The sequence below is a fragment of the Pseudomonas xantholysinigenes genome (assembly GCF_014268885.2).
GTDB lineage: Bacteria > Pseudomonadota > Gammaproteobacteria > Pseudomonadales > Pseudomonadaceae > Aquipseudomonas > Aquipseudomonas xantholysinigenes.
Genome location: NZ_CP077095.1, coordinates 3,679,091 through 3,736,761 on the forward strand (window position 1 = coordinate 3,679,091; position 57,671 = coordinate 3,736,761).

At 64.2% G+C, this 57,671-nt stretch carries 37 protein-coding genes and 1 pseudogene (1 of these 38 cut by a window edge); 9 read left to right on the forward strand and 29 right to left on the reverse strand.

What is annotated here, in order from left to right:
• The 6 genes from odhB to sdhC form a co-directional block, all read right to left on the reverse strand.
• Positions 1-743, reverse strand: partial view of a 2-oxoglutarate dehydrogenase complex dihydrolipoyllysine-residue succinyltransferase gene (odhB, locus tag HU772_RS16365; protein ID WP_186662551.1) — the 5' portion only. It extends 478 nt beyond the left edge of the window; the window shows 743 of its 1,221 coding nt (coding positions 1-743); the start codon lies at positions 741-743; its stop codon lies beyond the left edge, outside the window.
• Positions 744-785: 42 nt separating this feature from the next.
• On the reverse strand, positions 786-3,617 hold the full coding sequence (locus HU772_RS16370) for a 2-oxoglutarate dehydrogenase E1 component (RefSeq protein ID WP_186662550.1): 2,832 nt from the start codon (positions 3,615-3,617) through the stop codon (positions 786-788).
• A gap of 243 nt (positions 3,618-3,860) precedes the next feature.
• Positions 3,861-4,565, reverse strand: coding sequence for a succinate dehydrogenase iron-sulfur subunit (locus HU772_RS16375; RefSeq protein ID WP_028690457.1), 705 nt, complete (start codon positions 4,563-4,565; stop codon positions 3,861-3,863).
• Positions 4,566-4,576: 11 nt separating this feature from the next.
• Complete coding sequence (gene sdhA, locus HU772_RS16380; RefSeq protein ID WP_011534753.1) at positions 4,577-6,349, reverse strand: succinate dehydrogenase flavoprotein subunit; 1,773 nt, start codon at positions 6,347-6,349, stop codon at positions 4,577-4,579.
• Between the two features lie 3 nt (positions 6,350-6,352).
• Positions 6,353-6,721, reverse strand: a complete 369-nt coding sequence (gene sdhD, locus HU772_RS16385) for a succinate dehydrogenase, hydrophobic membrane anchor protein (protein WP_011534754.1) — start codon at positions 6,719-6,721, stop codon at positions 6,353-6,355.
• Entirely contained in the window at positions 6,715-7,101 is a 387-nt protein-coding gene (gene sdhC / locus HU772_RS16390; RefSeq protein ID WP_023628897.1) for a succinate dehydrogenase, cytochrome b556 subunit, read from the reverse strand. Before sdhC ends, sdhD begins: the two co-directional genes overlap by 7 nt.
• A 352-nt stretch (positions 7,102-7,453) precedes the next feature.
• On the opposite strand from sdhC, the gene gltA reads away from it, so the two are divergent.
• Complete coding sequence (gltA, locus tag HU772_RS16395; protein ID WP_186662549.1) at positions 7,454-8,743, forward strand: citrate synthase; 1,290 nt, start codon at positions 7,454-7,456, stop codon at positions 8,741-8,743.
• 93 nt (positions 8,744-8,836) lie between these two features.
• On the opposite strand, the gene HU772_RS16400 is transcribed toward gltA, so the two are convergent.
• The 5 genes from HU772_RS16400 to HU772_RS16420 all read right to left on the reverse strand — a co-directional run bounded on the left by HU772_RS16400 (position 8,837) and on the right by HU772_RS16420 (position 13,143).
• Positions 8,837-9,808: an IS110 family RNA-guided transposase gene (locus HU772_RS16400; protein ID WP_217858722.1), complete on the reverse strand. Its 972-nt coding sequence runs from the start codon at positions 9,806-9,808 to the stop codon at positions 8,837-8,839.
• Between the two features lie 367 nt (positions 9,809-10,175).
• Entirely contained in the window at positions 10,176-10,781 is a 606-nt protein-coding gene (locus HU772_RS16405) for an START domain-containing protein (RefSeq protein WP_186662816.1), read from the reverse strand.
• Positions 10,782-10,814: 33 nt separating this feature from the next.
• Positions 10,815-11,069 carry a YkgJ family cysteine cluster protein gene (locus HU772_RS16410; RefSeq protein WP_023628900.1) on the reverse strand — a complete coding sequence of 85 codons (255 nt, stop codon included), beginning with the start codon at positions 11,067-11,069 and terminating at the stop codon, positions 10,815-10,817.
• Between the two features lie 107 nt (positions 11,070-11,176).
• Positions 11,177-11,641 (reverse strand): hypothetical protein, encoded by a 465-nt coding sequence (locus HU772_RS16415; RefSeq protein ID WP_186662817.1) that lies wholly within the window; start codon positions 11,639-11,641, stop codon positions 11,177-11,179.
• A gap of 59 nt (positions 11,642-11,700) precedes the next feature.
• The gene (locus HU772_RS16420) at positions 11,701-13,143 is read right to left on the reverse strand and encodes an aminotransferase-like domain-containing protein (protein ID WP_186662818.1); all 1,443 of its coding nucleotides are present in this window, start codon (positions 13,141-13,143) and stop codon (positions 11,701-11,703) included.
• 500 nt (positions 13,144-13,643) lie between these two features.
• Between HU772_RS16420 and HU772_RS16425 the strand changes: the two genes are divergently transcribed.
• Positions 13,644-15,007 (forward strand): IS3 family transposase gene (locus tag HU772_RS16425; RefSeq protein WP_437182400.1). Its coding sequence is split into 2 segments (ribosomal slippage): positions 13,644-14,109 and positions 14,109-15,007, totalling 1,365 coding nucleotides; the frame shifts between segments, so codons are not numbered across the junction.
• 647 nt (positions 15,008-15,654) lie between these two features.
• On the opposite strand, the gene HU772_RS16430 is transcribed toward HU772_RS16425, so the two are convergent.
• The 5 genes from HU772_RS16430 to HU772_RS16450 form a co-directional block, all read right to left on the reverse strand.
• Complete coding sequence (locus tag HU772_RS16430; protein WP_186661998.1) at positions 15,655-16,464, reverse strand: OmpA family protein; 810 nt, start codon at positions 16,462-16,464, stop codon at positions 15,655-15,657.
• Positions 16,461-16,814 (reverse strand): DUF4398 domain-containing protein, encoded by a 354-nt coding sequence (locus HU772_RS16435; protein ID WP_186661997.1) that lies wholly within the window; start codon positions 16,812-16,814, stop codon positions 16,461-16,463. Before HU772_RS16435 ends, HU772_RS16430 begins: the two co-directional genes overlap by 4 nt.
• A 9-nt stretch (positions 16,815-16,823) precedes the next feature.
• On the reverse strand, positions 16,824-17,645 hold the full coding sequence (locus tag HU772_RS16440; protein ID WP_186661996.1) for a substrate-binding periplasmic protein: 822 nt from the start codon (positions 17,643-17,645) through the stop codon (positions 16,824-16,826).
• 89 nt (positions 17,646-17,734) lie between these two features.
• Positions 17,735-18,664 (reverse strand): electron transfer flavoprotein subunit alpha/FixB family protein, encoded by a 930-nt coding sequence (locus HU772_RS16445; RefSeq protein WP_186661995.1) that lies wholly within the window; start codon positions 18,662-18,664, stop codon positions 17,735-17,737.
• Positions 18,665-19,414 (reverse strand): electron transfer flavoprotein subunit beta/FixA family protein, encoded by a 750-nt coding sequence (locus HU772_RS16450; RefSeq protein ID WP_186661994.1) that lies wholly within the window; start codon positions 19,412-19,414, stop codon positions 18,665-18,667.
• A 544-nt stretch (positions 19,415-19,958) separates the two neighbouring features.
• Here HU772_RS16450 and HU772_RS16455 point away from each other — a divergent pair.
• Positions 19,959-21,623, forward strand: coding sequence for an electron transfer flavoprotein-ubiquinone oxidoreductase (locus HU772_RS16455; protein WP_186661993.1), 1,665 nt, complete (start codon positions 19,959-19,961; stop codon positions 21,621-21,623).
• A gap of 69 nt (positions 21,624-21,692) precedes the next feature.
• On the opposite strand, the gene HU772_RS16460 is transcribed toward HU772_RS16455, so the two are convergent.
• From HU772_RS16460 to HU772_RS16475, 5 genes and pseudogenes are all read right to left on the reverse strand, one after another.
• Positions 21,693-22,094, reverse strand: coding sequence for a type II toxin-antitoxin system MqsA family antitoxin (locus HU772_RS16460; protein WP_186661992.1), 402 nt, complete (start codon positions 22,092-22,094; stop codon positions 21,693-21,695).
• A gap of 3 nt (positions 22,095-22,097) precedes the next feature.
• Positions 22,098-22,196 (reverse strand): annotated as a pseudogene (locus tag HU772_RS25010) (type II toxin-antitoxin system MqsR family toxin); the annotation flags it as partial.
• Between the two features lie 141 nt (positions 22,197-22,337).
• Complete coding sequence (locus HU772_RS16465) at positions 22,338-23,663, reverse strand: MFS transporter (protein WP_186661991.1); 1,326 nt, start codon at positions 23,661-23,663, stop codon at positions 22,338-22,340.
• A gap of 58 nt (positions 23,664-23,721) precedes the next feature.
• Positions 23,722-24,207 (reverse strand): histidine kinase, encoded by a 486-nt coding sequence (locus HU772_RS16470; protein ID WP_186661990.1) that lies wholly within the window; start codon positions 24,205-24,207, stop codon positions 23,722-23,724.
• 160 nt (positions 24,208-24,367) lie between these two features.
• Positions 24,368-24,844: a sigma-70 family RNA polymerase sigma factor gene (locus tag HU772_RS16475; RefSeq protein WP_437182404.1), complete on the reverse strand. Its 477-nt coding sequence runs from the start codon at positions 24,842-24,844 to the stop codon at positions 24,368-24,370.
• A 216-nt stretch (positions 24,845-25,060) separates the two neighbouring features.
• Between HU772_RS16475 and HU772_RS16480 the strand changes: the two genes are divergently transcribed.
• From HU772_RS16480 to HU772_RS16490, 3 genes are read left to right on the forward strand one after another with little or no spacing between them, the layout of a single operon-like run.
• The gene (locus HU772_RS16480) at positions 25,061-26,239 is read left to right on the forward strand and encodes an efflux RND transporter periplasmic adaptor subunit (RefSeq protein ID WP_186661989.1); all 1,179 of its coding nucleotides are present in this window, start codon (positions 25,061-25,063) and stop codon (positions 26,237-26,239) included.
• Between the two features lies 1 nt (position 26,240).
• Entirely contained in the window at positions 26,241-28,205 is a 1,965-nt protein-coding gene (locus HU772_RS16485) for a MacB family efflux pump subunit (RefSeq protein WP_186661988.1), read from the forward strand.
• A 3-nt stretch (positions 28,206-28,208) separates the two neighbouring features.
• A complete protein-coding gene (locus HU772_RS16490) occupies positions 28,209-29,606 on the forward strand; it encodes an efflux transporter outer membrane subunit (protein ID WP_186661987.1) in 1,398 nt (465 codons plus the stop codon).
• 55 nt (positions 29,607-29,661) lie between these two features.
• Here HU772_RS16490 and pvdP read toward each other — a convergent pair whose 3' ends face one another.
• The 4 genes from pvdP to HU772_RS16510 all read right to left on the reverse strand — a co-directional run bounded on the left by pvdP (position 29,662) and on the right by HU772_RS16510 (position 34,968).
• Positions 29,662-31,284 carry a pyoverdine maturation tyrosinase PvdP gene (gene pvdP, locus HU772_RS16495; RefSeq protein WP_186661986.1) on the reverse strand — a complete coding sequence of 541 codons (1,623 nt, stop codon included), beginning with the start codon at positions 31,282-31,284 and terminating at the stop codon, positions 29,662-29,664.
• Positions 31,285-31,401: 117 nt separating this feature from the next.
• The gene (locus tag HU772_RS16500; protein WP_186661985.1) at positions 31,402-32,799 is read right to left on the reverse strand and encodes an aspartate aminotransferase family protein; all 1,398 of its coding nucleotides are present in this window, start codon (positions 32,797-32,799) and stop codon (positions 31,402-31,404) included.
• 166 nt (positions 32,800-32,965) lie between these two features.
• On the reverse strand, positions 32,966-34,288 hold the full coding sequence (locus tag HU772_RS16505; protein ID WP_186661984.1) for an ATP-binding protein: 1,323 nt from the start codon (positions 34,286-34,288) through the stop codon (positions 32,966-32,968).
• Positions 34,285-34,968, reverse strand: a complete 684-nt coding sequence (locus HU772_RS16510; protein WP_186661983.1) for a response regulator — start codon at positions 34,966-34,968, stop codon at positions 34,285-34,287. Before HU772_RS16510 ends, HU772_RS16505 begins: the two co-directional genes overlap by 4 nt.
• 177 nt (positions 34,969-35,145) lie before the next feature.
• On the opposite strand from HU772_RS16510, the gene dsbD reads away from it, so the two are divergent.
• Genes dsbD through dsbG form a run of 3 tightly spaced genes read left to right on the forward strand, consistent with a single transcriptional unit; the run spans position 35,146 to position 38,454 of the window.
• A complete protein-coding gene (gene dsbD / locus HU772_RS16515) occupies positions 35,146-36,864 on the forward strand; it encodes a protein-disulfide reductase DsbD (RefSeq protein WP_186661982.1) in 1,719 nt (572 codons plus the stop codon).
• Positions 36,864-37,694: a TlpA family protein disulfide reductase gene (locus HU772_RS16520; RefSeq protein WP_186661981.1), complete on the forward strand. Its 831-nt coding sequence runs from the start codon at positions 36,864-36,866 to the stop codon at positions 37,692-37,694. Before dsbD ends, HU772_RS16520 begins: the two co-directional genes overlap by 1 nt.
• Position 37,695: 1 nt before the next feature.
• Positions 37,696-38,454, forward strand: a complete 759-nt coding sequence (dsbG, locus tag HU772_RS16525; protein ID WP_186661980.1) for a thiol:disulfide interchange protein DsbG — start codon at positions 37,696-37,698, stop codon at positions 38,452-38,454.
• Between the two features lie 152 nt (positions 38,455-38,606).
• Here the strand turns inward: dsbG and HU772_RS16530 are convergent, their stop codons facing one another.
• The 4 genes from HU772_RS16530 to HU772_RS16545 all read right to left on the reverse strand — a co-directional run bounded on the left by HU772_RS16530 (position 38,607) and on the right by HU772_RS16545 (position 57,474).
• A complete protein-coding gene (locus HU772_RS16530) occupies positions 38,607-38,981 on the reverse strand; it encodes a hypothetical protein (protein WP_189665100.1) in 375 nt (124 codons plus the stop codon).
• A 332-nt stretch (positions 38,982-39,313) separates the two neighbouring features.
• Positions 39,314-39,610, reverse strand: coding sequence for a hypothetical protein (locus HU772_RS16535; protein ID WP_186661978.1), 297 nt, complete (start codon positions 39,608-39,610; stop codon positions 39,314-39,316).
• Positions 39,611-39,623: 13 nt separating this feature from the next.
• Positions 39,624-44,261, reverse strand: a complete 4,638-nt coding sequence (locus tag HU772_RS16540; RefSeq protein WP_186661977.1) for an RHS repeat-associated core domain-containing protein — start codon at positions 44,259-44,261, stop codon at positions 39,624-39,626.
• Between the two features lie 265 nt (positions 44,262-44,526).
• On the reverse strand, positions 44,527-57,474 hold the full coding sequence (locus HU772_RS16545) for a non-ribosomal peptide synthetase (RefSeq protein WP_186661976.1): 12,948 nt from the start codon (positions 57,472-57,474) through the stop codon (positions 44,527-44,529).
• Positions 57,475-57,671: the final 197 nt, after the last annotated feature.

The window sequence follows — 57,671 nt, forward strand, 5'->3', positions numbered from 1 at the left end:
TTCAGCGCCTCGGTGGCAGCCTTGACGAAGAACGACATGAAGCCCAGGCGCACGCCGTTGTGGGTCTTCTCGAACAGGTCCTTGTACTTCGAACGCAGGGCCATGACTTCGGTCATGTCGACTTCGTTGAAGGTGGTCAGCATGGCCATGTTCGACTGGGCTTCGACCAGACGCTCGGCGATCTTGGCGCGCAGGCGGGTCATCGGCACGCGCTTCTCGGTGCGGTCGCCAGCGGCGACGACAACTGGAGCGGCGGCGGCAGCGGCTGGCTTGGCGGCTGGAGCCGGGGCCGACTTCTTGTTGGCGACGGCGGCAACCACGTCTTCCTTGGTGATGCGACCACCCTTGCCAGTGCCGGCAACGGTAGCCAGGTCGATGCCGTTCTCTTCAGCCAGCTTGCGCGCGGCCGGGGCAGCAACCGGGTCGTCTTCGCCAGCGTCGGCGGCGGCAGCGGCCGGCGCGGCGGCCGGAGCAGCAGCAGCGGCCGGAGCAGCGGCGGCAGCGCCACCTTCAACGATCGAGCCCAGTACTTCGTCGGACAGGACGGTGTCGCCCTCACCCTTGACGATGGCGCCCAGCACGCCATCGGCGGTGGCCAGGACTTCCAGGACGACCTTGTCGGTCTCGATGTCGACGATCAGCTCGTCACGCTTGACGGCGTCGCCCGGCTGCTTGTGCCAGGTGGCAACGGTGCCGTCGGCGACCGATTCCGGGAAGGTTGGGGCTTTGATCTCGATAGCCATTATCAGTGTTTCCTTAAATTCGGTTTCAGGTGCGCGTAGGCGTTAGACAGTGAAGGCGTCTTGCAGCAGTTTTTCCTGCTGTTCGGCGTGCTTCGATGCGTAACCACAGGCTGGCGCGGCGGAAGCGTCGCGACCGGCGTATTCCAGGACCAGCGCCTTGTTGTGGCGGCCCAGGATACGGCGCATGTGGTGCTGGCTGCTGTACCAGGCGCCCTGGTTCATCGGCTCTTCCTGACACCAGACCGCATGCTTGAGGTTGGTGTACGGCGCCAGGATTTCGACCAGGTCGTCCTCAGGGAACGGATACAGCTGCTCGATACGCACGATGGCGATGTCTTCGCGGCCTTCGGCACGGCGTTTTTCCAGCAGGTCGTAGTAGACCTTGCCACCACACAGCACCAGGCGCTCGACCTTGGCCGGATCGATCGCGTCGATTTCCGGGATCACGGTCTGGAACGAGCCTTCGGCCAGGTCTTCCAGGGTCGAGATGGCCAGCTTGTGGCGCAGCAGCGACTTCGGCGTCAGCACGATCAGCGGCTTGCGCAGCGGACGGATGACTTGGCGACGCAGCAGGTGGTAGATCTGTGCCGGGGTGGTCGGTACGCAGACCTGGATGTTGTGCTCGGCGCACAGCTGCAGGTAACGCTCCAGACGCGCGGAGGAGTGCTCCGGCCCCTGCCCTTCGTAACCGTGAGGCAGCAGCATGGTCAGACCGCACAGACGGCCCCACTTGTGCTCGCCGCTGGTGATGAACTGGTCGATCACCACTTGCGCACCGTTGGCGAAGTCGCCGAACTGGGCTTCCCAGATCACCAGCGCGTTCGGCGTGGTGGTCGAGTAGCCGTATTCGAAGGCCAGTACTGCCTCTTCCGAGAGGAAGGAGTCGTACAGGTCGAAGCGCGGCTGGCCCGGGAACAGGTTCTTCAGCGGTACGTAGGTGCTGGCGTCCTTCTGGTTGTGCAGCACCGCGTGACGGTGCGAGAAGGTGCCACGGCCGATGTCCTGGCCGGTCATGCGGATCGGGTGACCTTCGAACTGCAGGGTGGCGTAGGCCATGGTCTCTGCATAACCCCAGTTGATCGGCAAGCCACCGGCCTGCATCTTCTGGCGGTCTTCGTAGATCTTCGCGACCTGGCGCTGGACGACGAAACCTTCAGGCAGCTCGAGCAGCTTGGCCGACAGCTCCTGCAGGGTCTTGAGGTCGAAGCGGGTGTCGTGACGCGCGGTCCAGGCATGGCCCAGGTACGGACGCCAGTCGACGAACAGCTCGCGGTTCGGCTCCTTGACCAGGCTCTTGACCACGTGCAGGCCGTTGTCCAGCGCGTTGCGGTACTCGTCGATCTTGGCCTGGGCGCGCTCGGCGTCGATGCGACCAGCCTGGATCAGCGAGTCGGCATACAGCTCACGGGTGGTGCGCTGCTTGCTGATCTGCTGGTACATCAGCGGCTGGGTGCCGTTCGGTTCGTCGGCCTCGTTGTGGCCGCGACGACGGTAGCAGACCAGGTCGATGACCACGTCACGCTTGAACTGCATGCGATAGTCGATGGCCAACTGGGTGACGAACAGCACCGCTTCCGGGTCATCGCCGTTCACGTGCAGGATTGGCGCCTGGATCATCTTGGCAACGTCGGTGGCGTACTCGGTGGAGCGCGCGTCCAGCGGGTTGCTGATGGTGAAGCCAACCTGGTTGTTGATCACGATGTGCACGGTACCGCCGGTCTTGAAACCGCGGGTCTGCGACATCTGGAAGGTTTCCATGACCACACCCTGGCCGGCGAACGCAGCGTCGCCGTGGATGGAGATCGGCAGAACCTTGTCACCCACGGTGTCGTTGCGACGGTCCTGGCGGGCGCGCACCGAACCTTCCACCACTGGCGAGACGATTTCCAGGTGGGAGGGGTTGAACGCCATGGCCAGGTGAACTTCGCCACCGGGCGTCATCACGTTGGAGGAGAAGCCCTGGTGATACTTCACGTCACCGGAGCCCAGCTCGTTCATCTTCTTGCCTTCGAACTCGTCGAACAGCTCGCGCGGGTTCTTGCCGAAGGTGTTGACGAGCACGTTCAGGCGGCCACGGTGGGCCATGCCGATCACGACTTCCTTGGTGCCGTAGGAACCGGAGCGCTGGATCATTTCGTCCAGCATCGGAATCAGGCTTTCGCCACCCTCGAGGCCGAAGCGCTTGGTGCCTGGGTACTTGGTGCCCAGGTACTTCTCCAGGCCCTCACCGGCCGTGACGCGCTCGAGCAGGTGAGCCTGCACGTCGGCGGAGAAGTCCGGACGGCCACGTACGCTTTCCAGGCGTTGCTGGAACCAGCTGCGCTGCTCGGAATCGACGATGTGGGTGAATTCGGCACCAATGGTGCGACAATATGTCTTCTCGAGCGCCTCGAAGATTTCGCGTAGGCTCGCTTCCTCTTTGCCGATGAACAGGTCGCCGGCACGGAAGGTCGTATCAAGATCGGCATTGGTCAAGCCGTAGTGATTGATCGACAGGTCTACGGGCGCAGGGCGCTGCCACAACCCCAACGGGTCGAGCTTGGCAGCCTGATGGCCGCGCATACGATAGGCCTGGATCAGTCGCAGAACTTCAACCTGCTTCTTCTCGTGTTCTGTGCTCACGCTCCCGGCGGAAACCGGCTGGGCGCGGCGCTGGTTCTTTGCCAGCAATACGAAATGGTCGCGGATCGTCGAGTGCGATACATCGGTAGCGGTGCTGCCGTCGGCGGGCAATTTCTGGAAGTAAGTGCGCCACTCTTCTGGCACAGCGTTAGGGTCGTGCAGGTAGAGCTCATAAAGCTCTTCCACATATGCAGCGTTACCACCTGAAAGGTGGGCGCTTTCCCACATGCGCTGCATCACGCTTTCTTGCATGCTTGGTCACCCTCGGTTAGGGGACTGATCGGCGAGAGCCACAGCAAACCTGGAAAAGTCCGAACACAGCGACTGAACCACGCCACCTGGATCCTGCTGATTTTCCGGGTACCAGCCCGGAAGCCCCTGCTGGTCTCATATCTTCATAGGTAATGAGCGCGGGCTTTGTGGGCCCTTGCTCGGGTTTTACCTCAGTGCGGGCTCACCACCCGCACCTCGGCTTACTGCAGGTACAACGGTGAATCAGGTGCCGCTTTGCAGCAGCATGTTACGTACGTGACCGATCGCCTTGGTCGGGTTCAGACCCTTGGGGCAGACGTTCACGCAGTTCATGATCCCGCGGCAGCGGAATACGCTGAACGGGTCATCCAGGGACGCCAGGCGCTCCTGAGTCTTGGTGTCGCGGCTGTCGGCCAGGAAACGGTAGGCCTGCAGCAGGGCCGCAGGGCCCAGGAACTTGTCCGGGTTCCACCAGAACGACGGGCAGGAGGTCGAGCAGCAGGCGCACAGGATGCACTCGTACAGACCGTCCAGCTTGTCGCGATCTTCCGGCGACTGCAGACGCTCGATGGCCGGGGCCGGCGTGTCGTTCTGCAGGAACGGCTTCACCTTCTCGTACTGCTTGTAGAAGATGCTCATATCGACGACCAGGTCACGGATAACCGGCAAGCCTGGCAGCGGACGCAGGACCAACTTGTTACCTTTTACGACAGCGGACAGCGGCGTAATGCACGCCAGGCCGTTCTTGCCGTTGATGTTCATGCCGTCGGAACCGCACACGCCTTCACGGCAGGAGCGACGGTACGAGAAGCCCTCGTCCTGTTCCTTGATCAGTGCCAGCACGTCCAGGACCATCAGATCCTTGCCGCCGGTGTCGACCTGGAAAGTCTGCATTTTCGGCGCCGAATCGGTGTCCGGGTTGTAACGATAAACTTCGACTTGCAACATAGCGGCCACCCTTAGTAAGTCCGGACTTTTGGTTCGAAGGCAGGAACTGTCTTCGGCGCAAAGTTGACGCCACGCTTGGCAACGCGCTTCTCACCCGGGTAGTACAGGGTGTGGCACAGCCAGTTTTCGTCGTCACGGTCTTCGAAGTCTTCACGGGCGTGCGCGCCGCGGGACTCTTTACGGGCTTCAGCGGCAATCGCGGTCGCTTCGGCGACTTCCAGCAGGTTCTGCAGCTCCAGCGCTTCGATACGCGCGGTGTTGAAGGCCTGGGACTTGTCGTTGATCTTGACGTTGGCGATGCGGTCACGCAGGCCGGCCAGCTGCTCGATACCCTTCTGCATGTATTCGCCGGTACGGAACACACCGAAGTAGTTCTGCATGCAGCTCTGCAGCTCGCGCTTGAGGCTGGCGACGTCTTCGCCAGTGGTGCGCTCGTTGAGCTTGTTCAGGCGGTTCAGCGCTACTTCCACGTCGGTGTCGCTGGCATCGCGGTACTCGACGCCGTCGCTCAGCGCCTTTTCCAGGTGCAGGCCGGCGGCGCGACCGAAGACCACCAGGTCGAGCAGCGAGTTGCCGCCCAGGCGGTTGGCGCCGTGGACCGATACGCACGCCACTTCACCGACGGCGAACAGACCAGGAATGATGTGGTCGTTGCCTTCGGCGTCCATGGTGATGGCCTGGCCGTGAATGTTGGTGGCAACGCCGCCCATCATGTAGTGGCAGGTCGGGATGACCGGCACCGGCGCGACCACTGGGTCGACGTGGGCGAAGGTCTTGGACAGCTCGCAGATACCTGGCAGGCGGCTGTGCAGCACTTCCTCGCCCAGGTGGTCCAGCTTCAGCAGTACGTGGTCCTTGTTCGGGCCCACGCCGTTGCCGGCGATGATTTCCTTGACCATGGAACGGGCGACCACGTCGCGGCCAGCCAGGTCCTTCGCGTTCGGCGCGTAACGCTCCATGAAGCGCTCGCCGTGGGCGTTGATCAGGTAGCCACCCTCACCGCGGCAGCCCTCGGTAACCAGTACACCGGCGCCGGCGATACCGGTTGGGTGGAACTGCCACATCTCGATGTCCTGCACCGGCACGCCGGCACGCAGGGCCATGCCCACGCCGTCGCCGGTGTTGATCAGGGCGTTGGTGGTGGAGGCGTAGATACGGCCGGCACCGCCAGTGGCCAGAACGGTGGCCTTGGACTTGATGTACATGGTCTCGCCGGTTTCGATGCAGATCGCGATCACACCGACGAAGGCGCCGTCCTGGTTCTTCACCAGGTCAACGGCGTAGTACTCGTTGAGGAAGGTGGTGCCTGCCTTCAGGTTGCCCTGGTACAGGGTGTGCAGCAGCGCGTGACCGGTACGGTCGGAAGCGGCGCAAGTACGGGCAGCCTGGCCACCCTTGCCGAAGTCCTTGGACTGGCCACCAAACGGACGCTGGTAGATACGACCGGTTTCGGTACGGGAGAACGGCAGGCCCATGTGGTCCAGCTCGAAGACCGCGGCCGGACCTTCCTGACACATGTATTCGATCGCGTCCTGGTCACCGATGTAGTCGGAACCCTTGACGGTGTCGTACATGTGCCAGCGCCAATCGTCGTTCGGGTCGGCCGAAGCAATGGCGCAGGTGATGCCGCCCTGGGCGGAAACGGTGTGCGAACGGGTCGGGAACACCTTGGTGACTACGGCGGTCTTGTGGCCGCCTTGAGCCAGTTGCAGCGCTGCGCGCATGCCTGCCCCGCCGCCACCGATGATGATGGCGTCGAAGGAAATGGTTGGAATGTTAGCCATGAATCAGATACCCCAGAGAATCTGCACACCCCAGACGAAGTAAGCGAACATCGCAACGCCGCATACCGCCTGGAACAGGAAACGAATCGCAGTCGCCGACTTGCCGAAGGACATCGGCGTCAGGTAGTCGGTGGCAATGGTCCACATGCCGACCCAGGCGTGGGCGCCCAGGGCAACGAGGGCCAGCAGACTGAAGATACGCATCGCGTTGTTGGAGAACAGACCGTGCCACTGGGCGTAGTCGATGCCCGGGTGGGCGGCGAGGTAGCCGATCAGGAAGATGAAGTAAGCCGCGAGAACGACCGCCGAGACGCGCTGCGCCATCCAGTCATAGAGGCCCGAACGCGACAGGTTCGTGACATTAGTTACCATACCCAAACTCCCGCCAGAACGATCAGCACCACGGAGATGACGATCACGATTTTCGAGCCCAGCTTGCCGCCTTCCAGCGTCTCACCGACCCCCATGTCCATGATCAGGTGGCGCACACCTGCCACGAGGTGGTACAGCAGGCCGGACAGCAGGCCCCAGGTCACCAGTTTGGCCAGCGGGCTGGTCAGACACGCCTTCACCTCGGCAAAGCCTTCCTCGGAACCCAGCGACTTGCCCAGTGCGTAAAGCATGATGGCAAGGCCGAGGAACAGGATGACGCCGGAGATACGGTGAAGAATGGACGTGTACGCGGTGATCGGGAGTTTGATGGTCCTTAGGTCTAGGTTTACAGGTCGTTGGCTTTTCACGGCTTTTTTCACACTGAAGAGCCCCTAGCTAACAGGGCAAAGTTGTTGGTAAGTGTACTGGTCAGGTACCCACCACCCAGGAGAGCGACGACACCCAGCAGGACGGGCTGGAAAGCCCCTGGGAGTCGGCTGCCGAGTATAGACAGTTAGGCTGCTCATGACAACGTGAGGGGCTCGCCCAAATAGCGCATTGCCTTTAGTGAACAAAAGGCGTAAACGGGCGAGAATTTCGTGAAAAACCAGGCTTCAGAGGGCGTTTCAACCAGCCTTTAGGCAAATTGACATTCGAATTTATCCCTCTATAGTGGTGCGGGCCCTGCGTGGGGGGTCTGTCTGATGATTTCAAGCATTAATAGGAGGCCACATGGCTGACAAAAAAGCGCAGTTGATCATCGAGGGCGCTGCCCCCGTCGAGCTGCCCATTTTAACCGGCACCGTTGGTCCCGATGTTATCGACGTCCGCGGGTTGGGGGCATCAGGCCACTTCACCTTCGACCCCGGTTTCATGGCGACCGCCTCGTGCGAGTCGAAGATCACCTACATCGACGGCGACAAGGGTGTCCTGCTGCACCGCGGCTACCCGATCGAACAGCTCGCCGAGCAATCGGACTACCTCGAGACCTGCTACCTGCTGCTCAACGGCGAACTGCCGAATGCCGAGCAGAAGGCCCAGTTCGTCAGCACCGTGAAGAACCACACCATGGTTCACGAGCAGTTGAAGTCCTTCTTCAACGGCTTCCGCCGCGACGCTCACCCAATGGCGGTGATGTGCGGCGTGGTCGGCGCCCTGTCGGCGTTCTATCACGACTCGCTAGACATCAATAACCCGCAGCACCGCGAGATCTCCGCCGTGCGCCTGGTCGCGAAGATGCCGACCCTGGCAGCGATGGTCTACAAGTACTCCATGGGCCAGCCCATGATGTACCCGCGCAACGACCTGTCGTACGCGGAGAACTTCCTGCACATGATGTTCAACACCCCGTGCGAGATCAAACCGATCAGCCCGGTGCTGGCCAAGGCGATGGACCGGATCTTCATCCTCCACGCCGACCACGAGCAGAACGCCTCCACCTCCACCGTGCGCCTGGCAGGCTCCTCGGGCGCCAACCCGTTCGCCTGCATCGCCGCCGGCATCGCCGCGCTGTGGGGCCCTGCCCACGGCGGCGCGAACGAAGCCGTACTGACCATGCTCGATGAAATCGGCGATGTCTCGAACATCGACAAGTTCATCGCCAAGGCCAAGGACAAGAACGATCCGTTCAAGCTCATGGGCTTCGGTCACCGCGTGTACAAGAACCGCGACCCGCGCGCCACCGTGATGAAGAAGACCTGCGACGAAGTGCTCAGCGAGCTGGGCATCAAGAACGACCCGCAGCTGGAACTGGCCATGCGCCTGGAAGAGATCGCCCTGACCGATCCGTACTTCGTCGAACGCTCGCTGTACCCGAACGTCGACTTCTACTCGGGCATCATCCTCAAGGCCATCGGTATTCCGACCAGCATGTTCACCGTGATCTTCGCCCTGGCGCGGACCGTCGGCTGGATCTCGCACTGGAAGGAAATGCTCTCCAGCCCGTACAAGATCGGCCGCCCGCGCCAGCTGTACACCGGTTACGAGCAGCGTGACATCGTCGCCCTGAAAGACCGCAAGTAAGCCTGCCGACTGAACGCAAAAAGGCTGCCCTCGGGCAGCCTTTTTTATTGTTCCGGCACACGATCCGCTTCTCTGTAGATACCGTCTTGACCCTCACCCCGCAAGAGGGATTTTGGGGTCAAACGGTATCCCCGACTTCACCACCCCGTAAACCAGGTGCAGCAGCTTGCGCATCGCCGCGCAGACGATCTGTTTGTAAGCTTTGTGCCGGCTGCTCAACCGCTCTGCCAGTTCCTTCACAACAGGGTTATGTCTGATTGAGACAGTGCCTGACATCCACAAGCCTGCACGCAGCCTTGAGGCGCCTGTACGCGAAATAGTGCTCTTACCTATGAACTCTCCCGATTGCTGCACCACTGGGTTTAAGCCTGAAAACGCGACAATCGCAGAAGGGCTTTGGTATTTCAGTGGATCGCCCAGTTCGGCGAGCAGCAACGTAGCAGTGGTGTCACCCAAACCATCAATCGAGGTAATCAGCTCACGTCGCTTGCGCAGGTCTGGATCATCATCGATCGTCTGCTCGATGGCCTTCCTGGTCTTTTCCAGCTCTTCGTTGATGTGCCCGATTACGTCTTGAATCGACTGCTGTACCGCATCTAGTGCGACATCCAAACGATTCTGCTCCATCTGGCGCATTTCCTTGAGGTCGTCCAGTCGCCGCACCAGAGCACGCAAGCGGCGCTGCGCAGGGGGCTCAGGCTCCCACTGGCGAAGCGAGACAGCCTTTTGTTGGCCATAGGCAGCAATGACTTTGGCGTCAGCCTTATCTGTTTTGACGCGCCGAAGCTCCACGTCAGCGAATTTCGCAATCACCGCCGGGTTCAGAATGCACACCCGATAACCTTGGTTGTGACAGTGCTCGGCCAGCGCTTCGTGATAGATGCCTGTAGCCTCCATAACAATCCAGGCGCCTGGTTCAGCATGGCGCTCAAGCCAGTCGCTAAACTGCCTGAACCCTCCAGGATCATTGGACAGCTTGGCTTTGGTGCGCATCTTGCCATTGGGGAGCGGGATGGCAATGTCGAAAGATTTTTTGGCGACATCAACGCCAACAAAGACGGACATGATCTCCTCCTTCAAACTACGAAAGTCGATCACCCTACACTCAGTTCAACCTTGTTAATGCGTGCTCACGCCGGGGGCGGGCACTAGATACCGTTCGAACTCGTCGAGTGGGGTTGGAAGACCAGAGCGTTATCTACAGTGCGGGCTTGATGCCCTTGGAGCGGCTCTGCTTCAAGGCCTTCCCTCGATGATCAGTCGAGAACTTTCGCCTCTAGGGAGGCGAAAGTCGAGATACAAGGAGCGGCCTTATGTCGCGAAAGGGCCGCGCAGCGGCCCCGACGATCTTGAGACTGACTCGCGATCCTGGGCCTGCTGCGCGGCCCTTTCGCGACATAAGGCCGCTCCTACACAGGAAACACGCCCGCCTTCAGTTCTTCTCGGCGCGCTCCCTCAGCCCCTTGAGGGTATTGAACGGCGCATCGACCACGAACTTGTTGGCCAGCCACGACGGCACGCTGCCGCCCGGCTCGGTGTGCACCTGGTAGGTCACTTCGGTGCTGTCACCTTTGGGCACCAGCTTCCAGAAGCCTTCCACCTGGGCGACCCGCACGAAGCCCTTTTCCTCCGGAAGATACTTCGGCTCTTCCTGGAGCTTGCGGGTCAGGCTGCCGTCAGCCTCCTGAACCGTAGTCACATGCAGGATCGAGTCCCGCGGCGTCACCGGCCAGGGCGTATTGAACTGGGTGTAGGTCCAACTTTGCTCACCCTCGCTCTTGAGCAGCTTCTGCGTCTTGCATTCGTGAATCCAGGCACAAGCCCCGGCCACGTCTTCCTGCAGCGCCTTGACCTTGGCCAGCGGCGCCTTGATCAGGGTCACGCCGCGATACGCCTTGTACTTGGAGCCAGCCACCTCGCTGAGGGAAACCTTGATCCCCTCCTCGTCCTTGGCCACCTGCCAATTCTCGGCCCAGGCCGTCGGGGCCAGCACCACGCCCATGCCACACAGCAGGGCAATACGCTTGATCGATCTCATCATCTTGTTCCTTGTTGTCGAAGATCCAACCGGTCACGCCGCCGTCATCTGCTCCAGCCACCCGATGATGCGAATGGCTTCGTCACGATCATTGCCACAGATGTCCGCTTCCGCCTTGAAGCCGCCACACACCTGCGGCCGCTCGGGCTTGCCGAACAGCGCACAGAGGTTTTCGACATTCAGGTGCAGGCAACGTTCGCCAGCCGGCTTGCCCTGCGGCATACCTGGGATTGGCGAGCTGATGGACGGGGCGATGCAGCAGGCACCACAACCCTCGCGGCATTTCATGACAACAGGACTCCCAGGAGCAAAGCGGGACGAACGTCCCTGGATACTAACCGCTCAAACACACGTTTGAAATTGGCGGGCAGATGAAATCGCGCATGACCCAATAGTCAGTTGCGAAATTCGAAGTCGATGGCCGCCCCTTCCACTTCCCGGCGACTGTCGTTGCGCAACTGCAGTTGCATTTCATTGCTGATCAACCGCCCATTGAGCTGGAAGGGGCTGCTGTCGGATTCAGGTTTGGTGGGAAACATCGAAGGCAGCAAGGGCTTGCGCATCACCGGTGTGTCACCCAGGTCCGGCTCGAGATGCTTGACCAGCTCGCTAGGCAGACTCAGGTCAACCTTGGGCTTGGGCAATGGCTTGGCCACCACTTTGCTGGCCGGCTTCGCCCGAGGCTTAGGTTTTGCCTGGGCTTTCGCAGGCGCCTTGGGTTTGGCGGCGGGCTTTGGCTTGACCTTGGCAGGCACCTTGCCCTGGGCCTTGGCCACTGGCTCGGCAGCCTGCGCCACTGCGACTGGCAACCAGGGCAAGGCGAAACACAGGGCGAGGACAAGAGGACGAAGCGATTTCATGGGAACCGGGGCAACCTGTAAAACGCGTATGCTCCCTGTTCCCCGCGCATCTGACAAGCCTACAAAAGTGAGACCGAGGTTTCCTGGCACAATTGCCGGGCCAGCAAGCCCAGGGTGATCACCGCGCGTTCGGCTTCCTTGTTCCAGGGAATTGCACAATTGAGCCGAATGCAGTGATTGAATTGCTCGGTGTTGCTGAAGATCAGCCCCGGCGCAATGCTGATGCCCTGCTCCAGCGCGCGCACGTGCAGTTCCTGGGTATTGACCCGCCCTGGCAAGCTGACCCAGAGGATGAAGCCGCCGGTGGGGCGGGTCATCTGCGTTCCTTCGGGGAAGTGCTGCTGCACGGCCAATTGATAGGCACTGAGGTTCTTGCGGTATTCCTGGCGTATGTAGCGCAGATGACGGTCATAGCCACCGTTCTCCAGGTAGGCCGCCACCCCCATCTGGGTCACGCTGCAGGCTGAGTGGGTGGTAAAGGTCTGCAGGCGCTGGATCTCGTCCTGGTAGCGCCCGGCGATCATCCAGCCGACCCGCACGCCCGGGGACAGGGTCTTGGAGAAGCTCGAGCAGTAGATCACCCGGTCGAGGCGATCGAACGCCTTCAATGCCTTGGTGCGCCCCTGTTCGAACATCAGCTCGCCGTAGATATCGTCCTCGACGATCTGGATGTCGAAATCCGAGGCCAGGCGCAACAGTTGCTTCTGCCGCTCCTCGGGCATGGTACCGCCCAGGGGGTTGCTCAACCTTGGCGTGAGCACCAGGGCCTTGATCGACCACTGGTTGGCGGCCAGCTGCAAGGCTTCGAGGCTGATGCCGGTGGCAGGATCACTGGGGATCTCGATGACTTTGAGGCCCAGCAAGTCGGCGAGCTGCAGCAGCCCATAATAAGTGGGCGATTCAGCAGCGATCAGATCCCCTGGCCGGGTCAGCACGCGCAGTGACATTTGCAAGGCATCGACGCAGCCATGCGTGACCACCACCTCGCGTGGGTCGACCAGCACCCCGGCGTCGCGCATGCGTATGGCGATCTGTCGGCGCAGCGGCTCGAACCCTGGGCTGAACATGTAGCTGAAGGCGCGCGGGCTATGGAAGCGGGTGACCTTGGCCAGCTGCTGGTGCAGCGCACGCACCGGCAGGTAATCCACATGCGGGACCGCCGCGCCAAACGGAAACACGCCGTCACGTCGCGCCTCGACCAGCACCTGCTGGATGATGCTGGCCCGGGTGACCAGGCCCGGTCGCTCGACCCGGGCGATATCCGGGGTCTGCGCGGTCAATGCTGGGGTCTGGTGCACGTAGTAGCCGGACTGTGGCCGGGCGCGGATCAGGCCCTGATCCTCGAGATTGGCATATGCCTGCAGCACGGTGGCATGGCTGACATTGAGCTGGGCGCTCATCTTGCGTACCGAGGGTACTCGCTCGCCGGGCTGATAGACACCACGCCGGATATCGTCGGCCAGTTGCTGGGCGATGCGCTGGTACAGCAGCAGATTGGTCATGGCGTGGTCTCGAAGCGCTGACGGGGCATTGTTCTTGTGCGGCTCACTGCAGAGCCAGATTACCGTAACAGTTGCAAAGTGTACTGGGACAGATCGCAGGATAGTCAACATTACAGTTGCGTAACAGAGGAAATCTGCCCAGTAGCGATCCCGTGCCGTTGCCGTTGCCGATCAAGAGGCTATCGCCAAACCCAACGCGCGACAGCTGCGCCAGCCCAGGCGCCGCCCGTACCTTCGCGACTTCAGGAGGCCGAACGCAGGCCTTGCGGAGGGAGGTGACGGGCATGGATGCCCGTCAAGCGCTGCGCCCCAGGATGGGGCGTTCAGCGCGGTCCTCCCGGGAGCAAGGCCGGAGTGAGGGGACCCGGAGCGAAGCGGAGGGCCGGATGAATGGAGCGCAGCGTTTTTTGGTTACTTTTTGTCGCGTTTGACAAAAAGTGACTCGCCGTATGAACTGACCCCCGAAAGTTGGACGCCTGACCCCAAGCGGAGGGTGTTCCATGACGAAATACGACCTAGCGCTCAAGCAAGCACTCATCGAGGAGTGTCTTTCTGCCCGGAGTGTTCATGAGGTGGCACTGAGGCATAGCCTGAGTGCATCGCTGCTGCGCCGTTGGATAAAGGGCTATGAGCAACACGGTGCTGCAGGTCTGGCTACCAAGTACAGCCACTACGACGCCCAGTTCAAGTTGAAGGTTTTGCAGTGCATCGAGCAAGACGGACTGTCAGCCCAGCAAGCCTGCATACAGTTTGATATTCGTGGCCCGAGTAGCATCAGGCAATGGAAAAGGTTGTACGATGAAGGCGGACTAGAAGCACTTCACCCGCATCGTGCCCGAGAATCCAGTATGCCCCGCAAAGCATCAGAACAACCCAACGTAAGCCCTGCTAAGCCTGCAGATGCTGAGTTGACACCTAAGCAAATGCTCGAAGAGCTGGAGTATTTACGTGCGGAGAATGCCTATCTAAAAAAGCTCGATGCCTTGATCCAAGCGGATCCACGCACTGCGCAACCAAGAAAGCGCAGGCTGTCCAAGGATTGAGGCATGAACATCGACTGGCTCTGCTGTTACGTGCTGCAGGGCTGGCACGCAGTACCTTCTATTACCAAAGCAAAGCCTTGGTGGCCGACAAGCATGCGGCCCTCAAAGAACGCATCAAGAGTGTCTATCACAGGCATAAGGGGCGGTACGGCTATCGCCGCATCACCGCCGTGCTTGGGTGCCATGGCGAGGTGATCAATCACAAGAAGGTGCAGCGGTTGATGCAGTTAATGGATCTGAAATCGCTGGTAAAAGTGAAGAAATATCGCTCCTACCGAGGTTCCGAAGGGCTTGTTGCATCTGATCTGCTCAAGCGTGAGTTCAAGGCGGAAGCCCCTAATCAGAAATGGGTAACCGATGTGACAGAGTTCAAGGTGAAAGGGCAGAAGCTGTTTCTTTCGCCTGTGATGGACCTGTACAACGGCGAAATTCTTGCCTATCAGATCAATCCGCGCCCTGAGTTCAAGATGGTGTCGGCGATGTTGGAGCAAGCTTTCGAGCGGCTGAACCCAGATGACAAACCGATATTGCACTCCGATCAGGGCTGGCAATACCGACAGCCCGCTTATCGACATATGCTGGGCAGAAAGAAAATACAACAGAGTATGTCGCGTAAGGGTAACTGCCTGGACAATGCCGCGATGGAAAGCTTCTTTGGCACACTCAAGAGCGAGTTTTTCTATTTGCAATCGTTTGAGAGTGTTGAACAACTGGCGTCAGGCCTTGAGGACTACATCGCCTACTACAACCAAGAGCGTATAAGTCTAAGACTGAATGGCTTGAGTCCGGTACAATTTCGGACCCAAGCGCTGAACCCATAGCGTACCCCGTCCAACTTTCGGGGGTCAGTTCACGTAAAGGCGAAAAGGTGATTATGCGTCGATATAGCAAATGAATGCGCTTACATCTGTAGAAACCCACGCCGACCGACTTTGACTTTGACTTTGACTTTGACTTTGACTTTGACTTTGACTTTGACTTTGACTTTGACTTGCAAAGTGTGGGCCTTGAAAGTTATATGCTCATTCATTTTCCATGTCGACGCATAGGCACCTTTCCGCCTTTACGGCGGCCTACTTTTCTCTTGGGAAAAGTAGGCAAAACCGTTCCGCTCCATTCATCCGGCCCCTACGCTTCGCTCCGGGGTCCCCTCGCTCCGTTCTTGCTCCCGGGAGGACCGCGCTGAACGCCCCATCCTGGGGCGCAGCGCTTGACGGGCATCCATGCCCGTCACCTCCCTCCGCAAGAACTCCGCTCGGCCTCCTGAAGTCGCAATTGGCGGCGCCTGGACTATCGCGTACTTAAAAGCAAGAGCAAGAACGAGAAACGAGAAACGAGAAACGAGACTTGTAGAACAACGCTCAGGAAAACATACCCATATCAATTACTACAAAGTTATAGAGCCCGCTCCTACAGTCCATATGAAATACCTGCAGGAGCGAACCCACCCTAACTTAAGCAAAAGCACTCAACGCGCCGGCGCAAGTTTGCCCTTCTCATCGGAGAAGACGATCTCGACCCGTCGGTTCTGCGCCCTGCCCCGCTCCGAGGCGTTGGCCTCCACCGGGTACTGATCGCCATAGCCTTCAACCTGGATACGTTTCTCATCGATCCCAAGGTCGACCAACATGTCAGCCACCGACTGGGCACGGTCGCGGGACAACTTGAGGTTGTCCTCCGCCGCCCCGGTACTATCGGTATAACCCTCGATCCGTACCACCCGACGCGGATTGAGCTGAAGGAACTGCACCAGCTTGAGCACAGTGCGGCTAGCCGAACTCTTCAACTCCGCCTGACCGGTATCGAACAGCACATCGCCAAGCGTCATCACCAGCCCGCGATCAGCCTGTTCAGAGGCCAACGCCGCGATCTGCGCCTCGACGAACTTCCCCTGCTGCTGCACGCTGGCCAACTTGGCCTCGCGCAGCGCCAACTGCAGGCGTTGACGCTCCAGGTCAAGCTTGGCCAGACGCTCCTGGTTCAGCGCCAGGTTCGCATGTTCACGGGCAATCTCGCTGTAGCGCTGGCTGAGATAAGCATAATGGCGCACATCGCTGCCGGTACCGACATAACCGGCCAGACGCTCGGCGCGCCCCAGCGATTCGCCGGCGCGAATCACATCACGTGGCGCACTGCGCAATACATCAGAGTCATCCTTCACCTTCTGGAAGGCACTACTGGCTTCTTCCAGCGAAGACTCGCTGCGCTGACTGGCGCACCCCTGCAAACCGACCAGCGCCAACAGGGCCAGCGCGGCGAATGGCGTGATCCGGCTCATGGCTGCACCTCCAGCTGCTTGCGCAGACGCTTGATCCGCGACTGCATGACCTGCAGCTGCTCCTCGCTCTTCTGGTTCAGCACCAACGCCTCGGCCAGACGCGCATCCAGCTCGGCCTGCTCGGCCCGCATGCGCGCATCGCGGTAGCTCTCGCCAAGCATGTTGCTCTTGGCCCTGGCCAACTTGTCTTCGGCCATCTTGAATTGCGCCACCTGCTCGGTGGCACCGACGGCCTTGGCCTGTTCAACAGCCTGCTCAGACAGGCGCATCTGTTCAATGGGTGCCGGGTCGTTGGCACAACCGGCCAGGCCAAGCATGGCCAGGGCAAGCATCAGGGGTTGGGTTCTCACGCACTCTTCCTACTGTTTGGGGGCGCCCTGCGACGCCTGCATCTGTGCCTTCCAGCGTTCCACATTACGCTGCAGCACCGCTTCGCTCGCCCCGGAGATCGGCAATTCTGTCAGCTTTTTGGCCAGTTGTCCGCGCAACCAGCTGTCGTTGCATGCCGAGTTGTGCGAAACCGCCAGGTACAACCCCGGCCGGTCCACGGGCAAGCCACGGGCGATCAGCTCGTTGCCCATCCCCAGGCTTTGCGCCATGGCCATTCCGGAGTAGCGACCCGCCAGCACATAGTCGACCTGGCCAAGCACCAGCCTCTGGAACGCCTGGGTGAGATTCTGCGCCGGCTCCAGCTTCAGCTGGGCCTTGGCGAACGCTTCGAAGGCCGGCGTCAGCCGCGCCTTCTCCGACAAGCCGCCACGGTATTGCGCCAGGTCCGCCGGGCCGTTGAACTCGAGCACCGCGTCGTGGCGGGTCCAGACCAGATACTCATTGAGCTGCAAGGCCGGATGAATATAGTCCAGGGATGTCAGCTGAGTGACCTGCAACGGGGTATCGAGCAGCAAGTCCATGCGCCCGCTGCGCACTTCGTCGAGCGCCTGCTCACGCTTGCCGGCATGCAGCACCTCGACCTTCAACCCCAACTCGTCGGCCACCTGACGCAGCAGATCAACATTGGCGCCAATCAGGTGTTTCGGGTCCTGCGGATCCTGCCAGGAATACGGTGGCGCATCCGGACTGCCGGTAGCCACCAGGCGCTCGCACTTCCCTACCGCCCATACCGGGCTCGACAGCAGCGCAAGCGCGCAAGCCAGCATCCCCTTGCTCGAACGAAACACCATGCAACCACTCCCCGCCCATGAAACAACAGCCATGAAAAAACCCGGACCGCCAAGGGCGGGCCGGGTTCTTTATAAGTGAAGCAGGCGGATCAGACCAGCTTTTCCAGCTCCGGAACCGCCTCGAACAGGTCGGCGACCAGGCCGTAGTCGGCGACCTGGAAGATCGGCGCCTCTTCGTCCTTGTTGATCGCGACGATGACCTTCGAGTCTTTCATACCGGCCAGGTGCTGGATCGCGCCGGAGATACCGACGGCGATGTACAACTGGGGCGCGACGATCTTGCCAGTCTGGCCGACCTGCATGTCGTTCGGCACGAAGCCTGCGTCGACGGCAGCGCGCGAGGCACCGACCGCGGCGCCGAGCTTGTCGGCCAGGGCGTACAGGTGCTTGAAGTTGTCACCGTTGCCCATGCCACGACCACCGGAAACGACGATCTTGGCGGCGGTCAGTTCAGGACGATCGGACTTGGCCAGCTCTTCGCCAACAAAGGCCGACTTGCCGGCATCGTGAGCAGCGGCAACCGCCTCGACAGCAGCCGAACCACCTTCGGCGGCCACGGCGTCGAAGCCGGTGGTACGCACGGTGATGACCTTGATGGCAGCGTTCGACTGCACGGTAGCGATGGCGTTACCAGCGTAGATCGGGCGCTTGAAGGTATCGGCGGATTCGACCGCGATGATCTCGGAGATCTGGTCGACATCCAGCAGCGCGGCAACGCGCGGCAGGATGTTCTTGCCGTTGGTGGTGGCCGGGGCCAGCACATGGCTGTAGCCCTTGGCCAGCTCGACCAGCAGCGGCGCGACGTTTTCCGGCAGGGCGTGGGCGTAGGCCGCGTTGTCGGCGACCAGCACCTTGGCTACACCGGCGATCTTCGCGGCGGACTCGGCAACGCCACCGACGTTCGCGCCTGCAACCAGCACGTGGATATCGCCACCGATCTTGGCGGCAGCGGCGACGGTGTTCAGGGTGGCCGGGGCAACGGCACCGTTTTCGTGTTCAGCGACAACCAGGATAGTCATTTAGATTACCTTCGCTTCGTTCTTCAGCTTCTCGACCAGTTCGGCCACCGACTTGACCTTGATACCGGCGCTACGGGCAGCCGGCGCTTCGACTTTCAGGGTCTTGTTGGTGGAGGCGAGGGAAACGCCCAGCGCGTCTGGAGTGACAGTCTCCAGAGGCTTCTTCTTGGCCTTCATGATGTTCGGCAGCGACGCGTAGCGTGGCTCGTTCAGGCGCAGGTCGGTAGTGACGATCGCCGGCAGGTTCAGCGCGACGGTCTGCAGGCCGCCGTCGATTTCACGGGTGACGTTGACCTTGTCGCCAGCGACTTCGACCTTGGAGGCGAAGGTGCCCTGGGCGAAGCCAGTCAGCGCGGCGAGCATCTGGCCGGTCTGGTTGTTGTCGCTGTCGATGGCCTGCTTGCCGAGGATGACCAGCTGCGGCTGCTCCTTGTCGACAACGGCTTTCAGCGCCTTGGCCACGGCCAGGGAGTTCAGTTCGTCGGCGGCTTCCACCAGGATGGCGCGGTCAGCACCCAGGGCCAGGGCGGTACGCAGTTGCTCCTGGGCGGCGGTCGGGCCGACGGAGACGACGACGATTTCGCTCGCCACGCCTTTCTCTTTCAGGCGGACGGCTTCTTCCACGGCGATTTCGCAGAAGGGGTTCATGGACATCTTGACGTTTGCAAGGTCGACGCCGGAGTTGTCCGCCTTGACGCGAACCTTGACGTTGTAGTCGACCACTCGTTTGACAGCTACAAGAACCTTCATGGATTCCTCGTTACTCTCCGGTGAAAAGAAGATCGCCTGGGGGCTGCCCGGCGAATGCGCGTGGGTACAAGGGCACCTCTAAAAACGTTCCGGAAGCGGAAAATTTCAAGTGACCGATCAGTCCTGTCGCGACCCCGGGTTCGAAAACCCACGGGTCATTTCCTGTCGTGGCGTGTAGACTCCACTACAACACCTGATTCGGCCCGCAAACCCTGCTCCACGCCTGGTCTTTAGGGGTGCACCTGCGCCCGACGGTCAGCCTACGGCGAGCGTAAAAGCGCTCGTATCTTGACCGTAACACCCAATCCGGTCAATACGGCAAATTGGCCAGCCTCCAGCCGCGTACCTTTGATTTTACTGGGCTCCGGCAAATTCAAACAAACGTTTGTATTGGACCCGCCAAGTGGTGTAGATATAATGCGCGGCCAAGACAAGACGGTGTAGTCCGTCACCGGCGAAGCTACAGCACCCACGCGCCGCACGTGACCGTGAAACACCCATAAAAGACAAGCAACAGCGATGAGCCTTGAGTAGGAGAGAACCTGTGGAACGCGAATACATGGAATTCGACGTGGTCGTCGTCGGCGCTGGCCCGGCGGGCCTGTCCGCCGCCTGCCGCCTGAAGCAGAAGGCCGCCGAAGCCGGTAGCGAGATCAGCGTCTGCGTGGTCGAGAAAGGCTCCGAAGTCGGCGCCCACATCCTCTCCGGCGCGGTGTTCGAACCGCGCGCCCTGAACGAACTGTTCCCCGACTGGAAAGACCTCGGCGCGCCGCTGAACACCGAAGTCAAGCGCGACGACATCTATGTGCTGAAAAGTGCCGACAGCTCGACCAAGGTCCCCGACCTGTTCGTGCCCAAGACCATGCACAACCAGGGCAACTACATCATCTCCCTGGGCAACCTGTGCCGCTGGCTGGCCCAGCAGGCCGAGAACCTGGGCGTCGAGATCTACCCGGGCTTCGCCGCCCAGGAAGCGCTGTTCGATGAAAACGGCGTGGTCCGCGGGATCATCACCGGCGACCTCGGCGTCGACCGCGAAGGCAACCCGAAGGACGGCCTGTATACCCCGGGCATGGAACTGCGCGCCAAGTACACCCTGTTCGCCGAAGGCTGCCGTGGCCATATCGGCAAGCAGCTGATCAAGCGCTTCGACCTGGACAATGAATCCGACGTCCAGCACTACGGCATCGGCCTCAAGGAAATCTGGGAAATCGACCCGGCCAAGCACGAGCAGGGCCTGGTGGTGCACACCGCCGGCTGGCCGCTGGACGTGATGAGCGCCGAGAACACCGGCGGCTCCTTCCTTTATCACTTGGAAAACAACCAGGTGGTGGTCGGCCTGATCGTCGACCTGTCCTACTCCAACCCGTACCTGTCGCCGTTCGACGAATTCCAGCGCCTCAAGCACCACCCGGTGATGGCCCAGTACCTCGAAGGCGGCAAGCGCATCAGCTACGGCGCCCGCGCCATCTGCAAGGGCGGCCTGAACTCGCTGCCGAAGATGGTCTTCAATGGCGGCGCGCTGATCGGCTGCGACCTGGGCACCCTGAACTTCTCCAAGATCAAGGGCAGCCACACCGCGATGAAATCGGGCATGCTCGCCGCCGAAGCCGTGGCCGACGCACTGATCGCCGGCAGTGAGGGCGGTGACCAGTTGAACGGCTATGTCAGCGCCTTCAAGGCCAGCTGGCTGTACGAGGAACTGTTCGCCAGCCGCAACTTTGGCCCCGCCCTGCATAAGTTCGGCCCGCTGCTCGGTGGCGCGTTCAACTACATCGACCAGAACTGGTTCGGTGGCAAGCTGCCGTTCACCCTGCACGACACCAAGCCGGACTATGCCTGCCTCAAGCTCGCCGCCGACTCGCAGAAGATCGACTACCCGAAACCAGATGGCAAGCTCAGCTTCGACAAGCTCAGCTCGGTATTCCTCTCCAGCACCAACCATGAAGAGGAACAACCCTGCCACCTGAAGCTGACCGACCCGAACATCCCGATCGCCAGCAACCTGCCGCTGTACGACGAACCGGCGCAGCGCTACTGCCCGGCCGGCGTGTACGAGGTGGTCACCCAGGAAGACGGCAACAAGCGCTTCCAGATCAACGCGCAGAACTGCGTGCACTGCAAGACCTGCGACATCAAGGACCCGGCCCAGAACATCACCTGGGTCACCCCCGAAGGCGCCGGCGGGCCGAACTACCCAAACATGTAAGCCCTGCCCTTGCGGCAAGAAAAAGCCCCCTGGCCGTGAGGCCCGGGGGCTTTTTCATGATTGATAGCGTCAGGCAGTTCTGACTTCCTCGAACAACTCAGGATGGCGGTCGAGCAACTTGAACAGCTTGATCAATGCCAACGGCGGCTTGGTCTTGCCATTTTCGTAACGGGAGAAGGCATTGACTCCGCCGCCAAAGATTTCGCCGGCTTCACGCTGATCGAGATCGAATTTCCGGCGAACAGCTGCAATGAAGCCAGGGTCTACGACCGAGGCATTGACGCGCTGATTGAAGGCCCGCATTTCGGCATTCACGCGCCGTGCCACCGGCACCGTCATGATCGCCTCGTCGCATGCAGGACAGAACTCAGCCTCGACCTGCAAAATGACCATCGACTCACCCTTGTACGTGTGTGGTAGGTCGCGGACTGCCTGGACCAGCTCCCCTGCTCCACAGATCGGACACTTCATGGCTTACAGCTCCTTGAAAGACACAATGAGCAAGTCATTGATTACAACCAGCTTGAGATACACCCGGCCCACTGGAGTCATCGGACGATCAACATCATGCCAAGGGCCTGCACACGTGCCAGTGAGCAATGAGGCGTTCTCTCTTCCATGAAAAATTAACCTTCCAGGTTAAATTTGGCTAATAGGTTATTCCAATAACCCCCGCCTGGAAGCTTGCCTCAGCCCTCCACCACCCTTACGGCCTCATTTGTCACCACACATGATCGGCATCGACTCTACACCGAACACCAACGGTTCCCGACGCCCGAAATACAGTGCCGTCAGCAGCCCCACCACGCCCATGGCCAGACAAAAACCGACACACACCCACGGGCTCCACGGCATCAGCGCAATCAAAGCCAGCGGCGTGGTGCTGGCCCACAGCGCGTAGGCGACGTTATAGGTGAAGGAAATCCCCGATACCCGGATTTCAGCCGGGAACAACCCGACCATTACCGACGGCACCACCCCCACCACGCCACAGGACAACCCAGCCAGGGCATAGGCCAGCCAGGTCACGCCCCACTGCCCCACGAGGCTGGCATAGAGCGCACCAACGCCCAGCGGCAGCAGTAGGCTGTAGATCATCAGCGCGCGCCAGGCGCCGATACGGTCGACCAGCAAACCGGCCAGCACGCAACCAATATTGAGGAAGACAATGCCCACGCTGCTTAAGGCGAAAGTGTGCCCAGCGCTCATGCCGAAACGCTGCTGCATCACCGTGGGCGTGATCACCACCAGCACCACCACCGCCGAAGTCAGCACGCAGGTCAACAGCGCAGCAGGAATCAGCGACCGGCGATGTTCGCCCAGCACCCTGCGCAATGGAAACGCCACCGGACGTTCCTGGCGCTCGCGCAGGGCCAGGAACACCGGCGTCTCGCTGAGCCAGCGGCGCAGCCAGACACCGATCACACCGAACACGCCCCCCAGCAGGAACGGATAACGCCAGGCGTAATCGAGAATCTCCTGGGGCGTGTAGAGCTGCGCCAGCAGGGTCGCGGTCAGCGCTCCGAGCAAGTAACCGAAGGTCAGCCCGGCTTGCAGGAAGCCCAGCGCATATCCGCGTCGCCCAGCCGGCGCATGCTCGGCGACGAAGGTCCAGGCGCTGGGCACCTCGCCGCCCACCGCCGCCCCCTGCAGGATACGCAGCGCCAGCAGGATCAGCGGCGCGGCGTAGCCGATGTCGGCGTAGGTCGGCATCACCCCGATCAGCAGGCAGGGCAACGCCATCATCAGGATGCTCAGGCTGAACACCCGCTTGCGCCCCAGGTGATCGGCGAAATGCGCCATGAGGATGCCCCCCAGCGGTCGCGCCAGATAGCCGGTGACGAAGATCCCGAAGCTTTGCAGCAAGCGCAGCCACTCCGGCATTTCAGGCGGGAAGAACAGCTGGCTGAGGGTCAGGGCGAAGAACACGAAGATGATGAAATCGTAGATTTCCAGCGCGCCCCCCAGCGCCGCCAGGCCCAAGGTCCGGTGGTCGCCACGGCTGAACCGGGGCGGGCGGGCGGTATCGATGGCAGTCATGGCAGGTTCCGCAACTTGGCAAAAGGCCAAGAGGATAGCAAAGCGCGCAGCCAAAGGCTCAGGAGCTGCGGCTGAACACGGTGAGGCCGAAGTTGGTGCGCCGCCGCGCGTAGCCGGCGCCACCGACCAGCCCCGCCGGCAGGGGTAACTGGGCGACCAGCACCGGCAGGTCGATGATCGCCATGAACGACTCCAGCGCCTCGCTGTCGGGCGCGCGCGGCAGGCTGATGCTGACAGCATGACGGTCGCTCGGCGGCACGCTCGGCACCTTGAGATGGGGCGATTGGTACAGCAGCGCATGCTGGATCTGCGTGCTGACCCGGCAGAACCGAGCCAGGTCGACGCCGGCATGGCTGGCCAGCTCGATGTTGCCGATCAACAGGTTGAATGGCTGCAAGGCACTGTGTACCAGGCGCTGCAGGTCGTCGAAGCTTTCGACAGGGGCGATCCGGTAGTAGCCCAGCGCGTTGAGCATGCGCTCCAGCTGCAGGCGCTGCTCGGGGTGCTCGTCGGCGATCAGAATACGCATGGCTTTGTTAGGCATGGCACGGGCCTGGGCAGTGAGGTTCGGGAACGACGCTCCATGACCGTACTGCGCCCGTGCGGGCATCGTCGGGCAAAACGCCCGAGCGGGGTCTTTCTTGATAGTTGTCGTGAAACAAGCAGAAATCAAGTCGCCCGCTCACGGAATTTTCACACCGCCTTCACGACTCCCAATGGCGCATGCGCACCCGGCAGTGCTTCATGGCATTGACGATGTGCTTTTCCACCAGGCTGCGGGAAATACCCAGGCGTTCGGCGATCTGGCCATGGGACAAGCCATCGAGCTTGCGCAACAGGAAACTCTCGCGACAAGGTGCGCTCAACTCGTCCAGGGCCAGCTGCATCAGGGCCAGGCGCTGATCCAGTTGCATGCCCTGCACAGGCGCCGGGCTGTGCCAGCGCTCATCCTGGTCGAGGACTTCCAAGGGTTCGGTCTGACGCACCAGATGACGCCGATGGCGATCGACCACCAGGTTCAGCGCCGTGCGGTAGAGGAACGCGCGGGGGTGCTCGATCTGCTCGCCGGTGGTGCGCTCCAGTACCCGCAGGTACGCGTCGTGGGCGACATCTTCCGCGGCCTGGCGGCTGCCGAGGCGGGCGCTGAGAAAGTTCACCAATTCGCGATAGTAATGTTCCACGATGGCACCTGGCGCCTCTCGGCCTGAGCATGGGCATGGATGAGAGACGGGTCTGGATGATGTCAGCGTGCGATCTTACAAATTATAATTATTCTCAGCAACACGCCGCTTACCCTCGCCTTGCGCTAAATCAATCCCTTCCGGCTTCGTTTAACGTCAGACCCCGAGCGCGCCGCCCCTGCGGCACGCGCCCACTCCCTCCGGCTGGAATCCCGCATGACACGCACATCCAAACCCCGCCGCCGGGTACTGCTCGGCTTCCTTGGCCTGCTCGCCCTCGGCAGCCTGGTGGCCTGGCAGAGCCTGCCGTTGGGCGGTACATCGGTCAGTACGGTGCCGGTGATCCGCGCCGATATCGAGAGCAGTGTCACGGCCCTCGGCACCTTGCAGCCACGCCGTTATGTCGACGTTGGCGCCCAGGCCTCGGGGCAGATCCGCAAGCTGCATGTGGAGGCCGGCGACGAGGTGCGTCAGGGCCAGCTGCTGGTCGAGATCGACCCTTCCACGCAACAGGCCAAGCTCGACGCCGGACGCTTCTCGATCGAAAACCTCAAGGCCCAGCTGGCCGAACAACGCGCCCAGTACCAACTGGCCCTGCAGCAGCATCGACGCCAACGAGACCTGGCCACGGCCGGCGCCACCCGCCAGGAAGACCTGCAAGCGGCAGAGGCCCAGCTCAAGGTGACCCAGGCACGCATCGACATGTACCAGGCACAGATCCGCCAGGCCCAGGCCAGCCTGCGCAGCGACGAGGCCGAGCTAGGTTACACGCGCATCTACGCGCCGATGAGCGGCACCGTGGTGGCAGTGGACGCGCGCGAAGGCCAGACCCTCAACGCCCAGCAGCAGACCCCCTTGATCCTGCGGATCGCCAAGCTGTCGCCAATGACCGTCTGGGCCCAGGTGTCCGAGGCTGACATCGGCAAGGTCAAGCCGGGCATGAATGCCTATTTCACCACCCTCGCTGGCGGCAAGCGCCGCTGGACCAGCACCGTGCGGCAGATCCTGCCGATCCCGCCCAAGCCCCTGGACCAGACCAGCCAGGGCAGCGGCAGCCCGGCCAGTGCCAGCACCGGCACCAGCGGTAGCAAGGTGGTGCAATACACCGTGCTACTGGATGTCGACAACCCCGACGGCGCGCTGATGGCCGAGATGACCAGCCAGGTGTTCTTCGTCGCCGGCCAGGCCAGCCAGGTACTGAGCGCGCCGTTGGCGGCGCTGGAGGATGGCCCGGGTGACGGCCTGCGCCTGGCCCAGGTACTCAACAGCCAAGGCAAGGTCGAGGCGCGCCAGGTGCGCACGGGCCTGGCCGACCGGCTGCGCGTGCAGATCCTCGACGGGCTGAACGAAGGCGAGCGCCTGGTCATTGGCGGCCCCAGCGCCAGTGGAGGTTGACATGAGCACTGCGCTGATCGAGCTGTGTGACATCCGCAAGGTCTATGGCGGCGTCGACTCGCCGCAGGTCGAGGTCTTGCGCGGCATCAGCCTGAGCATCCACCCCGGCGAATTCGTCGCCATCGTCGGTGCCTCCGGCTCGGGCAAATCGACCCTGATGAACATCCTCGGCTGCCTCGATCGCCCCAGTAGCGGCAGCTACCGCTTCGCCGGCCGCGACGTGGCCGAACTGGACAGCGACGAGCTGGCCTGGCTGCGCCGCGAAGCCTTCGGCTTCGTGTTCCAGGGCTATCACCTGATTCCTTCAGGCTCGGCCCAGGAAAACGTCGAGATGCCGGCCATCTATGCCGGCACGCCCCCTGCCGAGCGCCATGCCCGTGCCCACGCCCTGCTTGAGCGCCTGGGCCTGGCCAGCCGTACCGGCAACCGTCCGCACCAGTTGTCCGGCGGCCAGCAACAACGCGTCTCGATCGCCAGGGCCTTGATGAACGGCGGCCATATCATCCTCGCCGACGAACCCACCGGCGCGCTGGACAGCCATAGCGGCGCCGAGGTCATGGCCCTGCTCGACGAGCTGGCCAGCCAGGGCCACGTGATCATCCTCATCACCCACGACCGCGCAGTTGCCGCCCGCGCCCAACGGGTCATCGAAGTCCGCGATGGCCAGGTGGTCAGCGATTCGGCCGCCGAGCAACCGCCCGCGGTCACCCACGCGTCCTTGCAAGCCGACGACCTGCGCCAGCGCCTCGACCGCGGCGCCACCCTCAAGGGCGCCTGGAAAGGCGAGCTGCTCGAGGCCCTGCAAGCTGCCTGGCGCGTCATGTGGATCAACCGTTTTCGCACCGCCCTGACCTTGCTCGGTATCGTCATCGGCGTGGCGTCGGTGGTGGTCATGCTGGCCGTGGGTGAAGGCAGCAAGCGCCAGGTGATGGCGCAGATGGCCGCGTTCGGCTCGAATATCCTCTACCTCAACGGCAAGGAGGCCTCCGAGCGCGAGCCCGGCGGCATCGTGACCCTCGACGATGTCGACGCCATTGCCCAGCTGCCGCAGGTGCGCCATGTGATGCCGGTGATCGGCGACAAGCTGATGGTGCGTCAGGGCAACAACAGCCTGCAGGTCTATGTCGGCGGCAACAACACCTGGTTTCCCGAGGTGTTCGACTGGCCGGTGGCCGAGGGCAGCTTCTACAGCACAGCCGACGAAGCCAGCGGCGCCGCCGTGGCGGTGATCGGCTCCAAGGTGCGGGACAAGTTGTTCCCCGACGCCAGCAACCCGCTTGGCCGTTACGTACTGATCGGCAACGTGCCCTTCCAGGTGGTCGGCGTGCTGGTGGCCAAGGGTGCAAGCTCGGGCCAGCAGGACGCCGACGAACGCATCGCCGTGCCCTACTCCGCCGCGGCGATCCGCCTGTTCGGCAGTCGCGACCCCGAGTACGTGGCCATCGCCGCCCAGGACTCCAGGCACGTGAGCGAGACGGAACAGGCGATCGATCGCCTGCTGCGCCAGCGCCACCAGGGCAAGCACGACTACGAACTGACCAACTCTGCGGCGTTGATCCAGGCCGAGGCCCGCACCCAGAACAGCCTGTCGTTGATGCTCGGCGCGATCGCGGCGATTTCCCTGCTGGTCGGCGGCATCGGCGTGATGAACATCATGCTCATGACCGTGCGCGAACGCACCCGGGAGATCGGCATCCGCATGGCCACCGGCGCACGCCAGCGCGACATCCTGCGGCAGTTCCTCTCCGAGGCGGTGATGCTGTCGATGGTCGGCGGGGTCACCGGCATCGTCCTGGCCCTGGCCATCGGCGGCGGCCTGCTGCTGGCCAGCATCGCCGTGGCCTTCACCTTGCCCGCCATGCTCGGCGCCTTCGCCTGCGCCGTGATCACCGGGGTGATGTTCGGTTTCATGCCGGCCCGCAAGGCCGCCCGCCTCGACCCGGTCAAGGCCCTCACCAGCGAATAACCCATGACGATCCCAAGCCGCTTCAGCCTGTTGACCCTGAGCCTGTGCCTCGCCGCTTGTAGCACGCCACCACCGCCGGCGGCGAACATCGAACCGCCGACCACCTGGCAAGGCCCCACCCAAGTGGCGCAGCCTTTCCCCGACCAGCAGTGGTGGCGCGCCTTCGCCAGCGGCGAGCTGGACCGCCTGGTCGAACGCGCACGGCACAACAGCCATGACCTGGCCGCCGCCGCCGCCCGCGTACGTCAGGCCCAAGCCAGCGCGGTCATCGCCGGCGCGCCGTTGCTGCCCGAACTGCGCCTCGGCCTGGACGGCAGCCGCCAGCGCTTGCTGCGCGGCGATGGCAACGACCAACTCGATGCCAGCAGCAGCGAGCGCACCAGCACCTCGTTCGGCACACGCTTGAGCGCCAGCTACGAAATCGACTTCTGGGGCGGCTTGCGCGCAAGCCGCGACAGCGCCCTGCGCAGCCTGGCCGCCAGTCGCTTCGACCGCCAGACCGTGGAGCTGACCCTGACCAGCGCCGTCGCCGACAGCTACCTGCAAGGCCTGGCTCTGGAAGAACAGTTGCGCATCGCCCGCCTCAACCTCGGCAATGCCCGCGACGTGCTGGCGTTGGTCGAGGCACGCGAGCGCTCGGGCGCGGCCACGCGCCTGGAACTGGCGCAGCAACGCAGCCTGGTCGCCGCCCAGGAGCGCCAGCTACCGCTGCTGGAACAACGCCGCCAGGACAACCGCGTCACCCTGGCGACCCTGCTCGGCGATCCGGTCCAGGCCCTGCCCACCAGCCTCGACACCCTCGACGCCTTGCGCTGGCCCAGCATTGGCAGCGGCGTGCCCAGCGAACTGCTCGGGCGACGCCCGGACATTGCCGCCGCCGAGGCGCGCCTGGCCGCGGCCAATGCCGACATCCAGGTGGCCCGGGCCGCCATGCTGCCGCGCCTGGTGCTCGGCGCCGACCTGGGCAGTGGCGCGCGGACCTTCGCCAACCTGCTCGACAGCCCTTACTACACCCTCACCGCCGGGCTCACCGCGCCGATCTTCAACAATGGCCGCTTGAGCGCGGCCCGGGACCTGGCCAGCGCCAGGCAGCAAGAGCTGCTGGAAGCCTACCGCGCTAGCATCCTCGCCGGTTTCGCCGATGTCGAGAAGGCGCTCAACGCCATCAGCGGCGTCGAGCGCCAGCGCCAGTGGCAAGACCAGGAAGTCGAGCAGGCGCGCATCGCCTTCGACCTGGCCCAGCAGCGCTATGGTGCCGGCGCCGAGACCTTGCTCAGCGTACTCGAGACCCAACGCACGCTGTACCAGGCCCAGGACCAACAGGCGCAATTGCGCCTGGCACGGCTGCAGGGCAGCGTGGCGCTGTACAAGGCACTGGGTGGGGGATGGCAGGTGCAGTAGGGCTGCCTTGCCAGCGCACCTCGGCAACGTCGAGGTGCGCTGGCAAGGCTGACGCTCAGGTCACGATATTCTTCAGCGACAGGTGCCGCGCATACCAGGGCCGTTGCGGCACCTTGCGCAGGAAGGGTTCGATCTGGTCGTCCTCGCCGAAGGTGATGCGCAACGCCAGCTTCATGGTCTCGACGTCCATCTCCACCGACTTGCCCGGACGCATGCCCGGCTGCGTGCTGCAACCGTGGGTATCCGGCCCCAGCCAAGGGTCGTCGACCTCCACCCAGCGACCGGGCGCGAACCACGGCACACCATTGACCTCAAGGCGTCGAACCTGACCGGGATGGTAACGCTCATGGGCGCGGAACCAGTCGTCGATACGGTCGTCGATCCACCCGTGAAAGCCCCAGAACACAGGGTTGACATGGGATGAGAACGGATCGCCGAGAAAGTCGTTGTCACGCCCGAACCAGCGCGCGGCGAAGTCGGCCGAATCCCGTGCGAACGGCACCGGCGCGCCATTGCCAGGGTCGCGTGGCACCGAGGCCCAGCACATGTGCAACCAGTCGTGCAGATTCATCTCCAGTTCCGAGCCGAAGGCCCCGAGGGACAGCTTCGACAGGTACAACGGATCCTGGTATTGCGACTCCCAGACCTGGAAGTTGCTGCAGTAGGTTTCGCCGGCCTTGATCGCCCCGACCCACTGCCCATAGGCCTCGTCACCCGGCGCCTGCCAGCCGGGCGGTACCCGGTAGCCGTCGTGGTTGTCGTAGTAACGGGCAAACCCCGGGCGATCGAGTTCCACGCTCGGTTGTGGCAACGGGAAACGCGACCAGGAAGGCAAATCCTGCAAGGTGCGCGCATACATCAACATGTGCCGATGCATGAACAGAAAGTCGATGCCCGAACCGTTACGGTGCTTGCGTGGCCCCCGGGCATCGCGCTCGCGGTCTCGTGGCCCAGGCTGCCAGCCCAGGCCACGCAGGGCGTTCTGCTTCACTTCCGGCAATTTGTGCCATTGGTCGCGGGTGGCATGCCAAAGCTGGTGGAACAAGCGGTGCTCGGCACCGATCACCCAGTCCTGCATCTGCGGGGTATAGGGGATCCGTTCACGCGCTTCGGGGAACAGGCGCTTGACCGCGACGAAGCGGCTGTCCTGCAACGGCAGGGTCAAGGGCCGGTCCAGGCGCTGCAGGCGCCCGCTCAAGGTACCGCTGCCGGCGTTGGCGAACTCGCCCCAGACCTCATCTAGGCTGGCCACGCACTCATAGCCTGGCCCACCCTGCGTGCTCATCAGCCGCCAACGCACCGCGCCCGTGCTGGCACCCACCAGATCGCCGAGCACGCGATAGGCGGGCTCCGTCTCGCCACGCAGGCGTTCACCGGTATCGACGAAGCCGCGCAGGCCGCGCCCCTTGGTGGCGATATCGAGGAATAGCTCGACGCCCTCGCCCGGCACACCCTCAAGGCCCGCGTCAGCGCCTTCGAAACGAATGTCCCAGACACCGCGCAGCAGGTCCGCGAGCACCTGGCCGCTGTAGTCGGCCAGCTCCACGCTGGCCTCGCCCGGGGTGACGATATCGTCCTCAGGGTCATGAGTCAGTTGCTTGTGCGCGTAATAAGCCGCCGTACCCGTGGCACCCGCCACGGCCAGCCCGGCGATGAATCCTCGTCGAGAAATTGTCATTGCGCCTCAATCCGTCTCCGCGTGACGCGGCTTCTACCCAAGCTAGGACGTACCAGGCAGGGGGAAATTTACCTGCGTCCGAGCCCGGAAACACGGGGCCTGGCGGCCCCGGATCGCTCAGCCCGCCACGGCGGCGCGTACTGCCTCGGCGAAGCGCGCGGCGACTTCGTCGATCTGTTCGGCGCTGATGATCAATGGCGGCAGGAAGCGCACCACTGCGCCATGCCGACCACCCAGCTCGAGGATAAGGCCGCGACGCAGGCATTCGCGCTGCACCTTCGGCGCCAGGGTGCGGCAGGCCGGCGGATGGCCCTGGGCGTCGCGGGTGCCCGCCGGGTCCACCAGTTCGACCCCCAGCATCAGGCCACGGCCTCGAATGTCGCCCAGTTGCGGGCAGTCCTGCTGCAGCCGCAGCAGATGGCCGCGCAGCCGTTGGCCCATGGCCTCGGCGTGCTCGCACAGGCGATGCTCGACCAGGTAGCGCATCACCGCCGAACCCGTGGCCATGGCCATCTGGTTGCCGCGGAAAGTGCCGGCGTGGGCGCCTGGCGACCAGGTATCCAGCCAGTCGCGATAGACCGTGACCGCCATCGGCAGGCTGCCGCCAATGGCCTTGGACAGGGTGACCACGTCGGGCACGATGCCGGCGTGCTCGAAGGCGAACATCTTGCCAGTGCGGGCGAAGCCACTCTGGATCTCATCGACGATCAACGCTACGCCGGCCTGCTCGGTGATCCGCCGCAGACCTCGCAGCCATTCGACGTCCGCCGGGATCACCCCGCCCTCGCCCTGCACCACCTCGACGATCACCGCGGCAGGCAGGGCCACGCCCGCCTCCGGATCGTTCAACAGGTTCTCCAGGTAATGCAGGTTGGCACGCACGCCCGCCTCACCGCCCAGGCCGAACGGGCAACGGTAGTCGTAGGGGTAAGGCAGGAACTGTACCCCGCTGGCGAGCAGCGCGCCCAACGGCTTTTTCGGCCCCAGGCTGCCCATCAGGCTCAGCGCCCCCTGGGTCATGCCGTGGTAGCCGCCCTGGAACGCCAGCACCGTGCTCCGCCCGGTGGCGGTGCGCACCAGTTTGAGCGCCGCTTCCACCGCATCGGTGCCGGTGGGGCCGCAGAACTGGATCTTCGCCTCACGGCGCAATGCCTCGGGCAGCAGGCCGAACAGGTCCTGGACGAACTGATCCTTGACCGGCGTGGTCAGGTCCAGGGTATGCAGCGGCAGTTCGTCGGCGATCACCTGCTGGATCGCATCGATCACCACCGGGTGGTTATGCCCCAGGGCCAAGGTACCGGCGCCGGCCAGGCAATCGATGAACTGGCGGCCTTCGACATCCTCGACATAAATGCCCCGGGCACGCTTGAGTGCCAGCGGGATACGCCGCGGATAGCTGCGGGCATTGGACTCCTGCTGTTGCTGGCGCAGCAGCAGTGGTGATTGCTCGAACTCATACAGCGCGCGCGGCGTGGTGGCCGGCAGCGCCTGGGCCAGGCTGGAAGCGGTCGACATCGGGAAAACCCTCGCAAGCAAGCGAATGTGCCCGCCACGCTTCCTGTCAGCGGAGGTGTGTCGGGGCGTTATCGCTTGGAAAACGCTTTGGCGAGGGATGGATTTAGCGCTTGGCGCTGTATTTGTTGTGGCGCTGACAAGCGTGCCCGATCACCGGACCTGCCATTCACGCAGCCGGGCGTGCTGGCACCTGCAACCACACCCGCAAGCCATCGGCCTGGCTGTCGAAGCGCAAGGTGCCGGCACAACGCTGGACGATAGCCTGGACAATCGCCAGCCCCAGGCCGCAGCCGCCGCTGTGGCCATGGCGCCAGAAGCGCTCGGTCAGGTGGGCCAGGTCTTGCTCGGCGATGCCAGGGCCATGGTCGCGCACCATGAAGCCAACCTGGCCGTCGCGCGCCTGCACCGCCAGTTCCACCTCGGCATCGCCGCCATGGCGCAAGGCGTTGTCCAGCAGGTTGCGCAGGGCCGCCACCGCCAGCGGCGCCGGCATGCCCAGGTAGAGCTGGGCAGCCTCCTCGGACAGCTGCAGGCGGATGCGTCGATTGTCGCCGCCACCGGCATCCTGCATGGCTTGCAAGGCCACTTGCTCGGCGCTGCATTGCACACCGTCGTCGAACGACAGGCTGCCCTCGACACGCGCCAGCATCAGCAATTGCTCGAGGGTGCGGTGCATGCGGTCGGTGCCCTGCTCGGCATGCGCCAACGCCTGCTCGCGCACGGCGCCGTCGGTCATGCGCGCCACCTGCAGGTGGGTCTTGATCGCGGTCAGCGGGCTGCGCAGTTCGTGAGCCGCGTCGTCGGTCAGGCGCCGCTCGCGCTCGATGGTCTGGGCGATGCGCAGGAACAGCTGGTTCTGTGTGGCGAGCAGCGGTTGCAGCTCGCTGGGCAGGCCCGCCACCTCCAAGGGCTCGACGCTGTCGGCGCGGCGACGGCGCAAGGCATCGCGCATGCGATTGAGCGGTTCCAGGCCCTTGCCCAGGCCGATCCACAGCAGCCCCAGGCTGCCCAGCAAAGCCATCAGCACCGGCGCCGAGGCGGCCAGCAGGATCGACTGGTTGAGCGCCTCGCGCTCCTGGTGACGGTCGGCGGTGGTGATGCGCACATCGCCGTGGTTGTAGGTGAAGGTGCGCCAAGACGCGCCGTCGATGGTCTGGTCGCGAAAGCCACTGCGCCCGTCATCGATGCTGCCGTCATGCTTGTGATTGCTGGCGAGGATTTCCCCGCGCAGGGAACTGACCTGGCACGCCATGCCATCTGGCACGCTGAACTGGTCGGCGGAAAAATGCGCGTCCTGGCCCTTGGCGGCCAAGGGCTGCGGCAACTGGTCGATCAGGCCGGCGACCATGCGCGCCGAGGCGACCAGGCGCTGGTCGAGGGAGAACATCATCTGCTGGCGCAGGTCGCGCAGCATCCACGCGGCAGCCAGCGCCCAGATGACGATGAAAACGCTGCCGAGGATCAGCGACAGGCGCACCCGCAGGCTCATGGTGCCTCCTCTCCCGGCGCCTGGGCCGGGCCCAGCCGGTAGCCAAGGCCGCGCACGGTCTCGACGATGCCGCCGCCGAGCTTGCGCCGCAGGTGATGGATATGCACGTTCAACGCGTTGCTCTCGACCTCGTCGCTGAAGCCGTAGACGCAATCCTTGAGCTGTTCGCTGGAGAGCACCCGCCCACGGTTCTGCAACAGCGCCTGCAACAGCGCCTGCTCGCGGCGCGACAGATCGACTGGCTGACCGGCCAGGGTGGCCAGGCAGCTGCTCGGGTCGTAGCTCAGCGGGCCGTGCTCGATGATATTCACCGCCCGCCCGGCAGCCCGGCGCAACAGGGTATGCAAGCGCGCGGCCAGCTCGCGCAAGTCGAAAGGCTTGAGCAGGTAGTCGTCGGCGCCGGCCTGCAGGCCATCGACGCGATCGGTGACCGCATCGCGGGCGGTGAGCACCAGCACCGGCAGCGTTTCGCCCTGCTGGCGCAGGCGGCGCAGCAGCTTCAGGCCATCTTCGTCGGGCAGGCCGAGGTCGAGGATCATCACATCGAACTGCGCGGTCTGCAGCAGTTGCCGGGCCTGCGAGGCGCTGGCCACCCGGTCCACGGTCAGGCCCTGGGCCGAAAGACCGGCGCAGATACCGCTGGCGATCAGGTCGTCGTCCTCGCAGAGCAGAACGTGCATGGGGGCTCTCCTGGGTGGGGTGACGGGCATTGCATAGCATGCTGATTAAGGGGGGATTATGAACCGTCTTGGCGTTGCCGGTGAGGTTCCGCTAACAACCGTTCCCATCCGGTTTAACCTTCAGTTAATAAGCCATGCCCAGCATGGCCTCAACTCAAGTTCCAGCAAGGCGTCGACATGCGTGTTCTCCTGCTTTTCCTGACATTCCTGCTCGCCGGCCCGCTACAGGCCAACCCTTTTGCCGTCAAGCCGGACTTCCTGCCGGTCAACGACGCCTTCGTCCTGACCCACGAACGCCTGGAAAACGGCCAGACTCGCCTGTACTTCCAGATCAAGGACGGCTACTACCTCTACCAGAAACGCCTGAAATTCGACGGCCTGCTCCCCACGCAGCACCCCGCCCTGCCCGAGGCCGAAAACCACCACGACGAGTTCTTCGGCGACAGCCCGGTCTATCGCCAACAGCTGGAGCTGCTGATACCAGCCGACGCCAGCGGTGAGCTGCGCCTGGGTTGGCAGGGCTGCGCCGATGCCGGCCTGTGCTACCCGCCACAAACCACGGCCATTGCCCTCGGCGGCACCGCGCCTGCCATGCCAGCAAGCGACCAGGCCAGCGACCAGGCCCTGGCCAGCAACCTGCAACAGGGCAGCCTGGCCTGGAGCCTGCTGGCCTTCTTCGGCCTGGGCCTGCTGTTGGCGTTCACCCCCTGCTCGCTGCCGATGCTGCCCATCCTCGCTGGACTGGTCCTGGGTAATGGCGCCAGCGCCCGCCGCGGCTGGCTACTGGCCGGTGTCTACGTGCTGAGCATGGCGCTGGTCTATGCCGGGCTGGGCGTGATCGCCGCGCTGCTCGGCGCCAGCCTGCAGGCCTGGCTGCAACAGCCCTGGTTGCTGGGCAGCCTGGCCGGTCTGTTCGTACTCCTCGCCCTGCCGATGTTCGGCGCCTTCGAACTGCAACTGCCCAGCGCCCTGCGCGACCGCCTCGACCGCGCCGGCCAGGGCACTCGCGGTGGCAACCTGTATGGCGCGGCGCTGCTCGGCGCCTTGTCAGGCCTGCTGCTCGGCCCGTGCATGACCGCCCCCCTGGCTGGCGCCCTGTTGTACATCGCCCAGAGCGGCGACGTGCTGCAAGGCGCGCTGGTGCTGTTCACCCTGGGCCTGGGCATGGGCGTGCCACTGCTGTTGCTGGTCACCCTGGGCAACCGCTACCTGCCGCGCCCAGGTGCCTGGATGAACCTGGTGAAAGGCCTGTTCGGCTTCGTGTTCCTGGCCATGGCCCTGTACACCGTGCGCGCCATGCTGCCAGACGCCCTGGTACTGGCGCTGGCCGGTGGCTGGCTGATCGCCCTGGGTTGGGCCGCCTGGCCAGCGCTGCGGCGCCTGCCTGCCTTGCGGGCGATACCGCTGCTCGGCGCGCTGTGGGGCGGCTTGCTGCTGGTAGGTGCCGCGGCCGGTGGCAACGACCTGTGGCAGCCGCTGCAACCCTTCGCCGGCCAGCGCGGCGGCAACACCCAGGCCAGCGCCCACGATGCCTTCGTCACCGTCAACAACCCGAGCGACCTGCAGCGCGAACTCGATAGCGCCAAGGCCAATGGCCAGTGGGTGCTGGTGGACTATTACGCCGACTGGTGCGTGTCCTGCAAGGTCATGGAAAAACAGGTGTTCGCCCGCGCCGATGTGCAGGCGAGCCTGGCCGGCGTGCACCTGTTGCGGCTGGACGTCACCGCCGACTCGCCGGCCAGCCGCGAATTGCTCCAGCGCTACCAGGTGCCCGGCCCGCCCAGCCTGATCTGGATCGGCCCGGAAGGCGATGAACGCCGCGCTCGGCGTATCACCGGCGAGGTCGATGCCGGCGGCTTCCTGCAACACTGGGCACAGACCAGGAGCCAAGGCTGATGCTGACCGTCACCCTCGGGCCGCTGACCATGGCCCTGAACCACTTGCTGCTGCTCGCGGCCCTGGGCATCGCCAGCCTGGTCGGCTGGCGCGTGGCCCGGCGTGGTGGCGAAAACCCCGAGTCGGCGCTGTTCAACCTGTTCCTGCTGGGGCTGCTGTGCGCCCGCCTGGGCTTCGTGCTGGCCTACTGGCCGATGTACCGTGACGACCCGCTGCAGATCATTGACATTCGCGATGGCGGCTTCCTGCTCTGGGGCGGGCTGCTGGGCGTGGTCCTCGGCACGCTCTGGCAAGGCTGGCGTCGTCCCGGCCTGCGTCGGCCATTGGGCTGGGCACTGTTCAGCGGCGCGTTGTTCTGGATCCTCGCCAGCCTGGGCAGCCACCTCTACAGCAAAGGCACCGAACTGCCGCAGATGAGCCTGCGCGACAGCCGAGGCCAGGCCGTGGCCCTGCACGACTACCGGGGCAAGCCGCTGGTGATCAATATCTGGGCCACCTGGTGCCCGCCGTGCCGTCGGGAAATGCCCGTGCTGCAACAGGCCGAGGACGACTATCCCCACGTGACCTTCCTGTTCGTCAACCAGGGCGAAACCCCGGAAAACGTCAGCACGTTCATGGCCACCACCGGCCTGAGCCTGTCCCACGTCCTGTTCGACGGCACTGGCGAGCTGGCCCGCAAGGTCGGCTCCATGGCCCTGCCCACCACCCTGTTCTACAACGCCGATGGGCGGCTGGTCGGCAGCCACCTGGGCGAGCTGTCGCGGGCCAGCCTGCGCCATGCCCTCGAACCCTTCGAACGCGCCGACGCGCCCGCCCCACAAGGAAACTGACATGCGATTGAATGCACTGCTGCCCCTGACCCTCGCCCTCCTCGCCAGCCCGGCCCTCCAGGCCGAGCAACTACCCAAGGCGATCCAGCAACTGCAGGCCAAGGGCGCCGTGATCAAAGGCAGCTTCGATGCCCCCGATGGCCTGCGCGGCTATGCCGCCGAGTACCACAACAACGGCATCGCCCTGTACCTCACGCCCGACGGCAAGCACGTGCTGGTGGGCAGCCTGTTCGACGAGCAAGGCAAGGACCTGAGCGCCGCGCCCCTGGAAAAACTGGTGTACGCACCAATGAGCAAGGCCGTGTGGGCGAAGATGGAAAACACTGCCTGGATCGCCGACGGCAAAGCCGACGCGCCGCGCGTCGTCTACCTGTTCAGCGACCCCAACTGCCCCTACTGCAACATGTTCTGGCAGCAGGCACGGCCCTGGGTCGAGTCGGGCAAGGTGCAACTGCGCCATATCATGGTGGGTATCATCCGCGAGGACAGCCCGGGCAAGTCCGCCGCGCTGCTCGCCGCCAAGGACCCGGCCCAGGCGCTGCAAGCGCATGAGAAAGCCGGCAAGGCCAGCACCCTCAAGGCGCTGGACAAGGTGCCTGACGCGGTGCAGAAGAAACTCGAGGCGAACATGGCGCTGATGGAAGAACTGGGGTTGGCGGCGACACCGGCGATCTTCTACCTGGATGAACAAGGGCAGTTGCAGAGCCAGCAAGGGGCGCCGCGACCGGAGATGCTGGGCAAGATACTCGGCAAGCGTTGAGGTCAAAACGCTGAGGGATGTCCAATCAGCAAAGCCCTTGAAGCTGGAAGGAGCGCCATGAACCCTTCCAGCCCTTCAGACCCATCACACCGACCTGCATTTTTGCCCTGCCCGCCCCCGAGGACACTAGCAAGGCACACCTGCAAGACCGGTCATTCGACAAACTCAAAGCTTTCCTCTGCCAGGCCGTGATCCTTCCTGTACTGTTCATCCCAGTCAAAGTAGCCGTCCGGTTCTTCAGCGCTGACGCCTCTCTGCCAGTATTGCTCTCCATGCGCCAACTCCATGGCCCAGTGATATTCCAACTCATGGGCACGTACAACCGCGGCCATATAGCCACCCAGCGCATTGTTCACCAACGCCGAAGAGAACAGCAGCGACTCCGCTTCCGACTCTGACTTTCCGGCATAGTGGACCAAAATAGCTTTTATAACTTCCAGCCAAGTATGGAAGTTGAAGACCAGGCGCTCACCCGGCTGTTCTTCATTGATCAATACAATATGATCAGCCACATTGCTCTTATTCATCACAAGTGCCAACCCTTCTCACTCACACACGCTAAATAGATATCAACCATCCCTACAGCGTTAGAGATCGCAGCCTGCCATCGTCTATACATCGGTGTTGATGACAGCGTCTGCGGTCTCGTCGTAAGCAGCCCGCAGATGCGTGGTGCTGATGACAAAATCCAGATTTCCGGGGCAAGCCTGATCATGGAAGAGCCTCTAGAGATCATGGACAAGGAGATACGGTCGCCACCAGGCTAGAGCAGTCCTTGTCGCTTCAAATCGTGCCGCGCGGCAAGCCACATCCTCGTTTACCGCCCCGGCCTGGTCGGCTATTTAACCGAACCTTGAAATCATCGATCACCGTACACGCGAATGACCTGCCGGGTTGCTACATCCAGTTCCACATGCAGCCCTCCCACCTCGGCAGCTGTCGCCGTCATCCAGTTCTGTGCCGTGACCTCTTCGGCAAAAAAGCTGATGGTGTAGTAGCGCACCCCATCGCGCTCATGCACGACATCCTCGAAGCTGAGGTTGAAGTTCTCCATGTCATATTGGCCCGAGGTGACGAAATCGCTACTGCCAACCGCCTCGATCGCCTTGCACAGGAACGGGGTATATTTTTTGTCGAGTCTGACCAGGCTTGCCATTGCATTCTCCGCCTCAGAGAGGCACCGCATCGCCAGGTCCACTGACCTGGCCAAAGATCTTCAGGAAGCTGCCACTGGGCGTGCCCAGGTAGTTGGTAAACCCAGGGATGTTCTGACTGGCCGCATTATGAATCCTGATATCAGCCGGCGAGAACGCATCACTGTCCCAGGCATCCCCAGCCTTGTTGGTGCGATTGAAACCGCTGTCGGCATAAGCCCCATGGGTATGATACTGCCCCACTGGGGTGGCCCCTTTGGGCATCCCGCGCGCGGAGGTTTTGTATGAAGGCGCCGTCCTGCCGCTGCCCAGACGGCCCCGGGTGAAGCCATAGCTGCCGTCTCGGCCCTTGAAGATGATCCCGCCATACTCCCGATTCTTGAAAATGGACATCGGGTTGTACTTTTTGAGTGCCGCCCGGGCCGCGTCATCGGCCGTTCTGAAGTTGCCGCCGCACTTCCTCAGTCCCAGTGGGTCGACCCACATCAACGGATTGGGTGCATAGGCATAAAGATTCAACCCGCCCTGCAACCCGATCGGGTCCTGCTGGGTGAATCGGCCTATATCAGGGTCGTAGAACCTGAATGTGTTGTAGTGCAGGCCTGTCTCCCGATCCAGATATTGCCCCTGCAAGCGCAGGTTCTGCTGGCTGGCCTGCCCCGGCGCATGCCATTCCTCACTGCTGCGGCCCCATGCCTGGAAAACACCTTGCCAAACGCTCGCGCCGTGCTCGTCCGTAAGCTGCTCCGCCAGCCCGGCCACATTGACGTGGAAATGGAAAACCTGCTCATGGCCAGGCGGGCCGTCCACTCTGGCCAGCGGTTCATAGCCGACGGCATCGGCATACAGATAGAGGCTCGGTTTGCCGTCCTGCACTTCCTGCAATAGGCGCAGGCCGTGCCAGCAGAACTGGGTGACGCTGACTGGAGTTTCGAGCCCATCGCGGTACACACGTTTTTCGACTCGCCTGCCCAATGGGTCGTAGGCGAACTCGATCCGCTCGCACAGCGGCCCACGTTGCTGCCTGACGCACACCAGCCGATGCTCGGCATCGTACTCGAAGTGCTGGTTCAGACGGTGGCCACTGCGTTTGTGCGCAAGTCGGCCGAAGCGATCGTAACGGTAGCGCCGGTCCTCAAAGAGCTTGACCCGATCATGGCGTACCCGCTCATTGACCTGATACCCCTCCAGCAGATTGCCGGCCGGGTCGTAACTGAAGTTCTCGACCACCGGTAACTGTTCAGGCAACTGGCGTGACACACCATGCAGGCGTGCGGTGGGCCCGTGGTCATAGCCGACACGTCCCTGGTAGCTACCGCGCCCACCTGCACCACCCTGGAAGCGCCCGATCAAGTGTTCCAGCTCGGCGCCCGTGCCACTGCCGGGGCGCTGGGTCTGGGTCAGGACTTCGCCGACAAGGTTGCTGGCGTCATCGTACTGATAGTCCTTTTGCAACAGCGGCAGGTTCGTCAAACCGCTCCCCTGGTATTCCACGGCCTTGCGCACCAAGCGCCGAGTGCTGTCGTACTGGGTTCGGGTCAACAGGGCGCCTTGGCTGCGTACGACCTCGTCATGTAACGCATCGCGCTCGAAATCGCTGATCACCCGCCCGTCGAGATTGATCTGGTGCAGATGCCCGCTGCCATAACGCAGGTAATTGATCCGGCGCGAGTCAGGCAGCGTCAAGGTCTGCAGGTTACCGATGGGATCATAGGTGTAACCGAGCTGCCCCAGCCCCTGGCTTTCGCTCAACAACCGCCCCATGGCGTCGTAGGTGAAGTCCAACTGCTGGACCTGCCCATTGCGGTGCGTGAAAAGGATCGCCAGCAGATTGTCAGCAGCATCGTAGCGGTAGGTCGTCTCGCCATCGTCGGTCTGCTTGCACAGCAGACGACCGACCGCATCGTGCTCATAGTGGTGAACCTGTGCAGACACTTCAGGCGCATCCGGGCTGCCCGGCAACACGGGCTCCGCTTCACGGCATGGATGCACGGTGCGTTGGGTGATCGCATCCAGGGCATCATAAAGCTGACTGAAACCGCCACCATCGAGGTTACGCTGACCGACCAGCCGGTCTAGCGCATCCCACTGGAAGCGATAGTGCTCGCTGTTCTCGTTTTCCAACTGCTGCAAGCGGCCATAAGCATCCCACTGCAACCGCACAGTGTGCCCCAGCGCATCGGTACGCTGCTTCAGTCGACCGCTGCCGTCGTATTGCCATTGGGTCACGCGCTGGGCTGGGTCGACATGGTGGACCAACTGACCGGCCGCATCGACCTGATAGTGCTCGACCCGGCCATCGGCCAATTCGCGCTGCTGCAGATGGCCACGCGCATTGAAACGATAACGCGTGGTGCCACCCTCGGCATTGCGCACCTCGTTCAGGTGCCCACGCAGGTCGTAACGATAATGAGTCAGTTGGCCTGAGCAATCGCGCGAGGCCGTCAGCTGGCCGCGCTCGTTCCAATTGAACGAGCGCTGCTTGTCCAGGGCGTCGACGCTGTGCGTAAGCCGCCCTCGATCATCGTAGGCGTAGCGGGTCGGCTGCCCGAGCGGATCGACTTCGCCAATCAGGTTGCCCCGTTGATCGTAGCGGTAGCGCCGCTCCCGCCCGGCGCCGTCCGTGATGCGCGTGGGCAAGGCCCAATGCTCGGTATAGACCACGCTTTCACAACGCCCCAACGGGTCGGTAGTGGCAGCCACGCGCCCGAGCGCATCGTAGCCATAGGACCACTCGCCACCTTGTGGATCGAGGGTGCGCCGCAACAGGCCATCGACGTAGTCGTGCCGCCAGCGATATCCCAGCGCATCGATGTAGGTGTGGACCTCGTTCAGCGCGCCCCAGTGATAGTGTTCCTCACGCCCCAGGCCATCGATGACCTGGGTATGGCCCTGCTCCAGGTCATAGATGAAGCGATAATCCTCGCCGTCGCTGCCCCAGTGCCGCACCACGCGCCACTCGTGGTCTGGCTGCAGCTCCAGCAGCGGCGGCATGGCGTAAGGCGTGCCATCCAGGCTGCACGGCTGGCGCGCCGGCGCTGGCGCGAAGCGGGCCCACTCGTAGTACCGCGTAGCCCCCATGGGCAGCGTATGGCTGGCCAGCAACCCTTGGTCGGTATAGGTAAAGCGCCGCAACAATTGCCCTTCACCATCGGCGACGCTCTCCAGTTGCCCCGCCGCGGTGTAGCGATACTGCACCAGGCACTCGCGCTGCTCGACGGCAAAAGCCTGACCGGCCTGCAAGTACAGTCTGTGGATCTCGGCTACCCGACGCGTTTGCCCGTCGGCAAAGCGCAGTTCGATGAAAGTCCGGGACGAACTGTCGCCAAGAAACTGCAATCGGCCTTGTTCGTCGTAGAACAGCTCCAGGCAATTGAGGTTGCGATCACCGACCTTGACCAGGCGCGAGCGCCGGCTGTCCAACGGATCGGTGTGGAACACCTGGTACAACCCGCTGTTGATGTCCTCGACGATGGTGAAACCGTTGTCCTGATGAAAAAACGCCAGGCCGTCGAGAATGCTGACGAAGGCACTGCCGACCTGCAAGCGGCCCAGCTCCAGCCTGGATCCCTCATCATCGACGTAGATCCACAACTCGCCCCCCTCGGGGTGCGCGACACGCTCCAGGCGCACCTCGAAGGGCACGCTCCAACCCATGCCAAACAGGCCATCGCTACGCCGGTCATTGCTGTCATAACGCCGCGCCCAAGTGATAGGTACCAGCGCCGCGAGTTTGAAATCCACATCTTCGGGGCCGTCCTGGAATTTGCTGCCCATGGCTGGGGCCACCGGGTTGCCCACCCCGCAGCGACGTCCCTTGAGCATGCCCCGGCGACTGATGAGCATCCCGGCAATCAGGCCGATGATCTTCGCCGCCGCGCTCTTGCCGTCGTGGATGTCACGCACGGTGGTGGTACCACCACCAATGCGCACATTGGGCGAATAGGTCATGCCGATCGGCCCGTCGCAGGTGGTCTTGTCGCCGACCCGCGCCGCTGGCTGACCATTGATGAACACCTTGTCCGAACCCTGGGCGACGAACTGTTCGGGCATCGGTGGGTGCTTGCTGCACACCGCCTTGTCCTCGGGCTTGGGAATCGACCCGGGCGCGGCCGGCGTGGTCACCGGCGGGTTGAAGATGCTGTTGATCTCCTGCGCCAGGCCGATCACCGGCAACACCATCGAGGCGCCGACCATGGCGTAGGCCCCGATGTTTTCTAGGATCGACGGCTCCTCGGCTGGGCCCAGCGCCTCGACCGGGCCACCACTCACCCCGGCGGCGCGCGCCGCGAGGATGCCATTGATGCGGGTGTTGTGCGAGCCACTGCTGATCGAGCCGTACGGCTCGGGCGGAAACAGCGAATTGCCGACCCAGTTGCTGAAGTCGCTGATGTGGTCGCCGATGCTCTTGTCTTCACCAGCCGGCAGCATCGCGGCCGCACTGACCATGGCCCCGGCGATCAGCGGCGTGAGCGCGGCGGCGGCGCCCCCGGTACCGACCACCGCCACCACCGCGCCGCCGATGGCGGCCCCGACCGCCGCGACAGCCGCCGCATAGACGGCGGCCTCGACCAGGCCGCTGACCAGCTCGGCCATCAAGGGTGGATGGAGAATCAGGTCGCCCATGCGGGCGGCGTGCAGGCTGTCGTCCATGAAACCTGGGAAATCCTTGCGTGGAAGCTGCGCAGGGTAGCACTGGCAAGGGGGCGCCTTACATGCTGGCCAGGCGCCACGACGGAAGACGGCGCGAAGCAAGCGACGCGGCGCCTGGCACCAGCTATGCCGGTGTTCGCGGGGCAAGCCCGCTCCCACAGGAATCGCGCTAGCTTTAGAAATTGAGCAAGACAGTTGCTCCCACAGGGACAATAGGTACCTGCGCGACAGCCCAGCCCCAAAGGACTGGGCGATCGCCTAGGCCTTACAGCGCCTCCAGCTCAGCCATCAGATCGCTCAGGCGGTCGACCTTGTCTTCGTCGAGTGCGCTGTCCTGCAGCCCGCGCACATAGTCCGCCAGCTCCTCCACCGTGCTGCACTCGAACATCGCCCGCAACGGCACGTTCAACTGCAAGGCTTTCTGCACCCGCGAGGCGATCTGCGTCGCCAGCAGCGAATGCCCGCCCAGCTCGAAGAAGTTGTCGCGCACGCCCACCCGCTGCGCCTTGAGCACATCGGCCCAGATGCCGGCGAGGGTCTGCTCCAGCTCGTCACGCGGCGCCAGGTAGGCCTGGCTGTGCTGGCCGCCGATCTCGATGGCCGGCAGCGCCTTGCGGTCGAGCTTGCCGTTGGCGTTGTGCGGCAGGCTGTCGAACCAGCCCCAGTGCAGCGGCACCATGTACTCCGGCAGCTCGGCACGCAGGCGGTGCTTGAGCTGGTCGAGCAGGTCGGCATCGGCGGTGACGCCCTGGTGGGCCACCAGGTAGCCGACCAGGTGCTTGCCATTGACGCCCTCCTGCACACCCACCGCGGCATCGCGCAACTCCGGCTGCTCGTGCAGGCGCGCTTCGATCTCGCCCAGCTCGATGCGATAACCCCGGATCTTCACCTGATGGTCGATACGTCCAACGTACTCCAGCACACCATCGGGTCGGCGGCGGGCCAGGTCGCCGGTGCGATACAGGCGTTCGCCCGGCGCGCCGTAAGGGTGCGGGATGAAGGCCTGGGCGGTACGCAGCGGATCGCCCACATAGCCACGCCCCACGCCGGTGCCGGCGACACACAACTCGCCCACCGCGCCCAGCGGCACCAGGGTCTGGTCCTCGCCGAGCAGGTACAGGCGGTTGTTGTCGGTCGGCGTGCCGATCGGCAGGTAGCTGCCTTGGGTCGAGGCGACATCGACGCGGAAGAACGCCACATCGTCCGAACACTCCGCCGGGCCATAGGCATTGACCAGGCCAATGGCCGGGTAGCGCTGCAGCCACTGGGCGGCCAGTTCTGGCGGCATCGCCTCGCCGGTGGGCAGCATCCAGCGCAAGCCGTCGAGGGCCTGGTGGTCGCTGGCGAGCATGCCCTGGATCAGCGACGGCACGCTTTCCAGCACGGTGATGCCGGTGTCCTGGACATGCGCCAGCAGGCCCTGCGGATCGTGGGCGATGGCATTGGGCACGATCTGCACCGTGGCGCCGAACAGCGGCGCGGCCAGGAACTGCCACACCGAAATATCGAAGCTCTGCGAGGCGGTCTGGGCGATCACGTCCTGCTCGTCCAGCGCCAGGTACGGCACCTTGCTCAGCTGGTTGTTGAGCATGCCGCGCTGCTCGACCATCACGCCCTTGGGCAGGCCGGTGGAGCCGGAGGTGTAGATCACATAGGCCAGGTTGTCCGGGGCACTGTGGATGCCGGGGTTGTGGCTGGCCACGTTGCTCGCCTGCACCTCTTCCCACACCAGCAGCTTAGGCCGCACCGCGCCGGCCACTTCATCGAGCAACTGGCGCGCCTGCTCGGCGCAGGCGGCGCTGCACACCAGCACTGGCGTACGGCTCAACTCGACGATGCGTTGCAGGCGCGCCGACGGCAGGCCCGGGTCCAAAGGCAGGTAGCCGGCGCCGGCCTTGAAGCTGCCGACGATCATGCCCAGCAGCGCCAGGCCACGCTCGGCCAGCAACGCCACCGGCTGGTCGATGGCCACGCCCGCCGCGACCAGGGCATGCCCGAGGCGGTTGGCCGCCACGTTCAGCCCGGCATAGTCGTAGGACGCCTCCAGGCAGCGGGCGACGGTGCGCTGCGGATGGGCGGCGACGCGCGCCTCGAACAGCTCGACGTAGCTTTGTTCCAGGGCGTAGCGGTGCGCGGTGCGGTTGCAGTCCTCGAGCAGGAAGCGTTGCTCTTCGGCGCCCAGCAGCGGCAAGGCGTCGACCTCGCCGTCAAAGCCTTCCACCAATGCCAGCAACAGGCGCTTGAACTCCGCCAGCAGACGCTCGACGGTGGCGAAGTCGAAGTAGCGCTGGTCAAACGACAGGTGCAGGCCCAGGTCGTCGCCGGGGTAGCACACCGCGGTCAGTGGGAAGTTGGTGTGGGTCCGGCCCGAATCGGAGCTGGCGTTCAGGTGCTGGGCATGGTCGAGCACCGCGGTTTCCACCGGGGCGTTCTCGAACACGAACAGGCTGTCGAACAACGGCTGGCCCTTGGGCAGCTCGCTGCACTCCTGGATCGCCACCAGCGGCAGGTACTCGTACTCACGCAGTTGCATGTTGCATTCGAGCAGGCCCTGCAACCACTGGCGCACACTGCGCCGCTCGCCCAGCTGGGGCAGTTGCACGCGCAAGGCGATGCTGTTGATGAACAGGCCGACGGTGCGCTGCATCTGCGGCAGGCTCACCGGGCGCCCGGCCACGGTGACGCCGAACACCACATCGCGTTCGCCGCTGTAGCGCGCCAGGGTCAGCGCCCAGGCCGCCTGAGCGAAGGTGTTGACGGTCAGCTGGTGGGCCTGGGCCAACTCGCGCAGGCGCGCACCTTCACTGACCTCGAGGCGGGTGTAGCAATCCCCCACGACCATGCCGTCGCCGGCGTGGTCATGGCGCAGCGGTCGGTCGCTGGGCACCGCCGTGGCCCGTTCGAAACCGGCCAGGTTGTCGTGCCACCACTGGCGCGCCTCGGCCAAGTCCTGGCGCTGCAACCAGCCAATGTAGTCGCGGTAGCGCGGCGGCACCGGCAACTTCGCCTGGCGGCCCTCGCCGAGGGCCTGGTACAGCTCGAAGAAGTCGTTCATCAGCAGCGAGCGGCACCAGGCATCGATGAGGATGTGATGGTTGCTCATCATGAACCAGTAGCGCGCCTTGTCCACCCGCACCAGGCGCAGGTGGAACGGTGCTTCGCGCAGCAGTTCGAAACCGGCCTCGCGCTCCTCTTTATGCAGCGCTTGCAGGCGCGCTTCCTGGGCCGCCTCGTCTAGACCGCGCCAATCCTGGTAGTCCAGCGCCAGGTTGCCCGGCTTGTGGATGATCTGCAGCATCGCCTCGCCGGCGTTCCAGCTGAACGAGGCGCGCAGCGCTTCGTGACGCGCGACCACGGCCTGCCAGGCCTGAGCGAAGCGCTCGGGGTCCAGGGCGCTGTTGATCCGGTAGCGGTCCTGCATGTAGTACAGGCCGGTGCCAGGTTCCAGCAGGGTGTGCAGCAGCAGGCCTTCCTGCATCGGCGTCAGTGGGTAGACGTCTTCGATCTCGGCGGCCGGCACCGGCAGCGCGTCGATCTGCTCCTGGGTCAGCTGCGCCAGTGGGAAGTCCGATGGCGTGAAGCTGCCGTTGCCTTCGGTCAGGCAGTGCGCGACCAGGGCCAGCAGTTCCTGGCGATAGGTATCGGCCAAGGCGGCGATGGTCGACGCCTCGAAACGCTCGGCGCTGAAGGTCCAGCGCAGTTGCAGGGCACCGCCATAGACCTGGCCGTCGACGCTCAACCAGTTCGGCAGCGGCGCATCCAGGTCATGGGCCAGGCCCGCCGGCGCATCCAGCGGCTGGAACAAGGCCGCGGCGTCGAACTGCTGGTCAAACTGGCCGAGGTAGTTGAAGGTGATACGCGCCTGGGGCAACGCCGCCATGCGCTCGCGCCCGGCCGGATCGGCCAGGTAGCGCAGCACGCCATAGCCCTGGCCCTTGTGCGGCACCTGGCGCAGTTGCTCCTTGATGCCCTTGATCGACGCGGCCCGGGCCACGTCGTCGTCACCCTGCGCAGGGCTCAGGCTCAGCGGATAGGCATTGGTGAACCAGCCGACGCTGCGGGTCAGGTCCATGTCTTCGAACAGGCCATCGCGGCCATGGCCTTCAAGCTGCACCAGCACCTGGGCATCGCCGGTCCAGCGGCACAGGGTGCGCGCCAGGGCGGTCAGCAACAGGTCGTTGACCTGGGTGCGGTAGGCCGCCGGGGCTTGCTGCAGCAGTTGCCGGGTCTGCTCGACATCCAGCTCGATGGCCAAGCTCTGGGCATGGCGTTGCAGGTTGCCACCCTGCGGATGATCGCAGGGCAGCTCATGGCGGGCATCGCCCAGTTGGGCTTCCCACCAGTTCAGTTCGTCGCGCAGTGAGTCGCTGCCGGCGTAGCTGGCCAGGCGCGCCGCCCAATCGCCCATGGCGTGGGTCTTGGCCGCCAGCGTTTCACCACGGTACAGCGCCTGCAGGTCTTCCAACAGCACGCGCCAGGAGACGCCATCGACCACCAGGTGGTGGATCGCCAGCAGCAAGCGTTGCGCGCCCTGCCCGTCGGTCACCAGCAAGGCACGCAGCAGCGGGCCCTGGTCGAGATCGAGGCTGCGTTGCACATCGGTGTACAGCGCCTGGCAAGCGTCGAAGTCGCCCACTGTGGCGGTCCACAACAGCGGCTGAGCGACCGGCTGGGCATAATCGCCCTGCCAGCGACCATTGGCCTGGATGAAGCGCAGGCGCAGGCTGTCGTGGTGCGCCACCAGCGCGCCGAGGGCCTGCTCCAGTTGCTCGGCCTGCAAGGGCTGGCGCGCCTCGAGCAGCACCGCCTGGTTCCAGTGTTGCGGCTGCGCCACCGCGCTGTCGAAGAACCAGTGCTGGATCGGCGTCAGGCCAATGCGCCCCTGGCGCGCGCCCTGCTCGATGTCGCTGGGCGCGGCGCTGCGGGTCACTACCGCCGCCAGGGTCTGGATGGTCTGGTGCTGGAACAGGTCACGCGGGGTGAACTGCAAGCCCAGTTGACGAGCACGGCTGACCACCTGGATCGACAGGATCGAATCGCCGCCCAACTCGAAGAAGTTGTCCTGCACGCCGATGCGCGAAACATTGAGCACCTCGCGCCAGACCTGCGCCAGCTGGCTTTCCAGCTCGTTGGCCGGGGCCTGGTAGTGCTGGCGCGCCTGTTCCAGGTCCGGGGCCGGCAGCGCGCGACGGTCGAGCTTGCCATTGCCCATCAGCGGCAGGCGCTCGAGCAGCACCAGGTGGGCCGGCACCATGTAGTCCGGCAGATGCAGCCGGGCATCGGCCTTGACCGCTTCACGCAGCAGGGCCTGGGCCTCGCTGTCGCCAGTCGCCTGCCTGCACACCAGGTACCCTACCAGCTGCTTGCCGCCCGGCAGGTCGAGGGCCAGGACCACGGCTTCGTCGACATCCGCGTGCGCTTGCAGGCTGCTCTCGATTTCACCGAGCTCGATACGGTAGCCACGGATCTTCACCTGCTGGTCGGCGCGGCCGATGTACTCTACCAACCCGTCGGCGCGCAGCCGCACCAGGTCACCGGTGCGGTACAGGCGCCCACCGTCGGCGCTGAACGGGTCGGCGACGAAGCGTTCGGCGCTGAGCCCCGGGCGGTCATGGTAGCCCTGGGCCAGGCCGGCGCCACCGATGTACAACTCACCGATACCGCCCTGCGCCAGCAAGGCCAGATCCTCGTCGAGGATATAGGCGCTACGGGCACCGATCACCCGGCCGATCGGCACGCTGCCGGCGTCGACGGGCAGCGCTTCAGGCGCCAGGCAAGCCAGCGGCATGACCACCGTTTCGGTCGGGCCATAGGCATTGAAGAACTGCTGCGGCGTGAACGCCTGGCGAATGCGCTGCAGGTGCTCGCCGGTCAAGGCTTCACCGCCGGTGATCACCAGCCGCACGGGCAGTTGTTCACCTTGCATGGCCAAGTGTTGGGCCAACTGGCTGCCGTAGCTTGGGGTGAATCCGAGAATGCTGACCTGCTGCGTGCGCACCAGTTGGCAGATTTCCTCGGCGTCCCATTGACCCTGGGCGCGCAGCACCACACGGGCGCCACACAGCAAGGGGGTCAGCAGCCGCTCGCTGGCGGCGTCGAAGTTGATCGAATAGAAGTGCAGTTCGCAGTCGTCGCTGCGCATGCCGAATTCAGCGATCACCGCCTGGCAGTGCATGGCGATCTCGCCATGGCTGACCACCACGCCTTTGGGCTTGCCGGTGGAGCCGGAGGTGTAGATCAGATAGGCCTGGTGCTGCGCCAGGTTGAGGTTGTCCAGCGGTGCATCGCTGTAGGCCGACAGGCTTGCGCCATCGTCCTCCAGGCACCAACTGGCCACGCCCTCGGGCAATGGCGCCAGGCGCTCGAGCAGCTCGCGCTGGCCAAGCAACAGGCCCAGGCGACTGTCCTCGATCATGTAGCGCAGGCGGTCGAGCGGGTATTCCGGGTCCAACGGCACATAGGCGCCACCGGCCTTGAGGATCGCCAGCAGGCCGACCACCATCTCCAGCGAGCGCTCCAGCGCCAGGCCGACGCGCACCTGCGGGCCGACCCCGCGCTCGCGCAGGGCGCGGGCCAGGCGGTTGGCCTGCTGGTCCAGTTCAGCGTAGCTCAGGTGCTGGCCGGCGAAGGTCAGCGCCAGGGCCTGCGGCGTGCGCTCGGCCTGGGCGGCGAACAGCCCATGCAGGGTCTGATCGAGGGCGAGATCCTGTTCACCCTGGAGCTGGCCGATCAGCAACTGTTGCTCGGCATCGCCGAGCATCGGCAGCTCGCAAAGACGCTGGGCCGGGTTGTCGAGCAAGGCCACCAGCAGCTGCTGCCAGTGCTCGGCCATGCGCGCGATGCGCGGCTCGTCGAACAGGTCGCGGCTGTAGGTGAAGCAGCAACCCAGGCGGCCGTCGAGGTCGGTGACCTCCAGGTACAGGTCGAACTTGGTGGCGCTGGCGTCGTTGACCAAATAGTCGACCTGCATGCCGACCAACTCGCGGCTTTGCTGGAACGCCCAGCGCTGCACGTTGCACATCACCTGGAACAGCGGGTTGTAGGCGCTCGAACGCGGCGGCTGCAAGGCTTCGACCAATTGCTCGAACGGCAGGTCCTGGTGCGACTGGCCCTCGATGATGACCTGGCGCAGCTGTTCGAGCAGCGCCTGGGCGCTCATCTGCCCATCGAGCTCACACCGCAGTACCTGGGTATTGAGGAAGGCACCGATCAGCCCTTCACTCTCCGGGCGGATGCGGTTGGCCACCGGCGCGCCGATGCGCAGGTCGCGCTGGCCGCTGTAGCGGTGCAGCAACGCGGCCAGGGTGGCGGTCATGGTCATGAACAGGGTCAGACCCTGCTGGCTGTTGAAGGCATGCACGCGCTGCACCAGCGCAGGGTCGAGGTCGAAGCGGTACAGCGCGCCACGGTGGCTCTGTACCGCTGGGCGTGGCCGGTCGCTCGGCAGCGCCAGCACCGGGTGTTCATCACCCAGGCGTGCCTGCCAGTAGGCCAGCTGCCGGGCGCCCTCGCCGCTGTCCAGCCACTGGCGTTGCCACACGCTGTAGTCGAGATACTGCACCGGCAACGGCGCCAGGGGTGATTCGCGTTCGTCGACGAAGGCTTCGTACAGCTCGCCCAGTTCGCGGGCAAAGATGTCCATGGCCCAGCCTTCGGTAACGATATGGTGCAGGGTCAGCACGAAGTAATGCTCGCGCTCACCGGCCTTGACCAGGCAGGCACGCAACAACGGCCCACGCTCCAGATCGAACGGCAGGTGCGCCTGGTCGTCGGCCAGCTGCTGCAAGCGTTGCTCGCGCAGCTCGGCGCTGACGCTACTGAAATCATGCCAGGCCAGTTGCACACCGCTGTCGTCGGCCACGCACTGGTAGGGCTTGCCATCGATGCTGGGGAAGGTGGTGCGCAGGGTCTCGTGGCGCACGATCAACGCTTGCAGGGCACGTTCGAAAGCGTCCACATGCAGCACACCACGCAGGCGCGCCATGCCGCCGACGTTGTAGGCCGGGCTGTCGGGTTCCATCTGCCAGAGGAACCACATGCGTTGCTGCGAATAGGACAGCGGCACGGCCTGGCGGCGGTCGACCCGGACGATGGCGCCTTGCTGGTTACGCGCGCCACTGTCCTGCAGGCGGGCGATCTCGGCACAGAACGCGCCCAATTCGCTGGCCTCGAACAAGGCCTTGAGCGGCAGCTCGACATCCAGCGCCTGACGGGTGCGCGAGACGATCTGGGTGGCCAACAGCGAATGGCCGCCCAGGGCGAAGAAATCATCCTGCAAGCCAATGCGCGGCAGGTTCAGCACTTCGCGCCAGATCGCCGCGACCTGTTGCTGCAACGCCGATTGCGGCTCGACATGCTCGCGCTGCTGCCACACCGGGGCCGGCAGCGCCTTGCGCTCGACCTTGCCGCTTGGCCCCAGGGGCATCTGCGCCAGGTGGATCAGTTGCGCCGGCACCATGTAGGCCGGCAGGCGCTCGGCCAGGGTGGCGAGCAAGGCGGCGGTCTGTTCGACCCCGCTGTAGTAGCCCACCAACTGCGCACCCACGGCATCCTTGTGGATCAGCACCAACGCCTGCTCGACGCCTGCCTGGGCCAGCAGCACGGCCTGGACCTCCTCGGGCTCGACACGGAAGCCACGCACCTTCACCTGCTGGTCAAGGCGCCCGAGGTAATCCAGCGCGGCGCTGCCCACCTGCCAGCGCGCGCGGTCGCCGCTGCGGTACAGCCGTGCGCCGTCACCGTCGGGCTGGGGCACGAAACGTTCGGCGGTCAGGCCGGCACGGCCGAGGTAACCACGGGCCAGGCCCGCGCCGCCCAGGCACAGTTCACCCGGCACACCCGGCGCGGTCAGTTCGAATTCATCGTCGAGCACCCGGCACAGCACATTGCCCAGCGGCCGGCCGATCGGCGAGCGCTCGCCGTCACTGGCCTGGCAGTGCCAGTGGGTGACGTTGATCGCGGTCTCGGTCGGCCCATAACGGTTGTGCAACTGCACCTGGGGCAGCAGTTGCAGCACACGATCGCGCAGCGCCGCGGACAACGCCTCGCCGCCGGAGAACAAGCGACGCAGGCTGCTGCAACCGGCGGCCAGCGGTTCCTGGACGAACACCTGGAGCAACGGCGGCACGAAGTGCAGCGTGGTCACCCCATGCTGCTGGACCAGCTGCGCGATACGCTGCGGATCGCGGTGCTCGCCAGGGCCGGCCAGCACCAGTTTGCAGCCGCTGAGCAGTGGCCAGAAGCACTCCCACACCGACACATCGAAGCTGATCGGTGCCTTCTGCATCAGTACGTCACTTTCATTCAGGGCATAAGCCTGTTGCATCCAGTGCAGGCGTTCGGCCAATGCCGCATGGGTATTGCCCACGCCCTTGGGCTGGCCGGTGGAACCCGAGGTGTAGATCACATAGGCCAGGTTGTCGCCGTGCAGGTGCAGGCCCGGAGCCTGGCTCGGCCAGCTGTCCAGGTGCAACTGGTCGAGGGCGATGGCGCTGACGCCGTCGACCTGGGGCAGCGTGTCGAGCAGGTCGCTGTGGCTGAGCAGCAGGCCGGCCTTGCAGTCGGCGAGCATGTAGGCCAGGCGTTCGGCCGGGTAGTCGGTGTCGAGCGGCACATAGGCGCCGCCGGCCTTGAGGATCGCCAGCAAACCGATCAGCAGCTGTGGCGAGCGCTCCAGGGCGATGGCCACGCAGGTATCGGGGCCGACGCCCTTGTCGCGCAGGTAGTGCGCCAGGCGGTTGGCCTGCTGGTGCAGCTCGGCGTAGTCGAGCTGGCCGCCGTCCCAGACCAGCGCGGTGCGCTCGGGGGTCTGCCGGGCCTGCTCGTTGAGCTGCTCGACGACCAGCCCTGGCGCGCTGGCCATCGGCGCCTGGCCCCAGCTCAGCAGCTGCGCACGGCCCTGCTCATCCAGCAGTTGCACTTCGCCAAGGGCGAGGTCCGGCGCGGCGCAGACCTGCTCCAGCAACGCCAGCAGATGGCCGGCCAGGCGTTGGACGGTAACGGGTTCGAACAGCCCGACGGCGTAGTCGAACGCCAGCGTCAGGCGGCCCTGGTGGTCTTCCTCGCTGTGCAGTTGCAAGTCGATCTTGGCTTCGCGACTGTGCCACGGCAGTTCCTCGGCCAGCAGGCCGGGCAGTCGACGCAGGGCCGACAGGTCGCGTTGCTGGTGGTTGAACATGACCTGGAACAATCCCTGCTCGCGGGCCTTCGGTAGCGCTTCGAGCAACTGCTCGAACGGCAGGTCCTGGTGCGCCTGGGCCTCCAGGGTCGCCTGGCGCACCTGCCCCAGCAGCTGGGCAAATGGCAGGCGGCCATCGAGCTCGGCGCGCAACACCTGGGTGTTGATGAAGAAACCGACCATGCCTTGGGTTTCCTGGCGCGGGCGGTTGGCGTTGGGCACGCCGACACGGATATCGCCCTGGCCGCTGTAGCGATGCAGCAGCGCTTGCCAGCCGGCCAGCAGGACCATGAACAGGCTGGCCTGCTGGTCACGGGCCAGGTCTTTCAGGGCCGCGCCAAGCTGGGCCGGCACCTTGACGCTCAGGCGCGCGGCACGCGGATCGCGCAGGCTGGCCCGTGGCTGGTCGGTGCACAGGTCGAGCACCGCCAGTTCGCCATCGAGCTTGGCTTGCCAGTACGCCAGTTGGCGGGCGCTTTCGCCATCGGCCAGCCACTGGCGCTGCCAGTTGCCGTAGTCGGCATAGCCCAGGGGCAGTTCGGCCAGGCTCACTGGCTGGCCTTGGGCTGCGTACAGGCGGGCGAACTCGTCGAGCAGGATATTCAGCGACCAGCCGTCGGCGACGATATGGTGCAGGGTTACCCACAACTGGTGCTGCTCGTCGTCGAGGCGCGCCAGGGTCACCCGCAGCAGCGGCCCTTGGCGCAGGTCGAAGGGCTGTTGCGCTTCCTGTTCGCGGCGCGCCGCCACTTCGTCGGCCTCGAGGCCTTCGAGGTCCAGGCGCTGCACGCTGAGCGGCAGGCTCGGCAGGATGCGTTGCAGGGCCTGGCCATCGACCTCGTCGAAGACCGTGCGCAGGGACTCGTGGCGCGCCACCAAGGCCTGGAAGCTGGCCTGCAGGGCGTCTTCATCGAGCTCGCCACGCAAGTGCAGGCCAGCCGGAATGTTGTAGGCGGCCGATTGCGGCTCAAGCTGCCACAGCAACCACAACCGATTCTGCGCCAGCGACTGGGCCAACGCCTGGTCACGGCCCTGGTGGTCGATGCGCCCGACGACGCGGTTGCCATCCGCGAGAATGGTCGCCACCGCGGCGCTGTAGTCGGCCAGGGTCGGCGCTTCGAACAGGGTTCGCAAACTCAGCTGGATGCCGAGTTCATCACTCAACCGCGCGCTCACCTGGGTGGCGACGATGGAGTTGCCGCCCAACAGCAGGAAATGATCATCCGCCGCGACCGCTTCCACGCCCAGCAGCTCACGCCAGATAGCGGCGATACGGGTTTGCAGGGCGTCGCCGGTGGTATTGGCGAGCGCCTGCGCCGGTGCAGAAGGGAAACGCGCGTAGCAATCGAGGCTGCCGTCGTCCATGCGCAGACGGCATGCTGAACGTTGCAGCTTGCCGCTGGAAGTCTTGGGCAAGGCTCCCGGATTGAGCAACAGCACCACCGCCGGCGCCTGGCGGCAGGCGTCGGCGATCACTCGGCGCAGGGTGTTGATCAATTCATCGGGCTGGCGGGCTTTCTGTACGTTGCGACTGATCTCCACCGCCACGCCGATGCCCTCCTCGCCCTGGTCATCGACGGCGAACACCGCCACCCGCCCCTTGCGCAGGTCGCCGACCTCGCGCTCCAAGGTCTTTTCCAGGTCCTGCGGGTAGAGGTTCTGGCCACGGACGATCAGCATGTCCTTGAGCCGGCCGGTGACGAACACTTCGCCGTCACGCATGAAGCCCAGGTCGCCGGTGCGCAGCCAGGTCTGGCCATCGCGCTCGACGAAGGTACGGGCGCTGGCCTCGGGGTTGCGCCAGTAGCCCAGGGCGATGCTCGGCCCGGCCGCCCAGATTTCACCAACCTGGTTGTCGCCCAGCGCGTCCAGGCGCTGCGGCTCGACGATGCGCACCGCGTGATCCGGCTGCGGATAACCGCAGCTCATCAGCACACTGCCCTGGCCCGCTTCGGCGCGGTTGGCAGCGAATGCCTCGGCGTCCAGCTCCAGGGCGCCGATGCCCTGGCCACGGCGGCTGCCGCTGACGAACAGGGTGGCCTCGGCCAGGCCGTAGCTGGCGAAGAAGCTGCTGGGCTGGAAGCCACAGGCGGCGAACTTCCCGGCGAAGGTATCGAGGCTGTCCTGGCGAATCGGCTCGGAGCCGGAGTAGGCCACGCGCCAGCGGCTCAGGTCGAGCCCGGCCAGGGCCGATTCGCTGACCCGCTCACTGCACAGGCGGTAGGCGAAATCCGGACCGCCACTGATGGTGCCGCCGTATTCGCTGATCGCCTGCAACCAGCGCAGGGGCCGGGCGAGGAAGTAGCCCGGCGACATCAGCACGCACGGCACGCCGCTGAAGATCGGCTGCAACAGGCCACCGATCAGGCCCATGTCGTGGTACAGCGGCAGCCAGCTGACGATCACGTCATCGGGGTTGAGGTCGATGCCGAAACCGTGGCGGATCAGCTGCTCGTTGGCCACCAGGTTGCCGTGGCTGACCTGCACGCCCTTGGGCAACGCCGTGGAGCCGGAGGTGTACTGCAGAAAGGCGATGTCATGCCCCGCCAATACCGGCTCGCGCCATTGCGCGGCGAGCTGCGGGTCCAGGCGGTCCACCGCCAGCAGGGTCGGGCCATTGTCCGCAGCCAGGGCATCAAGGCCCTGCAAACTGTCACACAGCGCCTCTACCGTCAGCAGCAGACGCGGTTCGGCGTCGGCGATGATCGACAGCAGGCGTTCCTGATGGTGCTGGCGCGACGACTCCGGCGGATAGGCCGGCACCGCGATCACCCCGGCGTACAGGCAGCCGAAGAACGCCGCGACATAGTCCGGCCCGCTGGGAAACAGCAGCACGGCGCGCTCGCCGAAGTCGGCACGGGCCTGCAAGGCCGCGGCGATGGTGCGGGCACGCTGGTCGAGATCCCGGTAGCTGAGCACCGCCTGTTCACCGGGCGCGTCGGCGAGAAAGCGCAAGGCAATCCGTTCCGGGGTCTGGGCGGCGCGCTGTGCCAGGGCCTGGACCAGCGAGTGCGGGAGTTCGAAGGCGTCCGTCATGGAATGTTCCTGCCAGTGTCTGGGTGAGTCGTGCCTGGCTGGCCCCGCGCATGACAGGCGGGCAGCGTTCGGCAGCCGGATGTACACAGGGGAACGGATGGACGGGGCAACAAATTAGGCCCGGATCAGGCCAATGCAAGTGGCGCGGTTGACGTGCTTCACAGCGTCGCCGCTTAGAACTGAAATCAATCGAAACT

Coding starts and splice junctions, on each gene's coding strand:
- HU772_RS16370 (WP_186662550.1), bottom strand. CDS start 3,617: ATGCAAGAAAGCGTGATGCAGCGCATGTGGGAAAGCGCCCACCTTTCA.
- HU772_RS16375 (WP_028690457.1), bottom strand. CDS start 4,565: ATGTTGCAAGTCGAAGTTTATCGTTACAACCCGGACACCGATTCGGCG.
- sdhA (WP_011534753.1), bottom strand. CDS start 6,349: ATGGCTAACATTCCAACCATTTCCTTCGACGCCATCATCATCGGTGGC.
- sdhD (WP_011534754.1), bottom strand. CDS start 6,721: ATGGTAACTAATGTCACGAACCTGTCGCGTTCGGGCCTCTATGACTGG.
- gltA (WP_186662549.1), top strand. CDS start 7,454: ATGGCTGACAAAAAAGCGCAGTTGATCATCGAGGGCGCTGCCCCCGTC.
- HU772_RS16400 (WP_217858722.1), bottom strand. CDS start 9,808: ATGTCCGTCTTTGTTGGCGTTGATGTCGCCAAAAAATCTTTCGACATT.
- HU772_RS16405 (WP_186662816.1), bottom strand. CDS start 10,781: ATGAGATCGATCAAGCGTATTGCCCTGCTGTGTGGCATGGGCGTGGTG.
- HU772_RS16410 (WP_023628900.1), bottom strand. CDS start 11,069: ATGAAATGCCGCGAGGGTTGTGGTGCCTGCTGCATCGCCCCGTCCATC.
- HU772_RS16415 (WP_186662817.1), bottom strand. CDS start 11,641: ATGAAATCGCTTCGTCCTCTTGTCCTCGCCCTGTGTTTCGCCTTGCCC.
- HU772_RS16420 (WP_186662818.1), bottom strand. CDS start 13,143: ATGACCAATCTGCTGCTGTACCAGCGCATCGCCCAGCAACTGGCCGAC.
- HU772_RS16430 (WP_186661998.1), bottom strand. CDS start 16,464: ATGAGCCGGATCACGCCATTCGCCGCGCTGGCCCTGTTGGCGCTGGTC.
- HU772_RS16440 (WP_186661996.1), bottom strand. CDS start 17,645: ATGGTGTTTCGTTCGAGCAAGGGGATGCTGGCTTGCGCGCTTGCGCTG.
- HU772_RS16445 (WP_186661995.1), bottom strand. CDS start 18,664: ATGACTATCCTGGTTGTCGCTGAACACGAAAACGGTGCCGTTGCCCCG.
- HU772_RS16450 (WP_186661994.1), bottom strand. CDS start 19,414: ATGAAGGTTCTTGTAGCTGTCAAACGAGTGGTCGACTACAACGTCAAG.
- HU772_RS16460 (WP_186661992.1), bottom strand. CDS start 22,094: ATGAAGTGTCCGATCTGTGGAGCAGGGGAGCTGGTCCAGGCAGTCCGC.
- HU772_RS16465 (WP_186661991.1), bottom strand. CDS start 23,663: ATGACTGCCATCGATACCGCCCGCCCGCCCCGGTTCAGCCGTGGCGAC.
- HU772_RS16470 (WP_186661990.1), bottom strand. CDS start 24,207: ATGCCTAACAAAGCCATGCGTATTCTGATCGCCGACGAGCACCCCGAG.
- HU772_RS16480 (WP_186661989.1), top strand. CDS start 25,061: ATGACACGCACATCCAAACCCCGCCGCCGGGTACTGCTCGGCTTCCTT.
- HU772_RS16485 (WP_186661988.1), top strand. CDS start 26,241: ATGAGCACTGCGCTGATCGAGCTGTGTGACATCCGCAAGGTCTATGGC.
- HU772_RS16490 (WP_186661987.1), top strand. CDS start 28,209: ATGACGATCCCAAGCCGCTTCAGCCTGTTGACCCTGAGCCTGTGCCTC.
- pvdP (WP_186661986.1), bottom strand. CDS start 31,284: ATGACAATTTCTCGACGAGGATTCATCGCCGGGCTGGCCGTGGCGGGT.
- HU772_RS16500 (WP_186661985.1), bottom strand. CDS start 32,799: ATGTCGACCGCTTCCAGCCTGGCCCAGGCGCTGCCGGCCACCACGCCG.
- HU772_RS16505 (WP_186661984.1), bottom strand. CDS start 34,288: ATGAGCCTGCGGGTGCGCCTGTCGCTGATCCTCGGCAGCGTTTTCATC.
- HU772_RS16510 (WP_186661983.1), bottom strand. CDS start 34,968: ATGCACGTTCTGCTCTGCGAGGACGACGACCTGATCGCCAGCGGTATC.
- dsbD (WP_186661982.1), top strand. CDS start 35,146: ATGCGTGTTCTCCTGCTTTTCCTGACATTCCTGCTCGCCGGCCCGCTA.
- HU772_RS16520 (WP_186661981.1), top strand. CDS start 36,864: ATGCTGACCGTCACCCTCGGGCCGCTGACCATGGCCCTGAACCACTTG.
- dsbG (WP_186661980.1), top strand. CDS start 37,696: ATGCGATTGAATGCACTGCTGCCCCTGACCCTCGCCCTCCTCGCCAGC.
- HU772_RS16530 (WP_189665100.1), bottom strand. CDS start 38,981: ATGAATAAGAGCAATGTGGCTGATCATATTGTATTGATCAATGAAGAA.
- HU772_RS16535 (WP_186661978.1), bottom strand. CDS start 39,610: ATGGCAAGCCTGGTCAGACTCGACAAAAAATATACCCCGTTCCTGTGC.
- HU772_RS16540 (WP_186661977.1), bottom strand. CDS start 44,261: ATGGACGACAGCCTGCACGCCGCCCGCATGGGCGACCTGATTCTCCAT.
- HU772_RS16545 (WP_186661976.1), bottom strand. CDS start 57,474: ATGACGGACGCCTTCGAACTCCCGCACTCGCTGGTCCAGGCCCTGGCA.